The 56038-nt window shown below is 71.1% G+C and carries 57 protein-coding genes and 2 pseudogenes (1 of these 59 cut by a window edge); 38 read left to right on the top strand and 21 right to left on the bottom strand.

Annotated elements, in window-relative coordinates:
• Positions 1-113 carry the 5' end (the start) of an HNH endonuclease family protein gene (locus tag NE236_RS40860; RefSeq protein WP_252847680.1) on the bottom strand. 520 nt of this gene lie to the left of the window's left edge, so the window shows 113 of its 633 coding nt (coding positions 1-113); its start codon is at positions 111-113; the stop codon falls past the left edge of the window.
• 378 nt (positions 114-491) lie between these two features.
• On the opposite strand from NE236_RS40860, the gene NE236_RS40855 reads away from it, so the two are divergent.
• Positions 492-1127 carry an acetamidase/formamidase family protein gene (locus NE236_RS40855; protein WP_252847679.1) on the top strand — a complete coding sequence of 212 codons (636 nt, stop codon included), beginning with the start codon at positions 492-494 and terminating at the stop codon, positions 1125-1127.
• Between the two features lie 130 nt (positions 1128-1257).
• Here NE236_RS40855 and NE236_RS40850 read toward each other — a convergent pair whose 3' ends face one another.
• The 4 genes from NE236_RS40850 to NE236_RS40840 form a co-directional block, all read right to left on the bottom strand.
• A complete protein-coding gene (locus NE236_RS40850) occupies positions 1258-1710 on the bottom strand; it encodes a hypothetical protein (RefSeq protein ID WP_252847678.1) in 453 nt (150 codons plus the stop codon).
• Positions 1711-2473: 763 nt separating this feature from the next.
• Positions 2474-2656, bottom strand: coding sequence for a hypothetical protein (locus NE236_RS45440; protein ID WP_372494524.1), 183 nt, complete (start codon positions 2654-2656; stop codon positions 2474-2476).
• A gap of 118 nt (positions 2657-2774) precedes the next feature.
• Positions 2775-3731, bottom strand: coding sequence for a sigma-70 family RNA polymerase sigma factor (locus tag NE236_RS40845; protein WP_252847677.1), 957 nt, complete (start codon positions 3729-3731; stop codon positions 2775-2777).
• A gap of 164 nt (positions 3732-3895) precedes the next feature.
• Positions 3896-4444, bottom strand: a complete 549-nt coding sequence (locus tag NE236_RS40840) for a YceI family protein (protein WP_252847676.1) — start codon at positions 4442-4444, stop codon at positions 3896-3898.
• 365 nt (positions 4445-4809) lie between these two features.
• On the opposite strand from NE236_RS40840, the gene NE236_RS40835 reads away from it, so the two are divergent.
• From NE236_RS40835 to NE236_RS40820, 4 genes are all read left to right on the top strand, one after another.
• Positions 4810-5097, top strand: coding sequence for a hypothetical protein (locus tag NE236_RS40835; protein WP_252847675.1), 288 nt, complete (start codon positions 4810-4812; stop codon positions 5095-5097).
• A 368-nt stretch (positions 5098-5465) separates the two neighbouring features.
• A complete protein-coding gene (locus NE236_RS40830; protein WP_504915099.1) occupies positions 5466-7238 on the top strand; it encodes a sigma-54-dependent Fis family transcriptional regulator in 1773 nt (590 codons plus the stop codon).
• Between the two features lie 124 nt (positions 7239-7362).
• On the top strand, positions 7363-8010 hold the full coding sequence (locus NE236_RS40825) for a TetR/AcrR family transcriptional regulator (protein WP_252847673.1): 648 nt from the start codon (positions 7363-7365) through the stop codon (positions 8008-8010).
• Between the two features lie 349 nt (positions 8011-8359).
• Entirely contained in the window at positions 8360-10486 is a 2127-nt protein-coding gene (locus tag NE236_RS40820) for a discoidin domain-containing protein (RefSeq protein ID WP_252847672.1), read from the top strand.
• A 109-nt stretch (positions 10487-10595) separates the two neighbouring features.
• Here the strand turns inward: NE236_RS40820 and NE236_RS40815 are convergent, their stop codons facing one another.
• Both NE236_RS40815 and NE236_RS40810 read right to left on the bottom strand, forming a co-directional pair.
• On the bottom strand, positions 10596-10691 hold the full coding sequence (locus tag NE236_RS40815) for a DUF397 domain-containing protein (protein ID WP_252847671.1): 96 nt from the start codon (positions 10689-10691) through the stop codon (positions 10596-10598).
• Complete coding sequence (locus tag NE236_RS40810; protein ID WP_252847670.1) at positions 10682-11458, bottom strand: helix-turn-helix domain-containing protein; 777 nt, start codon at positions 11456-11458, stop codon at positions 10682-10684. The genes NE236_RS40815 and NE236_RS40810 overlap by 10 nt, the downstream gene beginning before the upstream one ends.
• Positions 11459-11598: 140 nt before the next feature.
• Here NE236_RS40810 and NE236_RS40805 point away from each other — a divergent pair, with 140 nt between their 5' ends.
• The 3 genes from NE236_RS40805 to NE236_RS40795 all read left to right on the top strand — a co-directional run bounded on the left by NE236_RS40805 (position 11599) and on the right by NE236_RS40795 (position 14542).
• The gene (locus NE236_RS40805; RefSeq protein WP_252847669.1) at positions 11599-11799 is read left to right on the top strand and encodes a hypothetical protein; all 201 of its coding nucleotides are present in this window, start codon (positions 11599-11601) and stop codon (positions 11797-11799) included.
• A gap of 6 nt (positions 11800-11805) precedes the next feature.
• Positions 11806-12324 (top strand): ATP-binding protein, encoded by a 519-nt coding sequence (locus tag NE236_RS40800; RefSeq protein WP_252847668.1) that lies wholly within the window; start codon positions 11806-11808, stop codon positions 12322-12324.
• Between the two features lie 286 nt (positions 12325-12610).
• Positions 12611-14542, top strand: a complete 1932-nt coding sequence (locus NE236_RS40795; RefSeq protein ID WP_252847667.1) for a phosphatase PAP2 family protein — start codon at positions 12611-12613, stop codon at positions 14540-14542.
• A 118-nt stretch (positions 14543-14660) separates the two neighbouring features.
• Here the strand turns inward: NE236_RS40795 and NE236_RS40790 are convergent, their stop codons facing one another.
• The gene (locus tag NE236_RS40790) at positions 14661-15146 is read right to left on the bottom strand and encodes a hypothetical protein (protein ID WP_252847666.1); all 486 of its coding nucleotides are present in this window, start codon (positions 15144-15146) and stop codon (positions 14661-14663) included.
• Positions 15147-15224: 78 nt separating this feature from the next.
• Here NE236_RS40790 and NE236_RS40785 point away from each other — a divergent pair, with 78 nt between their 5' ends.
• Positions 15225-15593, top strand: coding sequence for a hypothetical protein (locus NE236_RS40785; RefSeq protein ID WP_252847665.1), 369 nt, complete (start codon positions 15225-15227; stop codon positions 15591-15593).
• Between the two features lie 61 nt (positions 15594-15654).
• Here the strand turns inward: NE236_RS40785 and NE236_RS40780 are convergent.
• The 6 genes and pseudogenes from NE236_RS40780 to NE236_RS40750 all read right to left on the bottom strand — a co-directional run.
• Positions 15655-15894, bottom strand: a pseudogene (locus NE236_RS40780) (DUF8820 family protein); the annotation flags it as partial.
• 242 nt (positions 15895-16136) lie between these two features.
• Positions 16137-17414, bottom strand: a complete 1278-nt coding sequence (locus NE236_RS40775) for a glycoside hydrolase family 36 protein (protein WP_252847663.1) — start codon at positions 17412-17414, stop codon at positions 16137-16139.
• Positions 17395-18213 (bottom strand): carbohydrate ABC transporter permease, encoded by an 819-nt coding sequence (locus NE236_RS40770; protein WP_252847662.1) that lies wholly within the window; start codon positions 18211-18213, stop codon positions 17395-17397. Before NE236_RS40770 ends, NE236_RS40775 begins: the two co-directional genes overlap by 20 nt.
• On the bottom strand, positions 18210-19151 hold the full coding sequence (locus tag NE236_RS40765) for a carbohydrate ABC transporter permease (protein ID WP_252847661.1): 942 nt from the start codon (positions 19149-19151) through the stop codon (positions 18210-18212). The genes NE236_RS40770 and NE236_RS40765 overlap by 4 nt, the downstream gene beginning before the upstream one ends.
• 1 nt (position 19152) lies before the next feature.
• Positions 19153-20448 carry an ABC transporter substrate-binding protein gene (locus NE236_RS40760; RefSeq protein WP_252847660.1) on the bottom strand — a complete coding sequence of 432 codons (1296 nt, stop codon included), beginning with the start codon at positions 20446-20448 and terminating at the stop codon, positions 19153-19155.
• A 307-nt stretch (positions 20449-20755) separates the two neighbouring features.
• The gene (locus tag NE236_RS40750) at positions 20756-21559 is read right to left on the bottom strand and encodes a DeoR/GlpR family DNA-binding transcription regulator (protein ID WP_252847659.1); all 804 of its coding nucleotides are present in this window, start codon (positions 21557-21559) and stop codon (positions 20756-20758) included.
• A 193-nt stretch (positions 21560-21752) separates the two neighbouring features.
• Here NE236_RS40750 and NE236_RS40745 point away from each other — a divergent pair, with 193 nt between their 5' ends.
• The 7 genes and pseudogenes from NE236_RS40745 (at position 21753) to NE236_RS40720 (ending at position 29815) form a co-directional block, all read left to right on the top strand.
• Positions 21753-22793 (top strand): substrate-binding domain-containing protein, encoded by a 1041-nt coding sequence (locus NE236_RS40745; RefSeq protein WP_252847658.1) that lies wholly within the window; start codon positions 21753-21755, stop codon positions 22791-22793.
• Positions 22794-22862: 69 nt separating this feature from the next.
• A pseudogene (locus NE236_RS45435) lies at positions 22863-22985 on the top strand (NPCBM/NEW2 domain-containing protein); the annotation flags it as partial.
• A gap of 64 nt (positions 22986-23049) precedes the next feature.
• Positions 23050-24567 (top strand): sugar ABC transporter ATP-binding protein, encoded by a 1518-nt coding sequence (locus NE236_RS40740; RefSeq protein WP_252847657.1) that lies wholly within the window; start codon positions 23050-23052, stop codon positions 24565-24567.
• Positions 24564-25592: an ABC transporter permease gene (locus tag NE236_RS40735; RefSeq protein ID WP_252847656.1), complete on the top strand. Its 1029-nt coding sequence runs from the start codon at positions 24564-24566 to the stop codon at positions 25590-25592. Before NE236_RS40740 ends, NE236_RS40735 begins: the two co-directional genes overlap by 4 nt.
• A 71-nt stretch (positions 25593-25663) precedes the next feature.
• Positions 25664-26434: an HAD family hydrolase gene (locus NE236_RS40730; RefSeq protein ID WP_252847655.1), complete on the top strand. Its 771-nt coding sequence runs from the start codon at positions 25664-25666 to the stop codon at positions 26432-26434.
• On the top strand, positions 26431-28782 hold the full coding sequence (locus tag NE236_RS40725; RefSeq protein WP_252847654.1) for a glycoside hydrolase family 65 protein: 2352 nt from the start codon (positions 26431-26433) through the stop codon (positions 28780-28782). The genes NE236_RS40730 and NE236_RS40725 overlap by 4 nt, the downstream gene beginning before the upstream one ends.
• A 169-nt stretch (positions 28783-28951) precedes the next feature.
• Entirely contained in the window at positions 28952-29815 is an 864-nt protein-coding gene (locus tag NE236_RS40720; protein WP_252847653.1) for a LysR family transcriptional regulator, read from the top strand.
• Positions 29816-29833: 18 nt separating this feature from the next.
• Here NE236_RS40720 and NE236_RS40715 read toward each other — a convergent pair whose 3' ends face one another.
• Both NE236_RS40715 and NE236_RS40710 read right to left on the bottom strand, forming a co-directional pair.
• The gene (locus NE236_RS40715; RefSeq protein ID WP_252847652.1) at positions 29834-30283 is read right to left on the bottom strand and encodes a DUF3515 domain-containing protein; all 450 of its coding nucleotides are present in this window, start codon (positions 30281-30283) and stop codon (positions 29834-29836) included.
• A gap of 74 nt (positions 30284-30357) precedes the next feature.
• Complete coding sequence (locus NE236_RS40710; RefSeq protein WP_252847651.1) at positions 30358-30591, bottom strand: Lrp/AsnC ligand binding domain-containing protein; 234 nt, start codon at positions 30589-30591, stop codon at positions 30358-30360.
• A 61-nt stretch (positions 30592-30652) separates the two neighbouring features.
• Between NE236_RS40710 and NE236_RS40705 the strand changes: the two genes are divergently transcribed.
• From NE236_RS40705 to thiD, 3 genes are all read left to right on the top strand, one after another.
• Positions 30653-31567 (top strand): thiamine-phosphate kinase, encoded by a 915-nt coding sequence (locus NE236_RS40705; RefSeq protein WP_308209218.1) that lies wholly within the window; start codon positions 30653-30655, stop codon positions 31565-31567.
• Positions 31568-31750: 183 nt separating this feature from the next.
• Positions 31751-32269, top strand: coding sequence for a cellulose binding domain-containing protein (locus NE236_RS40700; RefSeq protein WP_252847649.1), 519 nt, complete (start codon positions 31751-31753; stop codon positions 32267-32269).
• A gap of 10 nt (positions 32270-32279) precedes the next feature.
• Positions 32280-33092, top strand: coding sequence for a bifunctional hydroxymethylpyrimidine kinase/phosphomethylpyrimidine kinase (gene thiD / locus NE236_RS40695; RefSeq protein WP_252847648.1), 813 nt, complete (start codon positions 32280-32282; stop codon positions 33090-33092).
• A 232-nt stretch (positions 33093-33324) separates the two neighbouring features.
• Here thiD and NE236_RS40690 read toward each other — a convergent pair whose 3' ends face one another.
• A complete protein-coding gene (locus tag NE236_RS40690; protein WP_252847647.1) occupies positions 33325-33564 on the bottom strand; it encodes a hypothetical protein in 240 nt (79 codons plus the stop codon).
• A gap of 485 nt (positions 33565-34049) precedes the next feature.
• Between NE236_RS40690 and NE236_RS40685 the strand changes: the two genes are divergently transcribed.
• On the top strand, positions 34050-34256 hold the full coding sequence (locus tag NE236_RS40685) for a hypothetical protein (protein ID WP_252847646.1): 207 nt from the start codon (positions 34050-34052) through the stop codon (positions 34254-34256).
• 219 nt (positions 34257-34475) lie between these two features.
• Here the strand turns inward: NE236_RS40685 and NE236_RS40680 are convergent, their stop codons facing one another.
• Positions 34476-34967 carry a metallophosphoesterase family protein gene (locus NE236_RS40680; RefSeq protein ID WP_252847645.1) on the bottom strand — a complete coding sequence of 164 codons (492 nt, stop codon included), beginning with the start codon at positions 34965-34967 and terminating at the stop codon, positions 34476-34478.
• A gap of 316 nt (positions 34968-35283) precedes the next feature.
• Positions 35284-35481 carry a 50S ribosomal protein L28 gene (rpmB, locus tag NE236_RS40675; RefSeq protein WP_252847644.1) on the bottom strand — a complete coding sequence of 66 codons (198 nt, stop codon included), beginning with the start codon at positions 35479-35481 and terminating at the stop codon, positions 35284-35286.
• Positions 35482-35742: 261 nt separating this feature from the next.
• On the opposite strand from rpmB, the gene NE236_RS40670 reads away from it, so the two are divergent.
• The 5 genes from NE236_RS40670 to NE236_RS40655 all read left to right on the top strand — a co-directional run bounded on the left by NE236_RS40670 (position 35743) and on the right by NE236_RS40655 (position 41215).
• Complete coding sequence (locus tag NE236_RS40670; RefSeq protein ID WP_252847643.1) at positions 35743-37305, top strand: DAK2 domain-containing protein; 1563 nt, start codon at positions 35743-35745, stop codon at positions 37303-37305.
• A gap of 85 nt (positions 37306-37390) precedes the next feature.
• Positions 37391-39598: an ATP-dependent DNA helicase RecG gene (gene recG, locus NE236_RS40665; RefSeq protein ID WP_252847642.1), complete on the top strand. Its 2208-nt coding sequence runs from the start codon at positions 37391-37393 to the stop codon at positions 39596-39598.
• An 85-nt stretch (positions 39599-39683) separates the two neighbouring features.
• A complete protein-coding gene (locus tag NE236_RS45430) occupies positions 39684-39764 on the top strand; it encodes a putative leader peptide (protein WP_372494525.1) in 81 nt (26 codons plus the stop codon).
• 107 nt (positions 39765-39871) lie between these two features.
• Positions 39872-40495 carry a HEAT repeat domain-containing protein gene (locus NE236_RS40660; protein ID WP_252847641.1) on the top strand — a complete coding sequence of 208 codons (624 nt, stop codon included), beginning with the start codon at positions 39872-39874 and terminating at the stop codon, positions 40493-40495.
• Positions 40496-40636: 141 nt separating this feature from the next.
• The gene (locus NE236_RS40655; RefSeq protein ID WP_252847640.1) at positions 40637-41215 is read left to right on the top strand and encodes a hypothetical protein; all 579 of its coding nucleotides are present in this window, start codon (positions 40637-40639) and stop codon (positions 41213-41215) included.
• Positions 41216-41352: 137 nt separating this feature from the next.
• Here NE236_RS40655 and NE236_RS40650 read toward each other — a convergent pair whose 3' ends face one another.
• Positions 41353-42051, bottom strand: a complete 699-nt coding sequence (locus NE236_RS40650) for a hypothetical protein (RefSeq protein ID WP_252847639.1) — start codon at positions 42049-42051, stop codon at positions 41353-41355.
• A gap of 294 nt (positions 42052-42345) precedes the next feature.
• Here NE236_RS40650 and rsmD point away from each other — a divergent pair, with 294 nt between their 5' ends.
• From rsmD to ftsY, 13 genes are all read left to right on the top strand, one after another.
• Complete coding sequence (gene rsmD, locus NE236_RS40645) at positions 42346-42912, top strand: 16S rRNA (guanine(966)-N(2))-methyltransferase RsmD (RefSeq protein ID WP_252847638.1); 567 nt, start codon at positions 42346-42348, stop codon at positions 42910-42912.
• Between the two features lie 29 nt (positions 42913-42941).
• A complete protein-coding gene (gene coaD / locus NE236_RS40640; protein ID WP_252847637.1) occupies positions 42942-43421 on the top strand; it encodes a pantetheine-phosphate adenylyltransferase in 480 nt (159 codons plus the stop codon).
• Positions 43422-43521: 100 nt separating this feature from the next.
• Positions 43522-44106, top strand: coding sequence for a YceD family protein (locus tag NE236_RS40635; protein ID WP_252847636.1), 585 nt, complete (start codon positions 43522-43524; stop codon positions 44104-44106).
• Between the two features lies 1 nt (position 44107).
• Positions 44108-44284, top strand: a complete 177-nt coding sequence (gene rpmF / locus NE236_RS40630) for a 50S ribosomal protein L32 (protein ID WP_252847635.1) — start codon at positions 44108-44110, stop codon at positions 44282-44284.
• Positions 44285-44496: 212 nt separating this feature from the next.
• Positions 44497-45180, top strand: a complete 684-nt coding sequence (gene rnc / locus NE236_RS40625; RefSeq protein WP_252847699.1) for a ribonuclease III — start codon at positions 44497-44499, stop codon at positions 45178-45180.
• 108 nt (positions 45181-45288) lie between these two features.
• Positions 45289-46143: a bifunctional DNA-formamidopyrimidine glycosylase/DNA-(apurinic or apyrimidinic site) lyase gene (mutM, locus tag NE236_RS40620; protein WP_252847634.1), complete on the top strand. Its 855-nt coding sequence runs from the start codon at positions 45289-45291 to the stop codon at positions 46141-46143.
• Positions 46144-46221: 78 nt separating this feature from the next.
• Positions 46222-46500, top strand: coding sequence for an acylphosphatase (locus NE236_RS40615; RefSeq protein ID WP_252847633.1), 279 nt, complete (start codon positions 46222-46224; stop codon positions 46498-46500).
• A gap of 168 nt (positions 46501-46668) precedes the next feature.
• Positions 46669-46866 (top strand): hypothetical protein, encoded by a 198-nt coding sequence (locus NE236_RS40610; protein ID WP_252847632.1) that lies wholly within the window; start codon positions 46669-46671, stop codon positions 46864-46866.
• A 437-nt stretch (positions 46867-47303) separates the two neighbouring features.
• The gene (gene smc, locus NE236_RS40605; protein ID WP_252847631.1) at positions 47304-50960 is read left to right on the top strand and encodes a chromosome segregation protein SMC; all 3657 of its coding nucleotides are present in this window, start codon (positions 47304-47306) and stop codon (positions 50958-50960) included.
• A gap of 135 nt (positions 50961-51095) precedes the next feature.
• Positions 51096-51497 carry a globin domain-containing protein gene (locus tag NE236_RS40600; RefSeq protein WP_252847630.1) on the top strand — a complete coding sequence of 134 codons (402 nt, stop codon included), beginning with the start codon at positions 51096-51098 and terminating at the stop codon, positions 51495-51497.
• Between the two features lie 38 nt (positions 51498-51535).
• Positions 51536-52648 (top strand): globin domain-containing protein, encoded by a 1113-nt coding sequence (locus NE236_RS40595; RefSeq protein WP_252847629.1) that lies wholly within the window; start codon positions 51536-51538, stop codon positions 52646-52648.
• Positions 52649-52658: 10 nt separating this feature from the next.
• The gene (locus NE236_RS40590) at positions 52659-53309 is read left to right on the top strand and encodes a DivIVA domain-containing protein (protein WP_252847628.1); all 651 of its coding nucleotides are present in this window, start codon (positions 52659-52661) and stop codon (positions 53307-53309) included.
• Between the two features lie 61 nt (positions 53310-53370).
• A complete protein-coding gene (gene ftsY / locus NE236_RS40585) occupies positions 53371-54531 on the top strand; it encodes a signal recognition particle-docking protein FtsY (protein WP_252847627.1) in 1161 nt (386 codons plus the stop codon).
• Between the two features lie 139 nt (positions 54532-54670).
• Here the strand turns inward: ftsY and NE236_RS40580 are convergent.
• Positions 54671-56038, bottom strand: a 1368-nt coding sequence (locus NE236_RS40580) for a LuxR C-terminal-related transcriptional regulator (protein ID WP_252847626.1), incomplete at its 5' end; no start/stop codon positions are given.

Genomic DNA, 56038 nt, shown 5'->3' with positions numbered 1-56038 from the left:
GTACTGGCGGACGGGATGTTGGGCGGAGTGGCGTTCGCCGCTCCGATGGTGAACGCCGTCAGCGTGACGACGAGCGCGAGCAGGGCGGTGACGGCGGCGAAGGCTCGCTTCACGAGCTTTCTCCCTCTGTCCGCCGCTCCGGCCAGGCGGGGGTCTGGTCACGTACGGAGCGGCTGACACCCGGAGAGTCGCCGAATGCGATAGATCACGATAGGTCAGCTCTTAATCCTTAATCACGGGTACTTCGTCGCAAGTCGCCCGTGACGACAGGCCGAAAGGCCGGTGCCGCCCGGCTCCGCCGCCGAGTCTTCGGCTCCGCCTCCCGCCGTGTACGGTGCCCCGGCACCCATACGCCACGGAGCGATCGGAGGCGGCGCTCCATACCGGTGAAGATCCGTTGACGACGGTTTAAGCGCCGCGAAACCACACTGAAACAGGCCGAAGTGCAGGATTGAGGTGTTCGAAGGCCAGCGATCGAAGGGACCGAAACGTTGCTGTTCACGCCCGCCGCCCCGGTCCCGACCGTCCACTACGTGCCCGGTCACAATCGCTGGCATCCGGAGATCCCGCCCGTCGCCGAGGTCATCGCGGGCGGCTCCGTACGAATGCAGTGCCAGGGCGGCGACCTGCTGTGCGGCCCGGTCGGAGTGGTCGGCGCGGAGCCCGGCGACCTCCTCATGGTGGAGGTCCTCGGCATCGGCCGTACGGACGGCCGCCCCGCGACCGGTGCGCACCCCGGCGTCCTCGGCCTCGCCCCGTCGCACGCGATGCTGCGGGACCCGGCCGGTGATCCGGCCGGGGCGATCCTCGGCCGCATCGCGCAGGCCACGGCCGATCACGCCCGCATAGCCGCGTACGCCGAGCGGGCGCGGACCTCATGCCGGGCCCTCACGCCCCGGTCACAGATCCTGTTGCCGGTGCACGTGGCCGGGGCCCGCATTTCAGTGGGGGACCTGCACTTCCGCGAACGGGGCCTATGCCGCACCGCCGACGGGTGGATCGACCTGCGGATGCACCTGACCAAGCGGGGCGTCGAACGGTTTCGAGTGACCGAACCCGTGCTGATGCCCCTCACGACCAGCTCTCTCGACGCGACCGTCGCCGGCCTGACCGCCGACGTCGCCTGAAGGCTCGCGCGCACGGCGCGAAGGAGGAGGTGAGTGCCTAGCGGATAGCTCGGATACCGTCAGGAGGCACCGACGCCGGGGGGAGCGATTCGTCTCCCGCACCCCCCGGCGTTTCCTGCGCGCGGAAGGCTCAGGGCTTGACGAAGCAGATCCAGCCGACGTAATCCGTGAACTTGCTGTCGGTGCTGAAGGCACCGTGATGTGCTCTTGGCGGGACGATGCGCATCGCCTTGAAGTGCTTATTATAGAGCTTCATCTTGTATGGGGTCCGGTTCTGGTAGGACTTGACCGTATTGTTGCGGAGTGCGTATGCCGAATTCCTAGTGCACTTATTTAGGAAGAATTTGGGGACTATGGAAGTCATCGAGTGCAGATATTTGGTGCGGTCGTAAACGCAGCCTGTTCCGCTCGGGCAGGCGATCGGTCCGCTCTTGGCTGCGACGCCGTCCGACTGCGCGGTGGTGGGTGCGCCGGGCGCCGTCTTGGTCTGTGCGGACGCGGCTCCGGTGCCGGCCGCGATGGTCGCTCCCGCCAACGCGGTCGCCGTCAGGATTCTGATGCCGTTCTTCGTTCTGCTGATCAATGGCGTCCTTCCCTAGCGGGGAATCGCACTGCGCCAAGACCCAGGCATCCCCGGACTCATGAGCATGCTCACCTTGCCTGACCGCCCATTCCGGCAACAGGGCCTCAGGACCTAATTGCCGGACGCTGGAGTATGACCGCGGACCCAAAGCTCGTGAGCGCAGTGCCCGATCAGCCCAGAGGGGCGGCCTCCCCGCCTTCGCTGCCGCGTGACCGGTGGGGGACCGCCCAGCCGACCGCCACGTGGCCGTGAGGAGGCGACCCGTACGGTCGGCTTGTCCCCGAGGGAAGCTGACCCGCCACGCTGACGGCTCGCTCGGCGAGTTCCTCCGGATCGACAGCCAATGGCTCACAGCGTGGCATGCCGATGCCGGGAGGTGTATCGGGCAGTAACGACGTCGACTGGCTGGCGGACGGCTCCCACCGTTGAGTTTGGGAGTGTCGCCGTTCCGGTGCCCGCGGAAAGGGCGATAATCCCGAACTCAACGAGCGCGCGGGGCGCGTGGTCATTGGCAGGCGGCCAGGGCCGCGTCGATGCGCTGGGCCATCTCCCGCATGCGGCGGGTCGTGAACGCCGAGGCGTCCGCTCAGTCCAAGAGGGGTGTGCGCGTGCCGATCGCGCTTATCGGTCATCCGAACGACGACGCCGTGGATCGCGGGCAGCGGCCTCCCGGCGCGGAGAGGCGGCGGACGCCGCGGGCCTCAGCGGTGGACGGTGATGGGAACCACGCCGGAGGACGGATCATCGGCCTGGTGGGCGCGGATCAGGGCTCAGGGGGCGATGCGTGCGGCGACTCGGGGGGCGCAGGGCCCACGACCGTACGGTCAGCGCGGCGAGGACGGTGAGCGGTGCCAACTCGCCGAGGGCGTAAACCCGTGGTCAGGTGCGAGGCGATGGCTCCGGTGTACGTGAAGAAGCCGCCTGCGTAGGCCCATTCCTCGAGCATCGGGCGGCGCGGAACGACCAGGGCGACCGCGCCCAGTACCGCGCGGTCCGCGCCTGCCTCATCGCCTGCGGCAGTGGCCGGCCGACGCGGCGGCGACCCGCTGGGTGAACGCGCCCGGTTACGCGGCCAGGGGGGCGTCCATGCGCTGGGCCATCTCCCGCATGCGGCGCAGGGCGGCCAGCTCCATCTGCCGTACCCGTTCGGCCGACACGCCGAGGCGTGTGGCGATCTCGCGGCGGCTGTGCTCGGTGCCGTCCTCCAGGCCGAAGCGGGCTCGCAGCACGGTCGCCTCGCGGGGCTCCAGGCGCTCCAGCATGTCGTCGATGATCTCGAGCTGGACGCTCGCCATGGCCTCGTCCTCGGGGGAGGGCGCGGACTCGTCCGCGAGGAGGTCGCCGAGCGAGGTCTCCTCGTCCTCGCCGACCACCGCGTCCAGGCTCGCCGGCGTACGGTCCCAGCGGTCCAGTTCACCGATGCGCTCCACCGGCACGTCGAGCTCGGCCGCCAGCTCCTCGTCGGTCGGCTCCGAGCCGGTCAGCAGCACCAGCTCACGGCGGGCCTTGCGCAGCCGGTTGACGTCGGTGTGCACGGCGCCCGGTAGCCGTACTGACCGGGACGAGTTGGCGAGCGCGCGGCCGATGGCCTGCCGGATCCACCAGGTGGCATACGTCGAGAACTTGAATCCCCGGCGCGGATCGAAGCCCTCCACCGCCCGGATCAGGCCGATCGTGCCCTCCTGGATCAGGTCGAGCAGGCTCAGACCGTCCGTCGGGTAACGCCGGGCCACGCTGACGACCAGGCGGAGATTGGCCAGGATGAAGCGGTCCTTCGCGGCGTCGCCCCGGGTCGCGAGCTCTTCGAGCTCCTCGCGGGTCGCGCCCTCCGGAAGCGTGTCCTCGTCCAGGTGGTTGTGGGCGAGCAGCCCGGCCTCCATGGCCAGGGCGAGCTCGATCTCCTCTGCGGCGCTCAGCAGCGGCGTGGCGGCGATCTCGTCCAGATAGGCCCCGAGCAGATCGCCGTCGGCCGCCCGCCCCGGCCGCCTGATGCGCCTGCTTTCGTTCGTGGTCGCCGCCATGGCCACCTCGCTCTCACATCGAATCCCAAACGGATCAACGCGGATGTGCCCTCTGCTGTTCCGCGATACCCGATTGCGGGCACCCTCAACATGACAGAGAGCACCCGGGGTGTTCCCACAGGTGCTCTCTGCCATGGTGCGTCATGGCGACCGTCGTAGAGGTCTCAGGCGCGGACGGCCTGGATCTCCAGCTGGACGTCGACCTTGTCGCCGAGCAGGGCCTTGTCGCCGGCCAGCGGCACGTTGAACTCGATGCCGTACTCCTTGCGGGAGATCGAGCCGGTGGCGGTGAAGCCGGCGCGGGTGCCGCCCCACGGGTCCTCGCCGATGCCGTTGAACTCGACCTCGAGGGTGACCGGCCGGGAGATGTTCTTGATCGTGAGCTCGCCGTCGACCTGGTTCTTGCCGCCCTCGATGCGGACGCCCTTGGTCTCGAACTTCATCGTCGGGTGGTTCTCGACGTCGAGGATGTCGGCGGACCGGACGTGCCCGTCCCGGTCGGCGTTGCGGGTGTCGATCGAGGCGAGGCTGATCTCGGCGGTGGCGGTGGAGGCCAACACGTCGTCGGCGACCTCGATGGCGCCGGTGAACTCGGTGAAGGAGCCGCGTACCTTGGACATCAGGTGGCGGATGGTGAAGGTGACCTCGGAGTGGGCCGGGTCGATGTTCCAGGTGCCGGCGGTCAGGCCCAGCTCGGCGGCGGTAACGCTCATGGTCGCTCCTGTGCTTGAGTCTTCAATGACTGCTGGAGGCGAGTTTAGTTGAAGTTTCAACTGAACACAACCCCGGCTCGGAACGTCTCCATCCGTCGGCCCACACGGCAGTGGCGACGTACCCCATGCCCGGCAGCCACGGCCGCAAAGCAGGATCGAAGCCCTCATTTTGTCCTCTCGGCCGAGTCTTCACCGAGCATTACGCCGAGCACCGGCCGGCCGGCGACCGGTGGCCCACCGCACCGAGCCGCCCCGGCCGCTCAACGACCGGTGGCCCACCGCAGAGAACCCCCGGCCGCCCGGATCCGCGGCCAGGGTCCGGGCCCGGTGGTGGCCGGCGTCCGAAGGCGACGCATCGTCTCAACATGAGACGCCCCGCGATGGCGTGGCGGGTTTCCATGGAGTCGTGGTCGACGGACCACCCCGCACACATCGAGGAGATCACGATGCTGAAGAAGACGATCGCCGCCCTGGGTCTCGCCGTTGCCGCCGCCTCGGCCGGCATCCTCGCCCAGCCGGCGTACGCGAACGGGCCCGCCACGACGACCGGGGCGCATGGCTCCATCGTTTCGCTCGGCGCGTTCCCGAGCCCGCTCATGGTGACCTACCCCATGAGCGACGGCAGCCCGAGCGGCGGCGCGGGCCGTCGCTGAGCCTCCGGTGACCGGTATCGGTCAGGCCGGCATGGCAGGCCCTGGAGGACAGCCCGTCCGCAGTGGCCCGGAACCCTGGTTCCGGGCCACCGCTTTGCGCGGGGCCGCGGGGCCGCGGGCATCCGGGAGCCGGACCGCCGGGCTCCCGAACGGGTGTGGCCGAGAGGTTCCGCTCCGCGGCCGCCCGATCCCGCACCGCTTCGGAGGTCGCGAACGGGGGGATCACGGGTGAAGAACGTCGTACGCCGCGTCGTGCCGCCTCACGGGCGCGCGGCGCGATTTCCGGTCATCGGTGGGTGTCCGGCGGCGATCCGGACGTAGCCTGAACAGGAGGGCAGGCGAACGCCACCAGCGCCGGGGGACCGGTAGTGATCAATACCTGTGGCGATGCAGACCGCACTGTGGCGAGGGCCAGAGAGTGCTTCCTGGAAGCGGGGGACGCGCCTCGGCCGGCGGTCCGGGCCGGGATCGTGGAGTCATGGCGCCGTTCGCGGCTGTCCGGTGTGCACAGTGACCAGCTCGATCCGCCGTACTTCGACGACCTCGACACCGACGGTGGCCTGCTCCACGCCGCGCGACCCGTGCTCGACCGGCTCGAGGCGATGCTCACCGGGGTCTCCGCCAGCCTCCTGCTGACCGACGCCAAGGGCCGGATCCTCGATCGGCGGGTGGCGGAGCCCTCCTTGGCCGCATGTCTCGACCACCTTCAGCTCGCCCCGGGTTTCGGCTACGGGGAGGAGTACGTCGGGACCAACGGGATCGGGACGGCGATCGAGGCGCGCCAGGTGTACTCCGTCTTCGGCACCGAGCACTTCACCGAACGACTGCACACGATGGCGTGCGCCGGAGCGCCGATTCACAACCGTCTGACGGGGCGAGTGGCCGGCCTGATCGACGTCACCTGCTGGTGCAAGGACGCCACTCCCTTGATGGCCGCGCTGGCGAGCAACGCCGCCGACGACATCGAACAGCGGTTGCTGGAGCTCGGATCGGAGCGCGAACGGGCGCTGCTCACCGAGTTCCTCGGCGTCAGCAGGCGCGGCGGCGGCGCGATCCTCACGGTCAGCGACGATCTGATCATCGCCAACGAGCACGCCGCCCACCTGCTCGAGTCCGCCGACCATACGATCGTCAGGGACAAGGTCGCGGAACTGTCGCGCGCCGGTCGGGAAGTGGTCGACCGCGTGACGCTGGCCCGGGGCGAGCTGGCGATCATGCGAGTCCGTCCGGTCGGGGGGCGGATCGATGGGCCCGGTGCCCTCGTCGAGATCCACGTCGCGCCGGAGGCAAGGCCGCCTCGGCACCTGGTCCGGCCTCCTGAGATCAAACTGGCCGGGACATCCGTCGCGCTCAGCAAAGTGTGCACCGAGCTGGAGACACACTGCCGGGACCGCGCCTGGGTGCTCCTGGAGGGCGAGCCGGGAGTGGGCAAGCTGGCGCTCGTGGAGGCGGTCCACCGCAGCTACGGCCCCGCGTGCCCCTTCGTCGTGGTCGAGCGGCATCACCTCGCCGAGGACCGGGAGGCATGCCTGCTCCGGATGACCGCCGCCCTCGACACGCCGGGGGCCACCGTGGTGCTGCGCTACCCGGAGCGGTATCCCCCGGATGCGCTGCCGGCGCTCAGGGAGTGGATGCGCGCGGCCGCCGAACATCCGGGCCGCCCGTGGGTGGTCGCCACCGCGTACCTCGAGGCCGAGCCGCCGGCGGACCTGTTGCGCGAGCTGCCGGTGACGCTGACCGTGCCGGCACTGCGCTACCGGATCGACGATGTGCGCGACCTCGTGCCCGTTCTGCTGCGCAGGCTCTCCCGCGGCGGCCCGGTGTCGTGCGGACCGGCGGCCATGCGGGTGCTGCTGCGCTACAGCTGGCCGGGCAATGTCACCGAGCTCCTGCAGGCGCTGCGGTTCGCGCTGACCCGCAGGCGGATCGGGCAGCTCCAGCCCCAAGACCTGCCCGAGGCATGCCACGTGACCAGTCGGCGCGTGCTCACCTCGTGGGAGACCACCGAGCGCGACGCGATCGTCCGTGCGTTGCGGGACACCGAAGGCGACAAGGCGGCGGCGGCCGACCTGCTCGGCATCTCCCGGGCGACGATCTACCGGAAGATCAACGCGTTCGGCATCTCCGTCGACGGCCGGTGAGCCCCACGCGCCCGTCTCCCCGGACACCGCGATCGCGCCCGCCTGTCGTAGGCGATGCTCATTCGTTCAGTGAGCGGTCGTAGCGCTACGCATGCAGTGGTCGTTCTTCTAGAATGGCGGATCTATGGACGCGACCTCTTCAGCGGATGAGGCCCAGGGCGCCTCCAAGACGCGCTCGCGAGGCCGCAACCCTCGCGGCCAGGGCGAACGGTTGCGGGACGACATCGTGTCCGCCACTCTGCGGATGCTGGACGAGCTCGCCGACGACCAGGCGTTGTCCCTGCGCGCCGTGGCGCGGGAGGTCGGCATCGCCGCGACCTCCGTCTACATCCATTTCGATGACCGGGACGCCCTCGTGTACGCGGCGTTGGAGCGCTGCCACCGCGACCTGATGCGCGACCTCGACCAGGTCGAGACCGCCTCGGCCGACCCCGTCGCCCGGCTGCGCACACGACTGCTCTTCCTGGGCACCTGGGTCGGCCGGCACTCGGGCCTCTACAAGGTCCTCCACGAGAGCACCCTCAACCAGCGGACGCACCTGACGTTCAAGCAGGAGCTGGCCGAGCGAACCACGGCCGCGGTTCAGCGCTGTATGGACGCCGGACTCGCGCCCGCCGACGACGCCGCAGCGGTGGCACTGGACCTGCGAGCGGCCGTGCACGGCGCCGTCTCCATGCGCGTCAACGAGCCGAATCTGCCCTGGCCGCCGCTGGAGAAGCAGATCGACCGGTTCCTCGCCAAGCTCGTCGGCGTCCGCCTCACGACCGCGTAGGCGGAGCGAGTCAGGATGCCTGAGGGGCCTCCCTTGAGGGGTTGCATTCGGGGGTGACCAGGGCCGTGGATGCTTTGCTCAGCCGCTCGCCCACGGCGCCCAGCCAGGCCGAACCGAGCGTGACCAGGCAGGAGACCAGGACCAGTGCGGTGGCCTTTCCTCCAGAGAGGAGGAGTGCGATGACCGCGGCACTGCTCCCGTAGCCGAGGCAACTCGCGAATACCAGGTCCGTGACGCATGACCGAATGCGGCTTAATTTTAGGCTTGACATAAGCTTTGAATAGGTTGAATCTACGGCCGATAGGGCGCTCTCTTCGATGCCTCCGCCTCGCCACTCAGGAGACCCCAGATGTCATCGGCTTCAACGTCACCACCTCTATGGGCCCAGATCAGCAAGGCATGGGAGATGACGCGGATCAGGGCACGCTCCCTGTTCGCCGCCTGGAAAGCCCCCTTCGACGGCGTCGGCCAGGGCGCTCCGCGGCGCCGCCCCGGATCCGGCCCGCTGCGGTGCCGGGCGGTCCTGGTGGTGACGGCGCTGCTCGGCGCCTGCCTCAGCGCCGTCCTGACCACGACCGTCGCCGGCGCCCCCGCCGCGTACGCCGACACCGTGCCGCCGCCCCCGGCCGGGTGGACGACCGTGTTCGGCGACGACTTCGCCGGGCCCGCCGGGTCGCCGCCTTCGTCGGCGAACTGGTTCTACGACATCGGCACCGGCTACGGCACCGGCGAGATCGAGCAGACCACCAGCTCGACCGCCAACTCCTACCTCGACGGGAACGGTCATCTGGTGCTCAAGGCCATCAACAACGGCGGCACCTGGACCTCAGCGCGGCTGGAGAGCACGCGCGACGACTTCCAGGCCCCGCCCGGCGGCAAGCTGGAGATGACGGCGTCGATCCAGCAGCCGAACCCGGCCGGCGGCCTGGGATACTGGCCCGCGTTCTGGGCGCTGGGCAAGCCGATGCGCGCCGGCGGCGGCTGGCCCGCCTCCGGTGAGATCGACATGATGGAGGACGTCAACGGCCTCAACCAGGCCTCGCAGACCCTTCACACCTCGGCCAACAGCCCCGGCCACGCGCTGATCGCCTGCCCGAACACGAACTCGACCTGCCAGACGGGCTATCACACCTACACGGTGATCATCGACCGCACCAACACGAGCGCCGAGTCCCTGCAGTTCCTGATGGACGGCACGGTGGAGAGCACGATCACCGAGGCGTCGGTGGGCACGGCGGCCTGGCAGCAGGCCATCGACCACGGGTTCTTCATCATCTGGGACCTCGCGATCGGCGGCAACTACCCCGACGGGATCTGCGGCTGCACCACGCCGACCTCGGCCACCACGTCCGGCGCCTCGATGAACGTCGCGTACGTGGCCGCCTACGAGCAGGGCGGCAACTCCACGCCCACCGCGACCGCCACCGGGACGGGCACGGTGAAGGGCATCAACGGCCTGTGCCTGACCAACCAGAACTCGCTGAACACCGAGGGCAACCCGATCGGCGTCAGCTCCTGCAACGGCAGCGCGGGCCAGACCTGGTCGCCGTACAACGACGACACGCTGCGCGTGCAAGGCGGCTGTCTCGACGTCGTCAGCGCCGGGACGACCAGTGGCACCAACGTCGACTGGTATCCGTGTAACGGCACCAACGCCCAGGGCTGGAAGCATCAGGCCAACGGCGAGCTGGTCAACCCCAACTCGGGCCTGTGTCTGACCGATCCCGGCGGCAACACCGGCGCGCGGCTCGACATCGAGACCTGCACCGGCTCCGCGCAGCAGCAATGGACACTGCCCACCAGCGGCGGCAACACCGTGACGGTGACCAACCCCGGCGACCAGACGTCCACGGTCGGCGCCGCGGCCAGCCTGCAAATCCACGCGAGCGACTCGGCGTCCGGCCAGTCCCTCACCTACAGCGCCAGTGGCCTGCCCGCAGGGCTGTCGATCAACTCCTCCACCGGGCTGATCTCCGGCACGCCGACCACGACCGGGACCTCGAATGTCACGGTGACCGCCAAGGACGCCACCGGCGCCGGCGGCTCGACCTCCTTCACCTGGACCGTGAACTCCGCCGGGGGCTGCTCGACGACGAACATGGCGCAGGGTAAGACCGCCACAGCGTCCTCCACCGAGTCGGTGGCGTTCCCCGCGCAAGATGCCGTCGACGGAAACCTGGGCACCCGGTGGTCGTCGGCCTTCAGCGACCCGCAGTGGCTGCAGGTCGACCTCGGCGGTACCCACTCCCTCTGCAAGGTGACGCTGAACTGGGAGACCGCGTACGCCACGGCGTACCAGATCCAGGTCTCCAACGACGCGAACACCTGGACCACCGTCTACTCCACCACCGCCGGAACCGGTGGCACGCAGACTCTCAACATCACCGCCTCCACCCGCTACGTCCGCATGTACGGAACCGCGCGGTCGACCCAGTACGGCTACTCACTATGGGAGTTCCAGGTCTTCGGCTCCTGACCCCCTGACACGCCGCGCCGGGAGTCCCCCGACATCACCAGGGACTCCCCGAACCGGCCCACTAGGCTCTGCCCGGCGGATCACGACGTCGTGACCCGCCGGACAGAACCTAGGCGTTGCGCTCGATCGTGGTGATCTCGACGCACTCGCCGCCGTTTTCTCCGCTGCGGCTCGACTTGCGCCAATCGGCGATGCTCAGGTCCATCGTTCCTCCGCCGTTCTGCGAATGAAATCGATCGACTCGTGTTGGGGCATGGCGTGCGCCTTGATGGATTCCCATGCCTCGGAGAGGACCGCCAGGTCGTCCCGGCTGCTCGTGACGATTCCGCTCACGGCTGTCTCCACGTAGCCCACGTCGTTCCCGTCCACGGTCGCGATGGTGAACGTTCCCAGGTTTCGGGGGTTCACGGCCGAGCGTACAACTTGGATTGTGAGCCGAGGAGAGGTCGCGTCTGCCAGCGCCGTGAGCTGGTCATGCATAACTTTGGCTCCGCCGCGATCCCGGTGGAGCACCGCCTCGTCGATGACGAAGTACAGCGCGGGCGGCGTTTCCCGCTGCCTGATCGCCTGCCGCTCCATGCGGGCAGCGACTGCGGGTTCGTCGTCCTGAAGCAGGGTCCGGGCGTAATCCACCGTTTGAAGTAGCCCGGGGACGAGGGTGAGTGCGAACGACCGGACGACCGTGGCTCTCTTCTCCTCTTCGAGCCAGGGGCGGAACCAGCCCGGCAGTGACTCGCCGTCGAGTTGGTCGTAGACCGCCATCAGGGCCCCGCGGGGCAGCTTCAGGGCCTCTTCGATCGAGGTGACCTGTTCGCTGCGGGGGCGGAGTTGGCCGGTTTCGAGGTTGCTGAGCCAGCCGTCGGAGTAGCCGAGGCGGTTGGCGAGGTCTTTTTGGAGAATTCCGGACGCGTCCCGATATGTGCGCACGAGCCGCCCGAGAGTGACGAGCGTTGGGCTCGAAGATCTGCCCATGACACCCCTTTCGCCGGATTTAACGGTGCTCCACGCCTCTCTGGCGTGCTCTGCACGTATCGGCTCGGCCGCCGATATCGCTTTCAGCGTACGACCTGTTGGCCATTGTGGGGATCGAAATCAGCGACTTAGGAGCCGCCATGACCTCGCCGGACGAGCTCATGCGCTCCATCGACGACTTCCGGAGCATTCTCGATTCGATTGGAACCGGGGGAGTGTCGGTGGCGGCCGATCTCACTCTTCTGGATCGTCTCGTGCGGCGATATCCGGAGGCGGCCCGCAAGAGCCTTGAACTCTACGACACCGCCATTCGTGAGCGTTCCCGAAGAGGAAAGGAATGATCACTCATGTCATTCGCGGAACCGTCGAATTCGAGGTCGGGTACGGGCCGGCAGGAGAAGTGGCGGCCGTTCGGCGGCCGGGTGGCCGCGAGGCGGCCCGGCATGCTGCGGTGGGAGCGCCGCTTCGCCGGAACGCCCGACCAGGTGGGCGCCGCCCGTACGTTCGTGACCCAACTGTTCACCGACGCCCCCATCGCCGCGAACGCCGCCTGGGTGACCGGTGAACTGGCCACCAACGCCATCCGGCACTCGGACTCCGGCCGTCCCGACGGGATGTTCACCGTCGCGCTGTACCGCTGGCCCACCTTCGGCGAGATCCACGTCGTCGACGCGGGCGGCCTCAAAGAACCCCGGCTCCCCGGCCGTGACCCGGTCCAGGCCGCCCTCGCCGACGGAGGCGCCCTCCCCGAGAGCGGACTCGGCCTGTACGGCATCGGTGCCCTGGCCAGCCGGTACGGCACCTACCGGCATCGAGACGGCAGCCGGGTGGTGTGGGTCAGGCTGGCGTTTTCCACGGGACCTTGACGCCGCCGTCGACCTCTCGGCCTCGGCGAGCGGGGCGTGGCCGGTCGGCCGTTCGCCGGGATCCGTCCTCGCGAGGTGTGCGGTTCCGGGCCGCGACGACCCAGGACGCCGGCGCAGCGTGTAATGCCTGGTGGTGGCCGGTGCGCGGGGCGGTGTTCACATGGCGCACATCCGTCGTTCGCCGCGGTCCTTCAAGCTACGCGCGGAGCTCTTACCTGCTGAATCCGCTCTCTGGTCGCCTCCCCGCTTGAAGTCACGTGTCTCGTGGCCTGCCCCAAGGACGAAGATGAAGTCTTCTCAGGTACCCGTGAACCGGCGGCGCTTCCTGCGCACGTCTCTCGGCGCCTCCGCCGCGCTGCTCACCGCACCCACCGCGTTCAGCCTGCTCGCCGACCCGCGGCGCGCCGCCGCGATCAGTGCGGGCACGGGAATCGCCGACCCATCGTCCGCGGCCTTCGTCGATACGTACACCACGAACACCTCCGCGGACCTGACCGCTGCGGGCAACGCGGCCGTGCGCGCCCTCGGCGGCTTCGCCAAGCTGTGGCACACAGGCGACGCGTGGAACACCGGTACCGTCCTCGACCACGAAACGCTGCGCGCCAACATGCGCTACTGCGCCGCGATCACACGGGCGCGTACGGACGAGCAGGCCAAGGACGCGTTCATCCACGACCGTCAGCATCAGAGTTACGGGGTCATCGCCGGACTCGGCCCGCTCGCTCCGTACTACTACACGGGGGCCAAGGCCGTCACCGGCATCACCTCCGCGCCGGACGGCACCCCGGCCGGGCTCGTCGACGACGCCGTGCCGCCCGGCGCGCCGGCCGGATCGGCCATCGGCGCCGGCTCCCCCGACTCCGAGCTCGGCCTCGTCGTACAGCTGGTGAACACCCTGCGCGGGCCGTACGCCTCCGGCAACCCGAGCAAGCTCGCCTACGAGTACCCGCGCCCGTGGCGGATGACCCGGGACAGCACCGTCGTGGACACCGGCAAGGTGGACGCGCTGGGCTTCCCGGTCTACGCGTCGGACGTCATCGTGGCCCCCCAGCTCCTGCGGCAGCGCAGTACGACGCCCGCCGCCGATGGGGGTTTCCCGAGTGGTCACACCAATGCCTTCTACCTCGCCGCGCTCGCCCTCGCCTACGCCGTGCCGGAGCGGTTCCAGGAGTTGGTCGCGCACGCCTCGTACCTCTCCCACACCCGGATCGTGGCCGGAATGCACTCCACCGTGGACGTCATCGGTGGCCGGACCCTGGCCACCGCACTCGCCGCGGCCACGTTGTACGACCCGCGCAACGCGTCCCTCAAGGCCGCCGCGCGGGCCCAGGCGGCCGCGTACTTCCAGACACGGACCGGCAGCACCGCCGACACCCTCTTCGTCTTCGCCCACTCCGCCGCCCCCGGCACCGACCCCTACGCCGATCGCGCCGCCAACGCGGCCCGCGTGACCGAACGGTCGACCTACATCCTGCGGCGGCGCGGGCAGGATGTCCCGCTGACCGTTCCCAAGGGCGCCGAGGTCCTCCTCGAGACGCGCCAGCCGTACCTGACGGCCGATCAGCGCCGCGCGGTGCTCCGCAGCACCGCCCTGCCCGCGGGCCATCCGCTGCTGGACGGGTACGAGGAGTGGGGACGGCTCGACCTCTTCGCGGCGGCGGATGGTTACGGCCGCTTTAAGAGAGACGTACGGGTCACGCTCACCGCGGCCGACGGGGGCCTCGCCGCCGCCGACAGCTGGCGCAACGACATCGACGGCCCCGGCGGCCTGGTCAAGCTCGGCACCGGAACGCTCACCCTCACCGGACGCAACCGCTACACCGGCGGCACGGTCGTCGATGGCGGAACGCTGGTCGCCGCGTCCCCGTACGCACTCGGCTCCGGTGGCGTGCTGCTGCGGCGCGGGACACTCCGGGCGGCGCCGGCCGTCCGGGTGCGGGGTACCTTCACCCAGGCGGCGGGTGGCACGCTGGAGGTGGCGCTGGACCACCACCGTCAGGCGGCGTTGGAGATCGACGGCCAGGCCCGCCTCAACGGCGGCACGCTCCTGCTTTCCCTGGACCCGTCCGCCCGGCCCCCGCACGGCGCCACACTCCCGGTCCTGCGGGCCCGTTCCCTTGCCGGTCGGTTCACCGCCGTCACCGTCAGCACGCCTGGCCTGCGCGCGGAGCCGCACTACACACGCCAGGGCGTCTTCGTACGGCTTTCGACGCGGTAGGTCGAAACGAGGCAGCCGTGATCCCGGCGAGCGGTGACGAAAGAAGCACGACCATCGCCGGGGATCGCTGATCCGCAACCCGGCCCTGCCCCTGTTCGGGCCAGGCCCGTGGCGTGGATCAGGAGCCGGAGCCGACCGCCGACAGATCCCCAACGGAGTCGGCGTAGAAGGTTGATCCGAGATGGAACGCGATCTGCCGGAACGTCCAGCCCTCGCCGGGTGAATGGTCAAGCTGGTCAGGCGTCAGTGTGTTCAGCCGGGCGGACCAGATCCGGCCGAGCCGGGTAAGCCGGCTCTTGGCCTCGTCCAGGTCCTGGTCGGTGAAGGGCGCCAGATCGCCGGGAGTGGTGCTCGCCGAGGCATGCCAGTGATCGGGGATCGTTCGGTCTCCGGCCAGCCGTACCTCCAGCTCTGCGAGGTGATCGATGAGGTGATCGGTGACCCGTCGGATCGCCTTGTGCGGGGTGTAGATTCGCTCGCCGGCAGCTATTGGGCGGCCGTCCCACGCTGTCCAGGTCACCGCTAGCCCGAGAACGTGATCGATCATCGCCATGACGACCAAGGCCGGCTCGCGGGCATCCGTGCCCGGCACCTCATCAGACATCCTGGGACCTCCATCTCGCGAGGCCGAATGGCCACGGAGGCCAACGTAGCTCCCGGATACTTCGGCCCCCATCGAAGCATGGACGCGTTGAACGTCAGTCTCGGTCTCTCCGAGACTGACGTGAAGATCCAGAGCATGCGGGCGCTCACCGAGGAATTCAGGCCGGCTCACCGTCCGCGCACGGTGCCGCCCCGGCTCCGGCGGGAACGCGCGCACGCAGCGCGGTTGGACCTCACGTCGCGCCCTTGCGGGGTGGGGGCGGCGATGTGCCGAATGCTCGGTAATCGCGGCCGCAAATCGGGAGAAAGGCTTCAGGCCCCTGTCTCGATCCGGCTTTCACCGAGAGTTCCGTTCGCGCCGACGACGGAACGACGTCTTCGCCTGGTCGCCGCCGAACCTTTTGGCTGCGGGATAACGGTGGTGCACTTCGAACCGAAGCGCTCCTGACCGTGATCGTCGAGGTTCTTCGTACGCGGAACGACGAAGGACCTCGACGATCACGGCTGGCTCAGTCGGCGACGAGGCGACTCCTTCGGCCTTCCTGTTCACGCTGGCGCCGGACGACGTATGTGCCGGGTACGCAGCCGGTGGCGCCGTGCTCCGGGTGCAGCAGGTAGACGGGAGCTGAGCTCTCGAAGACGCCGATCGCCAGCCAGTCGGCGTCGGTCACCCCTCTCGTCCAACGGCAGGTGCCCGGATCGGCGACGAGCGTGTGCGGATTGCCCCCGGCGGTGCCGCGAAGCAGCTCTACGCCCTCGGCCGCCCCACCGGTGGGCGCGCCCGGAAGAAGAGGACCCCGCCTGGCTGGGCGATGGTGAGAGGGCTGGTGGGTTCCCTTGGCCTGGTCACCTGGTCATCGGCCAGGCGGTCGCTCGCCAAATCCGTCCTCGCGACGTCTGTGGTTCCGGGGGCCGGCCTTCTGACCGCCGGACTGAACGCAAGCCCGTCACCTGCGAACGGTGGCCCGGCGGCGATCGGCACTGGCGGGGGTCAGCGGATGAAAGGGGTGGCCGGGTCGGGGACGTCGGACAGTAGGCGGCGGGTGGTGGACAGGCCCCAGTCGTCGAGGTCGGCGATGCGGTCGGAGGACGCCCGCAGGCCGCCGTACCGTTCGACCACCCGGGCCCACTCCTCGCGGCGTTCCACCGCGGGCCGGGCGATCAGGCAGTCCGGGTCGTTCACCCAGAACCGGCCGTGCTGCCAGGCGCGGCCGACCGTGGTCGTTGCCGCGGCATGCTGGGACGGGCGGGACATGTCGCCGCCCGCCGGCTCGTACCCCGGGTCGACGTCCGGGGAGACCCGCATCGCGTCGAGCAGGCCGACGCTCGGCAGGATCGGCGCGCCGCAGCCCAGCAGGTACGCGTCCGGGCCGACCGCCTCGCGGATCACGGACAGGCCGTGCCGGTAGGCGTCCAGGCCGCCGAGCGCCCCCGCGTAGAGGAAGTCCAGCTTGAAGTAGTCGAAGCCGTACGACCGGAGCGCCCCGAAGATCTCCCGTAGGTGGTCCTCCGCCCGCGCGATGTCGAGTCCCCGCAGGTCCTGGTCCCAGTTGTGGCCCGCGTCGCCGGTCAGCCAGTCCGGGTGCACCCGGGAAAGGGCGCTGCGGGCGCCGATGAGGAACGGGGCGACCCAGATGCCCGCCCGGCGTCCCGCCTGGCGGATGCGGTCGGCCAGGCGTTCGAGGGATGCGAACCGGCCCGAATAGGCGAGCCAGTCGCCGATCTCGGCCTGCCAGCCGTCGTCGATCTGGATGACGTCCACGGGCAGGTCGTGCCTGCCCACGGCGTCGAGGTTCTCCAGGACGTCGTCCTCGGTGACCGCGCCGAAGTAGTGGTACCAGGAGCACCAGGCCGTGGGCGGGAGGCGGGGCGGGCGCGCGCCGGTGAGGGCGGCGAAGCCGTCCGCCCACGCGGCGAGCGCCGTCTCGAGCGGGCCGTCGAAGACCGTCTCCTCGATCTCGCCGTCCGGGTCGATCACCAGTGCCCCGGCGGCGTACGTCGCCCGGATGGACGGGACCTCCGTACGGCCGTCGAGCGCGGCGTACACCCGGATCGGGCCGCCGTCGCCCGGGTCGACGGCGAGCAGGCCCTCGCCCTGGAAGCCCCGCTCCGGGCCGGGGCGGTCCGGGCGCCAGCACATCGTCTGCATCACCGGTTGGACCGGACGGTGGCTCGTCCCCGTGACCGGGTAGGTCGTCGTGGGGCTCCAACTCTGCCAGCCGTGCTCGTACACCCGTCCCTTGTCGGGATCAACCTTTGGTCGCGCCACCGGTGAGGCCCTTCACGAAGTGCTTCTGCAGTGCGAGGTAGAAGATCAGCACCGGCAGCGTCGCCAGGAACATCAGGGCGAACACCGTGCCGAAGTCGGCCTGGTACTGCCCGATGGCCCGGTAGATGCCGGTGGTGATCGTGGTGCCCTGGCCCGGCCCGAGGATCACCAGGGGGTCGATGAAGTCGTTCCAGATCCACACGCCGAGGAAGATCAGCACGCTGGCGGTGGCGGGGCGCAGCAGCGGGAAGACGATGCGCCAGAAGATCTGGAACCGGCCGGCGCCGTCCATGGCCGCCGCCTCCTCCAGCTCGACCGGGATCGACCGGGTGAAGCCGGTGAAGACGAACACCCCGAACGGCACGTAGTAGCCGACGTTGAACAGCACGAGGCCCTGGATCGTCGTCATCAGGTGGGCGAACCGCAGCACCTGCGTGATCGGGATCAGGATGACCTGCGGCGGGATCATCAGGCCGCACAGGAGCAGCAGGGTGAGCCACCGGCCCCACCGGCTCTTGCCGCGGGCAAGGTAGTGCCCGAGCATCGACGACAGCACGGTCAGGATGATGATCGACAGTGCGGTGACGACGATGCTGTTGGTCAGGCTCACCCAGAACAATCGGTCGGGTCGGGTCAGCACGGCGGTGATGTTGTGCAGCGTCGGCGGGATCGGCAGTGACGCGGGCGACTTGGCGATCTTCGGGCCGGGCTTGATCACGTTGACGCACACGACGTACAGCGGCACGAAGAAGATCGCCGCGACGGCGGTCGCCACGAGCGGCCGGATCGAGCGCCTCACATCGACACCTCGCGTTTCTGCAGGATCCGCAGGGCGACCGCGGCTGCGACGGCGACGATCACCAGCATCACGATGGCCATCGCGGAGGCGTAGCCCTCGCGGTTGGCGTTGAAGCCGGTCTGCAGCACGTTGAAGGCGATCGTCGCGGTCGTGCCGGTGCCGGGGCCGCCGTTCGTGATCACCTGGATGTGGTCGAAGGCCTTGAACCCGGTGATCAGCATGACGATCGTGTTGATCGTCAGGGCCGGGGCCAGCAGCGGCCAGGTGATCTTCCGGAAGCGTTCCATCGGTCCGGCGCCGTCGATCTCCGCCGCCTCGTGCAGCTCCTGGGGGATGCCCTGCAACCCGGCCAGGTAGACAACGACGCAGAAGCCCAGCATCTGCCAGGACAGGATCGCGCCCACGGAGTACAGGGCGTACGACGGGTCGGACAGCCAGCCGGGCGGGTGCGAGAAGCCCACTCCGCGCAGCGCCTGGTTGATCAGGCCGTCGTCGGCCAGCAGGCGGGTCCAGATGATGCTGACGACGACCGAGCTGAGCACGACCGGCGTGAAGAACACGCTGCGCAGCGCGTTGTAGAGCCAGCCCCGGCGGTCGAGCAGCAGGGCGACGGCCAGGCCGAACACGTTCGGCACGATCACCACGATGAGGGTCAGGATCGTCGTGACCTTCAGCGAGGTGAGGAACTCCGAGTCGGTGAACAGCTGCTTGTAGTTGCTCAGGCCGACGAACCTCGTCTTCGGGCCGAACGGGTTGTAGTTGGTCAGGCTGTACCCGACGCTGACGGCGATGGGCGCCAGGACGAAGCAGACGTAGACCAGCACGCCCGGTGCCCCGAACGACAGGAAGTGCCAGACACGCGGCCAGACCGGCCGCCGGCGGCGGGGGACCGCCGGCGAACCGGTCCGCGTGGGCGGACGCGCCACATCGACCGCCACGTCAGGAGGCCTTCTGCCATTCGGAGTCGAGGAACTTGCCGACGTCGGCCGCGCTCTTGCGACCCGTCACCAGGTCGCCCATCGAGGTGCTCCACTTGTCCACGACGCCGGGCAGCATGCCGTCGTCGCCGGCCTCGAAGCCGAACGCCGGTACGACCGCGTGCTGGGTCTCGGCCTGCTTGAACAGGTCGTAGCCGGTCCTGAAGGCGGGACCGGAGTTCGCGGGCGGGGTGTAGCCCTTGATCGCCGGGAAGAGGCCGTCGTTCTTGGTGGAGGCGTCGAGGTTGGTCTTGTCCAGCTGGTAGGCGAGCGCGAACTTCTTGGCCGCCTCCAGGTTCTTGGCGTGCGAGCTGACCAGGAGGCCGCCGCCGGTGAAGGCCGGGACTACGGGCTTGCCGTCGTCGGAGGGCCAGAAGAACTGGCCGATGTCGAAGGGCGGCTTGCTCTTCGGGTCGTCGGCGGCCGCGGCGAACCAGTTGCCCATGGCGTACATCGCGCCCTTGCCGGCCAGGAACGCCGACTGGGTCGCGGCGTAGTCCTGCGACAGCATCCGCTTGTCGATGTAGCCCTTGGAGGCGAGGTCGGCGAGCTTGCCGGCGGCCTTCACGTAGTCCGGGCCTGCGAACTTCACCTTGCCGGCGCGGCGGTCGTGCATCCAGTCGGGGTTCTTGGCGTACAGGTCCGTGCCGAGGATGCCGGCGAACGTCGGGCCGAGCGCGTCGTGAATGTCCTTGCCGCCGCCGACCACGAACGGCGTGATGCCCTTGGCCTTGAGCTTGTCGGCGTCGGACATCATCTCGGCGTACGTCTTCGGCGGGGAGGCGATGCCGGCCTTGGCGAACAGGCTCTTGTTGTAGTAGACGACCGGGATCGTCTGGGTGTTGGCCGGGAGCTGGTAGATCTTGCCGTTCACCGCGCCGTTGTTCGGATAGGTGAAGTCCTTCAGCTCGTTCGGCTGCCAGGCGTACAGATTGCCGGACTCGGCGAACCCGGCCGGCGAGATGGCGACCATCACGTCCGGGAACTGCCCGGAGGTGAGCAGCTGCTTGGCGTACGCGGTGCGGTCCTGTGTCGGCGAGACCAGCTTCTTCACCGAGATGTCGGGGTACCTGTCGGTGACCCGCTTGATCGCCGCGTCCCACACCTGCGGGGTCATGTTCGGCGTCTCGAACACCAGGAAAGTGATCTGCTTCTTGCCCTTGCCGCCGCCACCGCCGGAGTCGTCCTTGACCGAGCATCCGGTCATCGCGGCGAAGGCGAGCATGGCCGACGCCCCCAGAGCGATGATTCTCTTCACTGTGTCACCCTTCTCCGCCAGGACAGCGGGTGACTAAGACATCCGACCATTCGACCCACTCCGCCCGCAAAACGCTCGTCGTTTCACGACATGGCACATATTGGTAGGACCATTTCATACTTGTGGCGGAGGTCACTGTCAAGGGTTATTGGAAAGGTCCCTGCTGAATTCGGCCGCGTGCGGTCACCCGGCGGCGCGCAGGCGGCGGGCCGCGTCCTCCGGGTGGACGTCGTTGACGAACGCGCCCATCGCCGCCTCCGAGCCGGCGAGGTGCTTCAGCTTCCCTGCCGCCCGCTCGAGGGGCGCTTCATCCCTGGTCCTCCGCGGTCCGTGCCGGCCCGGCGTCGACGACCACCAGCTCGCCGACCGTCTCGGACAGCCCCTTGCGGGCGTCGTCGCCGATCCCCGCGTCGGTGACGAGCACGTCGGCGTCGGCCAGCCGCGCAATCGTGCTCAGGCCCACGGTGCCCCACTTGGTGTGGTCGGCGAGGACGACGAGACGGCGGGCCGCGGCCACCATCGCCCGGTCGGTCTCGGCCTCCATGAGGTTCGGCGTGGTGAACCCGGCGCGGGTGCTCATGCCGTGCACGCCCAGCAGCAGCAGGTCCACGTTGAGGGACCGGATGGCGCTGAGCGCCACCGGGCCGACGAGCGCGTCCGAGGGGGTGCGGATGCCGCCGGTGAGGACGATCGTCTGGTCCGCGCGGGCGGCGCGGTGGAAGACGTCGGCGATGCGCACCGAGTTGGTGACCACCGTGAGGTCCGGCACGTCCGTCAGGTGGTTCGCGAGGGTCCACGTGGTGGTGCCGGCGGACACGGCGATCGCCGTGCCGGGCCGTACGAGCTCGGCGGCGCGCCGCGCGATGGCCTCCTTCTCCTGCCGCTGGCGCACCGACTTGGCCGCGAAGCCGGGCTCCTCGGTGGAGGCGGTGCCGACCGTGGTGGCGCCCCCGTGCACCTTGGTCACGAGGCCGCGCTCGGAGAGCACCTCCAGGTCGCGGCGGATCGTCATGTCGGAGACGCCGAACTCCCGGACGAGGTCGGCGACGCGAACGCCGCCGCGCTGCTGGACCAACTCGAGGATGGCCTGCTGCCGCTGCTGGGCGAGCATCGTCCTCCCTTCACGCGTCAGGGCATCGCGGGCAGCCTCCCCCTCGAACCGACAGATGTCAACACCACCCAACACGTTATCGAATCGAGTCTTGTTGGTTCGTGTTGAGAATGATACGAAGCAATCACTTGGTAACTGTACGGAAATCTCGGGGGCAGCCGGACCAGACCAGCACCGGAAGGAAGGCAGAGCTTTGGCGCGTACACGCACAGTCGGCGGCGCCCTCATCGCGATCGCCGTCGCCCTCGGCCTTACCGCCTGTTCGTCAGGCAAGGAGAGTACCTCCCCGAACGCGAGCAAGAAGGTCTCCGGAAAGATCTCGATCGCCTACCTGCAGAAGCAGGGGGACCAGCAGTACTTCATCGACGAGGCGCAGGGCGCCCAGGCCAAGGCCAAGCAGCTCGGCAACGTCGACGTCAAGGTCGTCAACCTCGGCAACGACACCAACAAGGCCGTCTCGGAGACCCAGGCGGCGATCGCGCAGAAGGCGACCGGCGTGATCATCGTGCCGCCGGACCCGGCGGTGGGCCCCCAGATCGTCCAGACGGCGGCCGCCGCCAAGGTGGCCCTGCTGTCCAGCGACGACCAGATCTGCAAGAACGGCACCGACCCGTCGAAGTGCCCCAAGGACCAGCTCGTGCCCCGCGTCGGCTTCTCCGGCACCCAGATGGGCACCCAGGTCGGGCAGCGCGCCGGCGAGGAGTTCAAGAAGGCGGGCTGGAAGGCGGCCGACACCGCGATCATCGCCGCGTGGAAGCAGGACGTGACCGTGTGCACCGACCGGGTGGTCGCCGCGCAGACGGCGTTCGAGCAGGCCGCCGGCACCAAGGTCCGCGTCGTCAAGGTCGGCACCGACAACACCCCGCCCGACGCCCAGACCAAGACCGCGGCGGCCGTGTCCGGGAACCGTTCGGTCAAGCACTGGGTCGTCTGGGGCTGCAACGATGAGAACGTCTCCGGCGCCGTCAACGCGATCCAGAACGCCGGGTACAAGGCCGCCGACATCGACGGCGTCGGCCTCGGCGCGTACCTCGCCTGCAAGGACTGGGGCTCCGGCAAGCAGACCGGGATGAAGGCCGCGCTGTTCATCAACGGCTACGACGTCGGCGGGCTCGCCGTCCAGACCATGGTCGACTACCTGCGGGGCGGAAAGGCCATGCCCCAGGAGGCCTTCGCCCCGACCAAGATGGTCGACCCGACCAACTGGCAGCAGTCCGGCGTCAAGTGCACCTGACCCCGTGCCTGACCAAGGCACCGGAGCCTCGCCACGTGCCCGCCCCGGCGCGGACGCGAGCGCCGCGCCCGCGAAGCCCTGACCGCCGACGTCGGCGGGGCGACGCTCGTCCGTCTCATCGTCACCGATGGCGGCGACGGCAACAACAGCGACCACGCCGACTGGGCCGACGCCCGCATCACCTGCACCTGACCACCACGCGGGGCGGCCCCCGGGCCGCCCCGCCGTCCGGCCGCCGGCCGGGGGAGGAGGCCGCATGACGGAACTGCGCGCCGTGGGCATCTCCAAACGGTTCGCCGGGGTACGCGCCCTCGACGACGTGACGCTGGACTTCCCCGGCGGGGCCGTCACCGCTCTCATGGGCGAGAACGGCGCGGGGAAGTCCACCCTCATCAAGATCATCAATGGTGACCACCTGCCGGACCGCGGGCGGGTCGTCCTCGACGGCGCGCCGCTCGCCCTGCACGCCCCCGCCGACGCCCGGCGCGCCGGCATCCGGGTGATCCCGCAGGAACCCGAGATCGTGCCGCACGTGTCGGTCGCCGAGAACGTCTACATCGGCGCGCTGCCCCGCAAGGCGGGCCGGGCGCTCGACCGCGTCGGGCTGCGCGCCCGCGTCCGCGCGGACCTGCGTCGGCTCGGCTTCGAGCGCGTCCTCGACCCCGACACGCTCGGCTCGCACCTCACGCCCGCCCAGCGGCAGCTCGTGGAGATCCTGCGGGCCCTGACCACGGACGCGAAGGTCATCGCGTTCGACGAGCCGACCTCGTCGCTGTCGGAGAACGAGGTCGAGGCGCTGTTCGCACTGATCCGGCGGCTGCGCGAGGAGGGCCTGGCCGTCATCTACGTCTCCCACCGGATGCAGGAGATCTTCCGGCTCGCCGACCGCATCGCCGTGCTCCGCGACGGCGGCCTGGTCGGCGTCCGCGACGTCGACCGCACCGACGAGGCGGAGATCGTGCGGATGATGGTGGGCCGCGACCTGTCGGACATGTTCGCCCGCGAGCACGGCGCCACCGACGAGGTCGTCCTCGAGGTCGACGCCGTCACCACCGACGACGTACGCGACGTCAGCCTCAGCGTGCGGGCGGGCGAGGTGGTGGCCCTGGCCGGACTGGTCGGCGCCGGCCGGTCCGAGCTCGCGGGCGCGATCGTGGGCGACCTTCCGATCCGCTCCGGCCAGGTCCGCGTCGGCGGCCGGCCCGTGCGCCTCCGCCAGCCCCGCGACGCCGTGCGGGCCGGCATGGGGTACGCCCCGGAGGAGCGCAAGGCCCAGGCCCTCCTCCTGGAGCGCTCGGTGCGCGACAACACCTCCCTCGTCGTGCTCGACCGGCTGCGCCGGTTCCGGTTCGTCCGGCGTGCCGAGGAACGCCGCCTCACCCGGGAGTACGTCGACCGGCTGAACGTCCGCACCCCGGACATCGAGCACGAGGTGCGCAAACTGTCCGGCGGCAACCAGCAGAAGGTCGTCCTGGCGCGCTGGCTCGCCCGCAGGCCGAAGGTGCTGATCCTCGACGAGCCCACGCGCGGCATCGACGTCGGCGCCAAGGCCGAGATCTACCACCTCATCGACGACCTCGCCCGCGCGGGCGTGGCCATCCTCGTCATCTCCTCCGAGCTCCCCGAGGTGCTGGGGCTGGCCGACCGCATCGTCGTCATGCAGAACGGCCGCGTCACCGGAGAGCTCGACCGCGCCGACGCCACCGAGGAGGCCATCCTCGAACTCGCCATGGCCGAGGACCTGTCCACGACCGCGCAGGAGGAAGACCAATGACCAGGACGACCACTGCCCGCGAGCCGGTGGACGCCGAGCCCAAGGACGGGGCGCCGCGCCGGATCCTGACCGCGATCGGCCCCCAGAACATCAGCCTGGTCGCCGCGCTCATCGTCGTGGTCGCCATCTTCACGTTCCTGAACTCCGGCTACCTCACCTGGTCGAACGTCCAGGTCATCGGCGAGGCCGCCACCGTCGCCGGGCTGCTGGCGGTGGTTCAGACCGTCGTCATCATCTGCGGCGCGATGGACATCTCCGTCGGTTCCCAGGCCGGCGTCGCCTCGGTCATCTCGGCGATGGCGTTCATGTCGACGGGCCACAACCCGCTGCTCGGGATCGCCGCCGCGATCGGCGTCGGCGTCGTGGCCGGGCTCGTCAACGGCCTGGTCATCGTTTACGGCCGCGTCAACCCGGTGATCGCGACGCTGGCCACCCTCGCCGCGTACAAGGGCATCGCCCAGCTGATCTCCGGCGGTCGCGCGCAGGGCTTCGTCCTCGGCGACGACCTGTTCATCTTCATCGCCCGCGGCCGCATCGCGGGGCTGCCGGTGCAGGTCTGCATCCTGCTGGTGGTCGCGCTGGCGATCCACCTGATGCTCAAGTACACCGACATCGGGCGCAACATCTACGCGATCGGCGGCAACGACACCGCCGCGCGGCTCGCCGGCATCAACATCAACAAGTACCTGATCGCGGTGTACGCCCTGGCCGGGATCATCGCCGCCCTCGCCGGGATCATCCTCACCGCCCGGACCGGCTCCGGGCAGCCCACGAGCGGCAGCGAGGGCCTGGAGCTGCAGTCCATCACGGCGGCCGCGCTCGGTGGCGCGGCGCTGAAGGGCGGCAAGGGCGGGGTCGCCGGCACGCTGCTGGCGGTGCTCCTGCTCGGCGCCCTCAACAACGGCCTCAACGTCGTGGGCGTCAACACCTTCTGGCAGAACGTCGCCCAGGGCGCCCTCCTTGTCATCGCCGTCATCATCCAGCAGCGCCGTACGGGCGAGCGGGCGGTCGGCCTGCCCACCTGACCCCGTGCTGGTGCGCTTATCCCGAGGGCATGGGGTAGGCATGTCTCATCGCCGATCTCAGGAGGAGAGACATGCTCGGACTGCCGGACGGGGTCACGGCCCTGCTGTTCGACATGGATGGGGTGCTGACGCGCACCGCCACGGTGCACGCCGCGGCGTGGAAGGCGATGTTCGACGAGTTCCTCCGGCAGCGGGAAGGGCCCTCGTTCCGGCCCTTCGACCCCGTGAAGGAGTACGACGAGTACGTCGACGGCAAGCGCCGGGAGGACGGGACGCGGTCGTTCCTCGAGTCCCGCGGCATCACGCTGCCCGAGGGATCGCCGGACGACCCGCCGGGCGCGCCGACGATCGAGGGGCTGAGCAAGCGGAAGAACGAACTGGTCCTGCGCAAGCTCGCCGAGGACGGCGTGGAGGTCTACCCCGGCTCGGTGCGCTACGTGCGGGCCGCTCGTGAGGCGGGCATGCCGACCGCGGTCGTGTCCTCCAGCGCCAACACGGCGCAGGTCCTGGACGCCGCCGGCATCGCGGACCTGTTCGACGCGCGGATCGACGGGCTGACGGCCAAGGAGCGCGGGCTGGCGGGCAAGCCCGCGCCCGACATGTTCCTGGCCGGGGCGGAGGCGCTGGGCGTGCCGCCGTCGCGGGCGGTGGTGTTCGAGGACGCGCTGGCCGGCGTCCAGGCGGGCCGCGCGGGCGGCTTCGGCTTCGTCGTCGGAGTCGACCGGATCGGCCAGGCCGCCGAGCTGAAGGAGCACGGTGCCGACATCGTCGTCAAGGACCTGGAGGAGCTCCTGGGCGGCGACGACGCGCCGGCCGGGCGGGACGGACGGGGGACCGCATGATCCGGCAGGCCGCGTACACGGTCGAACCGTGGTGCGTCCGCGAGCAGACCCTCGACCTGGACACCCTGGCGCAGAGCGAGTCGGTGTTCGCACTGTCCAACGGCCACATCGGCCTGCGCGGGAACCTCGAGGAGGGCGAGCCGCACGGGCTGCCCGGCACCTACCTGAACTCGGTGTACGAGCTGAGGCCGCTGCCGTACGCCGAGGCCGGCTACGGCTACCCCGAGTCCGGGCAGACGGTGATCAACGTCACCAACGGCAAGCTCATCCGCCTCCTCGTCGAGGACGAGCCGTTCGACGTCCGCTACGGCGAGCTGCGCTCCCACGAGCGGGTGCTGGACTTCCGGGCCGGCACCCTGACGCGCAACGTCGAGTGGATCTCCCCAGCGGGGGACTCGGTGCGGATCCGCACGGTCCGGCTGGTCTCGCTCGTGCAGCGGGGCGTCGCGGCGATCCACTACGAGGTCGAGCCGGTGGACCGGCCCGTACGCGTCGTCGCGCAGTCCGAGCTGGTCGCCAACGAGTCACTGCCCGACCTCGGCAGGGACCCGAGGGCCGCCGGGCGGCTGGAGTCCCCGCTGGTGGGGGAGGAGTCGGTCGCCGACAAGGACACCGCCGTCATGGTGCACCGCACCCGTCACAGCGGGCTGCGCGTCGCCGCGGCGATGGGCCACGAGATCGAGACGCCCGACGGCACCATCACCACGGAGAGCTTCGAGGACGTCTGCCGCTACACGGTGGCCACACGCCTGCAGCCGGGGCAGCGGCTGCGTATCGTCAAGTACATCGCCTACGGCTGGTCCAGCCGCCGGTCCCGGCCCGCCGTGCATGACCAGGTGATCGCCGCGCTCGCCGCCGCGAAGATGTCCGGTTGGGACGGCCTCGTACGGGAGCAGCGCGAGTTCCTCGACGACTTCTGGGCGGGCGCCGACGTCGAGGTGGACGGCGACGCCGAGGTCCAGCAGGCGGTGCGGTTCGGCCTGTTCCACACGCTGCAGGCCGGTTCCCGCGCCGAGCGCCGCCCGATCCCGGCGAAGGGCCTGACCGGCCCCGGATACGACGGCCACACGTTCTGGGACACCGAGTCGTTCGTGCTGCCGCCGCTGACCTACACCCGGGCGGACGCCGCGGCGGACGCGCTGCGCTGGCGGCACTCGACGCTCGACCTGGCCAAGGAACGCGCCGAGCAGCTCGGGCTGCGCGGCTCCGCGTTCCCGTGGCGGACGATCGGCGGCCAGGAGTGCTCCGGGTACTGGCCGGCCGGGACGGCGGCGTTCCACATCAACGCGGACATCGCCGACGCCGTCATCCGCTACGTCGGCGCTACGGCGGACGAGGACTTCGCCCGCGACGTCGGGCTCGAACTCCTCGTGGAGACCGCACGGCTGTGGCGCGCCCTCGGCCACCACGACGCCAAGGGGAGGTTCCGCATCGACGGCGTCACAGGCCCGGACGAGTACAGCGCGACCGCGGACAACAACGTCTACACGAACCTCATGGCCCAGCGGAACCTCCGCGCCGCCGCGGACCTGGCCGAGGAGTACCCCGAGCAGGCGCGCCGGCTGGGCGTCACCGAGGAGGAGACGGCGGAATGGCGCGACGCCGCGGCCGCCGTGGTGATCCCCTACGACAAGCGGCTCGAGGTGCACCCGCAGAACGAGGGCTTCACCCACCACGCGCGATGGGACTTCGAGAACACCCCGCCCGACCACTATCCGCTGCTGCTCAACTATCCGTACTTCGACATCTACCGCAAGCAGGTCGTCAAGCAGGCGGACCTCGTGCTGGCCATGCACCTGCGCGGGGACGCCTTCACCGAGGACGAGAAGCTCCGGAACTTCGTCTACTACGAGGGCCTGACCGTACGCGACTCCTCGCTGTCGGCCTGCACCCAGGCGGTCATGGCAGCCGAGACCGGACATCTCGAACTCGCCCACGACTACCTCGGTGAGGCCGCGCTGATGGACCTGCGCGACCTGGAGCACAACACGCGCGACGGGCTGCACATCGCCTCCCTCGCCGGGACCTGGAACGCGCTCGTCGCCGGGTTCGGCGGGATGCGCCAGCACACCGCTCGGCTGACCTTCGCGCCCCGGCTGCCTCCCGGGATCTCGCGGCTCGCGTTCCGGATGAGGTTCCGGGGGCGGCGGCTGAAGGTCACCATCGGCCACGACGAGGCGGTCTACGAGCTCCTGGGCGGTGACCCGCTGGAGATCGAGCACCACGGGCGGCCGGTTCGGCTCAACGGCGGCGCGGTGCGGCTCGACGTCCCGGTGCCACCGCGCCGTCCCGGCCCGGCACAGCCACCCGGCCGCGAGCCCGCCCGCCGTGACACGACGGGCCGGTAGCGAGCTTCCGGCCGGTCGGCGACGAGCCCTGAGGCGGTCGCCGACGGGCCGCGAGGCGGTGCGGTGACGAGCGGAAGACGGGCCGGTGGCAGGACCGGCCCGGCGGCCTCCCGATGCGAAGGAGCCGGATCTGTGTGATCATCACCACAGGTGGGGGAAGGAGGGCTGCGTGGACGTGCGTCAGATGCGGTACGTCCTCGCCGTCGCACAGACCGGGAGCGTGCGCCGGGCGGCCCAGCTGCTGAGCGTCGCGCAGCCGACCCTCTCCCAGCAGCTCGGCATCGTCGAGCGGGAGGTGGGCGCGTCACTCTTCGAGCGGACGGCGCGCGGCATGCACCTGACCCCGGTCGGCGAGGTCTTCGCCGCCCAGGCGGAGGCGGTCCTCGGCGTCTTCGACCACGCGCTCGAGGCGGTGGCCGATGCGGCGGCGGGCGACGTCGGCGGGTTCCGGCTCGCGGTCGCCGACGGGCTGTCGGACATCGTGCGGGCGGTCCTCGGAACACTGCGCGGCCTCGAACCGGACGTACGCGTGCGGATGACCCGGATGCGCACCGCCGAGCAGGTCGCGCAGATCGTCCAGGGGGACGTGCAGGCGGGACTGGGCTACCGGCCGGTGCCCGCCGCCGAAGGGGTCTCCCGCCTGGTCGTCCACCGGGCTCCGATCCGCGCGCTGCTGCCGCGCGACCACGCGCTGGCCACCCGGGAGGCGATCTCGCTGGCGGACCTCGCCGAAGAGCCGCTGGTCCTGCCGAGGACGGCCGAGGCGGCCCGCTTCGTCGACCAGTTCGTCGGGCGCGGCCTGCATCCGAGGTTCGGTCCGGCCGCATCCGGCCATGATCTGGTCCCCGCGCTCGTCGCGGCGGGAGAGGGCTACACCCTGTGCGTCCGGGCGACGGCGCAGGTGCCGCCGGGACTGGTGTTCCGGCCCGTCCTCGAGCCGATGCCGCCGATCGAGGTCGTGCTGCTGTGGCGCCGTGACGCCGGCGGAGGACTGCCGGCGCTGGTGGCGGCCGCGCGCCACCTCGGCCACTGACCGGGTGGTGCCGCCGCCTCAGAGGGTGGCGTCGGAGTTGGCGGGGATCGTGGCCTTGATCGGGCCGGTCAGCTCGTTCAGCACGTCGCCCGGCGGGGAGTACTTGACCGGCACCGTCACCTCGACGTACGCGTGCCGGCCGACGGCGGTGAACGTGACGGGGCGGTCCGGCGGCTGTGGCAGCCAGGACACGCCGTTGATCACGGCCAGCTGGGACGTGAGATGCAGCCCCGCCGGGCGCGGGACGCCACAGCGCACCGCGATGGCCGGCGATCCCCACGCGGTGACAAGGTCCGAGCGCGGCGTGGTCGCACGGCGCTTCAGGCCGTGCAGGCGTTGCGGCAGCCGGTCGTGCAGCGAGCGGCACAGCGACGCCACCGACGCCGGCGGCTGGGGAACGGGCACCTCGACCTCGCCCGCACCGCACCCGGCCGAGAACACCGACAGGGCCGCCACGAACGGCAGCACCCGCCCGAGTGACCGGCCGCCCGCTGCCGGGGAGCGTCCAGTGGTGCAGACTGGCAGCGGGGAGGGCACCGGCGTCAGATGTGGACGATGGGGCAGGTCAGGGTTCGCGTGATCCCCTCGACCGACTGGATCTGGGCGACGACGAGCTTGCCGAGCTCATCGACGTTGTTGGCCGAGGCCCGGACGATGACGTCGTAGGGCCCGGTGACGTCCTCGGCGAGGGTGACTCCGGCGATTCCGGAGATCTCCCGGGCCACGTCGGCCGCCTTGCCGACCTCGGTCTGGATGAGGATGTAGGCCTGCACCATCACGTCCTCCCTGAAACGGCCATCAGCGGTTACCGTATCGCGTCTTGATCGGAGGTGGGTCATCACCATCGGGGAACTCGGCGAGTTCCGATTGATCGCCCGAATCACCGCACGCCTGGGCCAGGGGCCCGGCGTCGAACTGGGGCCGGGGGACGACGCCGCGATCGTGCGCGTCCCCGGCGGGCGCGTCGTCGCGACGACCGACCTGCTCATCGAGGGCCGGCACTTCCGCCGTGACTGGTCCCCGCCGTACGACATCGGGCGCAAGGCCGCCGCGCAGAACATCGCCGACGTCGTGGCGATGGGCGCCCGGCCGACCGCCCTGCTCCTCGGGTTCGGCGCTCCCGCCGGGACGGAGCTGGACTGGGTCGACGCGCTGTGCGACGGGCTGCGCGACGAGTGCGCGCAGGTCGGCGCGTCCGTCGCCGGAGGTGATGTCGTACGCGGTGAGTCCGTGCTGCTCGCGGTCACCGCCCTCGGCGTCCTGGACGGCCCCGCCCTCACCCGTTCCGGCGCCCGTCCCGGCGACGTCGTCGCCGTGGCCGGCCGGCTGGGGTACGCCGCCGCGGGTCTGGAGCTCCTGTCCCGTGGACTGCGGGAGCCGGCCGACCTCGTCGATGCGCACCGGCGCCCACGGCCGCCGTACGCCACGGCGCTGCGCGCCCGGGATCTCGGGGCGACCGCGATGCTCGACGTCAGCGACGGGCTCGTTCAGGATCTCGGCCACATCGCGGATTCCGCCGGGGTACGGATCGAGATCGACGGCTCGGCCGTGCCGGTGCCACCGGTGCCGGACGGACTGCGGCTGGCGCTCACGGGCGGTGACGACCACGCGTTCGCGGCGACGTTCCCGCCGCGGACGGCGCTGCCCGGCGAATGGCGGACGATCGGGAGGGTGGTGGAGGGACCCGCCGAGGTCGTCGTCGACGGAAGGACATACGGCCCTGGCGGATGGGACCATTTCCGCCTGCCGTAGCGGTGAGTTGTCGCAGTTCACATTCGCGGTCTGGTAGGCATGGGTCGTGTGCTTTTGGTATACATCCCGAGACCGGAGAGGGACGGGATGGGGCGACATACCAGGAAGTCGGAGGACGGCTCGTGGGCGGATGAGGGGGACGACCGCCCAGGCCGGAACTGGAGGCTCGGCAAGATGCCGCTCATGCCGACGGTCGCCGGTGTCCTGGCGATCGGTGCGGTCGTCTCCGCCGTCAGCACGCAGCAGATCTCACTGAACTTCGCGGGCGGCACGCCGTCCGGCGGCGCGTCACCGATCGTGACCGTATCGGGCGGGCCGGAGAGTCCATCCGGTAAGCGCACGGCCCGCAACGACGCGTCGCAGAGCGGCCGGGTCAGCCGCGGCACGGGCCGCTCCGGGCCGGCCGTCACCGTCCGGACGACCTCGGCCTCGGCGCACGGGTTCCAGGGCGAGGCGACGATCGTCAACCACGGCGCGACGGCGGTCAATGGCTGGACGCTCGTGCTGCGGTACGCCCAGGCGCGGATCACCGCCGCCTCGGGCGGCAGGGCCGTCCGCACCGGGGCGACGCTGATCGTCCGCAACCCCGTGGCACGGCCCTCGATCGCTCCGGGCCGGACGGTCACGGTGCGGTTCACGGCCACCGGGACGGGCACCGCGCCATCCGGCTGCACCTTCAACGGGAAGTCCTGCCGACCGTAGAGTTGACCGCATGACCACACCGCCCCGGGTCCTCACGATCGCCGGCTCCGACTCCGGGGGCGGCGCGGGCATCCAGGCCGACCTCAAGACGATGCTCGCCCTCGGCGTCCACGGGATGAGCGTGATCGCGGCGGTCACCGCGCAGAACTCCCTGGGCGTCCAGGGCTACTGGGAGCTGCCTCCCAAGGCCGTACGCGCGCAGCTCGACTCCGTCCTGTCCGACATCGGGGCGCAGGCGGTCAAGACCGGCATGCTGGCCTCCTCCGTGCTCGTGGAGACCGTGGCCGAGGCGCTCGCCGACGTCGACGTCCCCATCGTGGTCGACCCCGTGGGGGTGTCCAAGCACGGGGACGCTCTGCTGGCCCCGGAGGCGGTCGGTGCGGTCCGTGGGGCGCTCCTCCCGCTCGCGACCGTCGTCACCCCGAACCTCTGGGAGGTCGAGCAGCTCACCGGGGTCAAGGTGGAGGATGAGAGCGGGCTGCGCCGGGCCGCGGAGGCGGTCAAGGAGCTCGGCCCGCGATGGGTGCTGATCAAGGGCGGTCACCTTCCCGGCGACCCGGTCGACCTGCTCTTCGACGGCACGACGGAGCACCGGTTTCCCGGACGGCGGCTCGACAACATGCACACCCACGGCACGGGATGCACGCTCGCGTCGGCCATCGCCTCGCACCTCGCGCGCGGGGAGGAGGTCATCACCGCGGTCGGCCGCGCCAAGGAGTACATCACCGGCGCCATCGAGCACGGCTTCCCCCTGGGAGGCGGCATCGGCCCGGTCGACCATGCCTGGGAGTTCCACCGCGCCCGCCCGACCGCACGCCCCTGACGCGGCGAGCCGCGCGGGACACCACCGTGCTCGTGCCGCCGCACGGCCCCTGCCGCGCCGTCCGGTCGCGAGGCCCTGGCATGGGGCCTGGGCCGTGACCCTCGGCCGTACGGCCCGGACGTGCGGGGGTCCCGCGTGCGTCACGCGGGACCCCCGTGGCGGGAACGGTGTTCCGGACCGGTTGGCGCCGTTCCCTGGGTCTTTCAGGCGATCACTCGCCCGGGACCGGTCATTAGCAGCCCCAGTCTCCGTCGTCCCAGCCCCAGTCTCCGTCGCCCCAGCCTCCGTCGTCCCAGCCCCAGCCCCAGCCGTCGGTCGTGATGTGGCTGAAGACGTGGCCGCTCACGGCGTGGTGAGGTGCGGTGGTGACGGCCTGGGCGCCGGCCGGCGCGGCCGCACCCAGGGCGAGGGCCGTCGCTCCGGCGAAGGCCGTTCCTGAGATGGCAAGGGCCATCCGCTTCGGAATTCTCATGGAAGACCACCTCTCTGAGGTTGATCGACGGGACAGGGCGGTTACACACGCTAGGCAATTAGCCCGATATGCGGTGCTATCCACCTCCACTCGACCTCGCATCGCACGTCGAATCAACCCATAGTCCGCAAAAGGATGAGATTTCACCTTGGCTTGGCGGGAGCTCAGCATGCGCTTTAGCGGCCCTGGTGCGGCGGGCGCCACGGCCGGTGCTCGCCCGGCGCTCGGTTCGGTGGCTCGGCCCCCTGTACCAGGGGCTTCGACCCTGCCGCGTCGGCGCGTCAAGACGGTGAAGATCGTAAATAAAGAGTGTCGCGGGATGCGCCCAGTGTGGGTCAAATATGGCATCGCGAGGGTTTAGGCGGTTGATTCCGATGGGCGGACGTTGTCGAGTTGGACTCGGGGTAGGAGGACAAAAGGGGCCAATTCCCCGAGTGCGGCGGGTAAGAGCGCGGAGTCACGCCCGACGCGAGGAGGTGTTCTTCATGCGCAGAGCGAAGAGGCCGGCGGTCGCCATGGTGGGACTGGCTGTCGCCGGAGCCATGGCGCTTGCCTTCGATGCGGCCGGCGCGACGAGTGCGTTCACCACGACGACCACGCCGCATCACGTCGTCGCCGGGCACACCGGTGACGGATGCGACAACTGGGGAGACTGCTGGGACACGTGGGGAGGGGGCGGCGACAGTTGGTGACCGCCCTCGCGCCACCCGAAGCGATCACGATCCGGTCCGGGCCGGCCTCGCATCGGTGGCAGGCGCCCATCCATCCCGAGCCGAGGGCATCGACGGGCTGCGAGCGTGTGTCGAGGGCCTTGACGGGCTGCGAGGCGAGCTTGAGGGCCTTGACGCGCCGCGAGCGTGTGCTGAGGGCCTTGACGGGCGGCGAGGCCGAGCCGACGGCCTCGGGCGGGATCAGGTGACCGGAACGATCCTCGCGTCGAGGAGGCGGCCCTCGTCGATGTCGAGCAGGCCGATCGTGCCGTGCGGCTGGCGCCGGCGGTCGGTGGGGGATCCGGGGTTGAAGATGCGCAGCCCCTCGCCGGTCTCCTCCAGGGGGATGTGCGAGTGCCCGAAGACGACGAGCCGCGCCTCCGGGAACCGGCGGCGCATCCTGGCGAGTCGGCCCTTGGCGGGACCGCTGTCGTGGATCATCCCCACCGGGAGCCCGGCCGGCTCGAACTCCAGGGTCTCCAGAGCGCCCCACGCCGCGACGTCCGCGCCGTCATTGTTGCCGCGCACGACGCGTACGGGCGCGTAGGCGGAGAGCTCGTCGAGGACCGAGGGGACGCAGACGTCCCCGGCGTGCAGGATCAGGTCGGCGTCGCGCAGGTACGCGGCCACCGCGGGCGGGCAGCCCCGCCATCGCCGGGGAGCGTGCGTGTCGGCGAGCGCCACGACTCTCATGCGTCGCATGATGCCCGGACCCGGTCGGTGCAAGCGGGTGCGTGCGGCGGCGGCCCGGCCGGCCTGGAGGCCGGTGGGCGCGGTGCATGTGGGCGTGCGTGGCGGCGGCCCGGCCGGCCCGGCAGGGACGGCGGCGACCGCATTCCCCGCGTCGCCGGAGCCGGAGCCGCGAACGGGCCGGCCGCGCCGGCTCCACGACGCGGCGACCCGGCGTACGGCAAAGCGAACGGCCGGTCCGTGTGGAGCGGACCGGCCGTTCAATGTGCCCGGTGAGAGCACAGTCCAGGGGCGCCTCGCGGCGCTCGGGATCGTGGCGTCAGCGCGCGGCGGGCCGGGTGACCTTGCCGGCCTTGATGCACGACGTGCAGACGTTGATCCGCTTGGTGGTGCGGCCAACGACCGCTCGCACCCGCTGGATGTTCGGGTTCCAGCGGCGAGGGGTGCGGCGGTGCGAGTGAGAGACGCGCATGCCGAACCCCGGCCCCTTGCCGCAGATCTCGCAGACGGAAGCCATGGGATGCGCTCCAAAGTGTTTGGAAGGGAAGCCCGTAAGTTCGGGCGCTCGTCAAAAGGGTCCCCGACGGGACCCACGGTCAAGACTAGCCGACGCCCGCCCGAGGAGGCGAATCGACCGCGCCTCCGCGTGGAGGCGACGGCCCGCAGGTGGCCGCCCCGGGAGGGGAGACCGCCGTGTCGGCGGCAGGGATCCATCGTACGCGGTGGAGTGGGCCATGCCGTGTCCGGTAAGTCTAAGGTTGGCGATCCGGGAGGTGGTGTGGGCGAGGTTCTCGACGCCGCGGCGGTACGACGCTGGTGCCGGCTGGCGGCGGACGCGCTGGGCCGCACGCGCGCCGGGATCGACGCGCTCAACGTGTTCCCCGTGCCCGACGGCGACACCGGGACCAACCTCCACCTGACTCTGCTCGCGGCGGCGGAACGGCTCGACGGACTGCCCGGCGACGCGGACGTGACGACCGCCTGGCGGACCCTCGCCCAGGGCGCGCTCATGGGAGCCCGTGGCAACTCCGGCGTGATCCTCAGCCAGATGCTGCGCGGCATGGCCGACGTGCTGGGGGCCGGTGGCGGCCTCGACGCGGCGCTTCGGCACGCGGCCGACCTCGCGTACGGGGCCGTGGCCCATCCGGTCGAGGGCACGATGCTGAGCGTCCTGCGTGAGGCGACCGAAGCGGACCTCCCCGCCGCCGACCCGGGCGCCACAGCCTGGGCGGCGGCGGAGCGGGCACGCGCCGCGCTGCGGCGGACGCCGGACCGCCTCGAGGTGCTCGCCCGCAACGGCGTGGTGGACGCCGGCGCGGCCGGGCTGTGCGTCGTGCTGGAGACGCTCGCGGCCGTGGTCAGCGGGGAGTACCCCGAGACGTACGATGTGCCGCGCCGCAGCCAGGACCGCCCGCCGGAGGACGTCCCGCGGACGGGAGACGGCGGTTCCTACGAGGTGATGTACCTCCTCGACGCCGGCGACGGGGCGGTGGCGGACCTGCGCGTGGAGCTGGACGCGCTCGGCGACTCTCTCGTCGTGGTCGGCGGCGACGGCCTGTGGAACGTCCACGTGCACACCGACGACGCCGGCGCGGCGATCGAGGCCGGCCTGCGCGCGGGACGCCCGTACCGGATCCGGGTGACCTACCTGGACGCGGCGGAGGACCGTCCCGTCCGGCGCACCGGCCGGGGCGTCATCGCGGTGACCGCCGGTGAGGGGCTCGCCGCGCTGCTGGAGGATCACGGCGCCCGCGTCGTACGCCGGACCTCCGGTCACGTGCCGTCCCTCGCCGAGCTGACGGAGGCGATCACGGCGGCCGGCGACGACGTCATCGTGCTGCCCGATGACGAGAGGGTCCTGGCCGTCGCCGAGGCCGCCGCCCGCCAGGCGGGGGAGGACGGCGTGCGCGCGGCGGTCGTCCCGGCGAAGGCGTCCGTGCAGAGCCTGGCCGCGCTCGCGGTCCACGACCCGCTGCGCCGCTTCGAGGACGACGTGATCGCCATGACCCGCGCGGCGGGCGCGACGCGATCGGGCCGGCTCGAGAGCGCCCGGCACGAGGCGGTGACGAGCGCCGGGATGTGCCGGCCCGGCGATGTCCTCGGTCTCGTCGACGGGGACGTCGCGGTCATCGGCGCGGACGCCTCCGCGCTGGCGGCGGGCGTCCTCGACCGGATGCTGTCCGCCGGGAGCGAGCTGGTGACGCTGATCGTCGGCGAGGGCGCGCCGGACGATCTCGCCGACCGGGCGCGCGACCACCTGCACGCCGTCCGGCCCGACCTCGAGGTCGCCGTCTACGAAGGCGGCCAGGACCGCCATCTCCTCCTGATCGGGGTGGAGTGAGGCGCACCCGGGACCGGATGCGCAGCGCCTTGTCCTGCCGAGCCGGTAGAACTGAGGGAGCCCAGGCTGGTAAGAGGAAGGTGCCGTGACGACACTCGACGCGCCGCTGGTCAAGGTGGTGGGCGCCAAGGCGGCCAAGAAGCTGGTCGCCCTCGACCTGCACACCGCCGGCGACCTGCTCCGCCACTATCCGCGCCGCTACGCTCAGCGCGGCGAGCTCACCGACCTGATCGGCCTGGCCGAGGGCGAATACGTCACCGTGATGGCGGAGGTCGAGAAGGTCCAGGGCCGGAAGATCACCAAGCGGCCCGGGTACATCCTCGAGGTCGTCGTCACCGACGGCCGGGGGCGTCTGACGCTCACCTTCTTCGGTACCGGCGCGCGCGTCCCCGAACGGGAGCTGCCCCCCGGCACGCGCGGCCTGTTCGCCGGAAAGGTGTCGTTCTACCGGAGCGGCCAGGGGATCAAGCGTCAGCTCGTCCACCCGGAGTACAAGGCGGTGAGCGCCCGGGAGGGCACCGACGCGGCGCGGGAGTTCGCCGAGGAGCTCATCCCGGTCTACCCGGCCACCAAGGGCCTGACGTCATGGCAGATCGGCGACTGCGTCCGGATGGTGCTCGACACCATGGACGTGGACACCGACTCCCTGCCGGAGCCGGTGCGCAGGCGCCACCGGCTCCTCGGGCTCGCCGAGGCGTACGAGGGCATCCACCGGCCCGCGGACATGGCCGAGGCCGGCCGCGCCCGCAAACGGCTGAAGTGGGACGAGGCGTTCGTCCTGCAGACCGCCCTCGCCCGACGCCGGCGGGACGCCTCGGCCCTCCCGGCGACGCCGAGGCCGCCGCGCAAGGACGGCATGCTCACCGAGTTCGACGAGCGGCTGCCGTTCGAGCTCACCGGGGGCCAGCGGGCCGTCGGAGAGGAGATCGCCGCGGACCTGGCCCGCGAGCACCCCATGCACCGCCTGCTGCAGGGCGACGTCGGCGCCGGTAAGACGATCGTCGGCGTGCGCGCGATGCTGCAGGTCGTCGACGCCGGCGGGCAGGCGGCACTGCTCGCGCCCACCGAGGTCCTGGCCCAGCAGCACCACCGGTCGATCGTGAGCATGCTCGGGCCGCTCGCCGAGGCGGGCCGGCTCGGCGGGGCCGAGCACGGCACCCGCGTCGCCCTGCTGACCGGGTCGCAGGGCGCCAAGGCGCGGCGTGAGGGCCTGCTCGACGCGGCCTCGGGCGCCGCCGGCATCGTCGTCGGCACCCACGCGCTCCTGCAGGAGCACGTCCAGTTCGCCGACCTGGGCCTCGTCGTGATCGACGAGCAGCACCGGTTCGGCGTCGAGCAGCGTGACGCGCTGCGGGAGAAGGCCACCGGGGGCCGCCCGCACGTCCTCGTCATGACCGCCACCCCGATCCCGCGCACCGTCGCGATGACCGTGTACGGCGATCTGGACACCTCCTCGCTCACCCAGCTGCCCGCCGGGCGGTCCCCGATCGCCACCCACGTCGTCCCCTCGGCCAACCGGGCGTACTGGAACCGTGCCTGGGAGCGCATCCGTGAGGAGGTCGCCGGGGGCCGGCAGGCGTACGTCGTCTGTCCCCGCATCGGCGAGACGGAGGGCGACGAGGGCGACCTGTCCGCCGGGGAGCCGGACACGGAGGGCGCGGAGGGCACGGAGGGGCGGCGCCCGCCCCTGGCCGTCCTCGACGTCGCACCCAAGCTCTCCGAGGGCCCGCTCCACGACCTGCGGATCGAGGTCCTGCACGGCCGCCTGCACCCGGACGACAAGGACGCCGTGATGCGGCGGTTCGGCGCCGGGGAGATCGACGTCCTCATCGCCACCACCGTCATCGAGGTCGGCGTCGACGTGCCGAACGCCACGGTCATGGTCGTCATGGACGCCGACCGGTTCGGCGTCTCCCAGCTGCACCAGCTGCGCGGCCGGGTCGGCCGGGGGAGGCATCCGGGCCTCTGCCTGCTCGTGACCGACGCGGACGAGGGCTCGAAGGCCCGCGAACGCCTCGACGCGGTCGCCTCGACCCTCGATGGTTTCGAACTGTCGCGCCTCGACCTGGAGCAGCGCCGCGAGGGCGACGTCCTCGGGGAGAGCCAGTCCGGGCGGCGGTCCAGCCTCCGGCTGCTGACCCTGCTGCGAGACGAGGAGATCATCAATGCGGCGCGGGCCGAGGCCGGCGCGCTCGTCGAGCAGGACCCGGAGCTGGCCGACCACCCGGCCCTCGCGGCGGAGCTGGCAGCGCTGATCGACGAGGAGCGCGCGGAGTACCTCGACAAGACCTGAGCCCGGCCGGACGGGTGCCCGACGGTGCGGATATATCCATATCAAACCAGTTGACAAAATAGGGAAGCCGGTTCACGATCGAACGGTGTACCGGAGAGATCCGCTGATCGCGCGGCTCCACGTCGACCTGCGGCGGCAGGCCAGCGCCCTGTGTCGCCGGGGCTGAAACCCGTCCCCGTCCCCGGCCGCGCCCGTCGCGGCAGCGCCCTGCGCGGGGAGGCCTCGCCCCCCGACGCGTCCCGGCGCCCATCAGACGACTCTTCGGAGGATCGCATGACCGTCATCGACCTGCCGGTGCCCGCCCGAACACGTGAAGCGGACGAGGCGATCGGCAACAGGCTCGCCCGGGCGCTCGGCGACCGCGACGCCCGCGTCCGCCGGGCCGCCGCCGACACCCTCATCGACGAGCGGGAGGTGCTCGTCGGCGAGGAGGGCGTCCGGGCGCTCGTCCAGGCCGCGGACGCCACCGCCGACTCCTACGTGCGCGAGGTGGCGCGGGAGCTGGTGCGCGCCATGCGGGCCGCCGCCTGGGACATCTACGCACTGGCCCTGCGCCGCGACGACGCCGGGCGCGCCGAGACGATCCGCGGACTGGTCGTGCTCAAGGCCACGGCCGAGCTCGGCGAGATCGCCCTGACCGACCCGTCCTGGCGCATCCGCGAGCGTGCGGTGGCCGCCCTCGGCGAGCTCGGCCCCCGCACGGCGGTCGGCCCGCTGACCAGCGTGCTCGACGACGAGGTCGTGGCCGTACGCCGCGCCGCCGTCCAGGCGCTGGCCCGGTGGGCGGCCGATCGCCACTACGCCCGGTCCGCCCTCACCACCGCGTTGGAGGACCCGGACGCGGGCGTCCGCGCCGAGGCCCGCTGGGCCCTGGCCGTCGCTCCGTCCCGCCCCTGACGGATCAGCGGCGGATGCTCAGGGGGGAGGCTGTCCGAAAAGCGCGGTGAATCCCGTCCGGAACCTCGATCTCGATCACGCTCCTCCGACGCGCCGGAGAAGTCGTGGCCGCGGTCTTCCGTCTGTGGTTACCCTCCCGTAGTGGAGCACAAGAGCGACTTTCCGGTTCCCGTCGCCGCCGCGCCCGCCTTCCTGATCGCGGCCCTGGCCGCCGTCTCGGCCGTCGGTTCGCTCCTCGTGCTCGTCACGGTGGGATACCTGCTGCTCGCGATGCGACGGCTGTCGGAGGAGGCCGCGGCCGGTGCCGTCTTCGTCATCTTCCCGCTCGTGGGACTCGCTCTCCTGGCCTCCGCCGTCGGGATGGCGTTCCTCGCCCGCTCCGAATTCCGGCTGCTGCGCACTCCGCCCGTCTTCACGTCCGCGGGCGTGCGGCTGCGGGTGTTCGCGCGGCGCGGCTACGACGTGTTCGTGCCCTGGGATCGGGTCTCGCGGCTGCGCGTCGCGGAGAAGGGCCCCCGGCCGTACCTCCTGGTCGACGTCGCCGACGCGGAGGATCTGGCGGGCGGCGACCCTGGCCGGGCCGAACGACTGCGACGGACCGCCGAACGGTTCGAGGGCGCCGCGTTCGTGTACGGGCTGCGCGGCGCCCTCATCGGCGTCGAGGAACTAGGCGCGGTCGTCCACCGGCTCAGCGACGGGACCGTCGCCCTCGACTACTGAGACCGCCGGGGGCCTGCGCACCCGGTATCCAGCCCGGGGACGATTCCTGAGAATGGCTTGGCCGATCAGAGACGCTCGGTAATCCGGCGCGCCCGGAAGACGTCCCCAGGCGGGAGACGTCCTCCGGGCCCCGGTTCTCACGCGCTGAGGCGTGCCTTCGGGCGGGCGCCGATGACGGCCGCCGCTCCGGTCACCACGGCGATCGCGCCGAGGAAGGCGAGCGCCCCGAGCGGGCCGCCGGTGTACGGCAGGGCCGGCCTGCCGGTCCCACCGACCGTTGCCAGCTCTCCCCGGCCGGCCGGAGCGCTCAGCGGCGGCCGGGCCACCGGCGGTTGCGCGACCGGCGGCTGGACGACCGGCGGCGGGGAGCCCGGCGGCTGGGCACCCGGGGGTTGCGCGCCTGGCGGCTGGGCACCCGGCGGGTTCGGCTGGCCCGGCGGGTTGCCCGGAGCCGGTGCCGGCGGGGAGCCCGGAGCCGGGCGCGGGGCCGAGCACCCTGCGCAGAGCCCGAGGGAGGCTTCGATGTGGGTGCCGCCCACCGACGCATTCACGCCGGCGGACGCGGAGGCACGGCGCGCCGAGAGACTCACGCCGACCGGCAGGTTCACGTGAAGGCCGGAGCCGGTGGAGCGCCGTGAGGTGCCGGACGTCGCCTTCCGTACGGTGCGAGAGGTCCGATCCGTCGTCTTCACGACGCCGGACACGGTCTTGGACACGGGGGTGGTCAGGTCGCCGAGACCGAGCCCGCCGGTCTCGGCGTGGGCGACGCCGCTGAGGGCGGTGCCGCCGAGGATCGTCAGGCCGGCCGTCGTCGCCAGCCTCGTGCGTGTTCGCATGGGGGGATATCTCCAGGTCGAAGGAGCGGGGGCCGAGACCGGGCGGCGGGGCGGCGCACGGGCGCGCGGTGACGCGGACACACCTTCGCCAGCCGACGGCACCTCCTGGCCCCTTCCGGTCGCGTGCGCCCGGGAGGACTCGGACGCCGCCGTACGATCCGCGACTAGTTTGTCACGAGCGGTAGTCCGTGGGAATGATCGTCCGGTCGCCCCTCATGTACGGGTCTGGCGGCCGAGGGTCGGTTCGGGCCGGGGCGCGGAGCGGCGCGCGCCATGGCTGGGCACACTGGGGGAGTGACCCGACTCATCGCAGGAACGGCCGGGGGACGGCGCATCTCGGTTCCCTCCGGCCGCGACACCCGGCCGACCAGCGACCGCGCCCGCGAGGGGCTGTTCGCCACGATCCACTCGCTGCTCGGCGACCTCACCGGCCTGCGGGCGGCCGACCTGTTCGCCGGGTCGGGGGCGGTCGGGCTGGAGGCGCTGTCGCGCGGCGCGGCCCACGTCCTGCTCGTCGAGTCGTCGCCGCGCGCGGCCAAGGTGATCAAGGCGAACATCGACGGTCTCGGCCTGCCCGGCGCGGAGCTGGTGACCGACCGCGTCGAGCGGGCGCTGCGGCACCCGCCGGGGGAACCGTACGACCTGATCTTCGCCGACCCGCCGTACGCCGTGACCGGCGAGGTGGTCACCCGGATGCTGGAGGACCTGCGCGACAACGCCTGGCTGGCCCCGCACGCCCTGGTCGCGGTCGAACGGGCCACCCGGGACGAACCGGTGCGCTGGCCGGCGGGCTACGAGGAGGGCAGGGCCCGTCGTTATGGGGAAGGAACGCTTTGGTACGGTCACGCCGCAGGTCACTGACGGCTTCCTGAGCGAAGGGTCCTCACCTCGTGCGCCGAGTTGTCTGTCCGGGCTCCTACGACCCCGTCACCAATGGCCACCTCGACATCATCAGCCGGGCGTCGCGGCTGTACGACGAGGTCGTCGTCGCGGTGCTCATCAACATCTCCAAGAAGAGCCTCTTCACCGTCGAGGAACGCGCCGAGATGATCGGTGAGGTGACGAAGCAGTACGGCAACGTCGTCGTCGAGAAGTTCCACGGGCTCACGGTCGACTTCTGCCGCGAGCACGACATCCCGGTCATCGTGCGCGGCCTGCGCGCGGTCAGCGACTTCGACTACGAGTTGCAGATCGCCCAGATGAACCACCAGCTGGCCGGGGTCGAGACGATGTTCATGGCCACGAACCCGCTGTACTCCTTCCTGTCCTCCAGCCTGGTCAAGGAGATCGCGCAGTACGGCGGGGACGTCTCAGGGCTGGTGCCCGAGCCGGTCCAGCAACGTCTCATCCGGCGCTTCGCGCAGTCCTGATCACCCGCCCGCCGGCCGATGAGGGGTGGCCGAGTTGGGCGAACGCCCGTGCGTTGGGTAACCTTGCGAATCGACCTTGTACGACGACGGTGATTGCGTCATGCCCCACGGAAGCAGGAAGAACCTGACCCGCATCGATCCCCGTGCCCCGCTCGTGATCGACACGCACGCGCTGGGCCGCAGACCGGGATCGATGCGCGAGGAATCCAGGACCGTGCCGGCTCCGACGGATCTCGGCGTCGAGATGGTCGGTGTCCCCGAGGGCGCCGACATCGAGCTGGACGTTCGGCTCGAGGCGGTGATGGAGGGCGTGCTCATCTCGGGCACGGCGCGGGCACCTCTCGCGGGAGAGTGCGGGCGCTGCCTGGAGCCGGTCACCTCGTCGATCGAGGTGGACTTCCAGGAGCTCTTCGTCTACTCCGACACTCGCTCCGGCGAGATCGCCGGGGAGGACGAGCGTCGTCTCGAGGGAGATCTCATCGATCTCGAGCCGGTGGTCCGGGACGCGACGGTGCTCGCACTGCCGCTGTCCCCGCTGTGCCAGGACGACTGTCCCGGCCTGTGCTCGGAGTGCGGGGTGCGGTTGGCCGACGCCGGGCCGGACCACGACCATGAGGCCGTCGACCCCCGGTGGGCGGCATTGCAGGGCATGTTGGATCAACGACAAGAAGACCAGGAGGGCTGACGTGGCCGTACCGAAGCGGAAGAAGTCGCGCAGCAACACGCGGCACCGTCGCTCGCAGTGGAAGACCCAGGCGCCGACGCTCGTGCGCTGCCCGCAGTGCCGCGACGAGAAGCTGCCGCACACCGCGTGCCAGACCTGCGGCACCTACAACCGCCGACAGGTCATCGACGTGGCTTGAGCGACGTCTCTCGGGGGCGGCCCTGCTGCCGCCCCCGAACCGTCTCGCGATGAAGACTCGCCCGAGGTCGTGGCGGACGCCGGAGGCACCCGGCGTGCGCCTCGCCCTCGAGGAACCTTCCTCGGAGGAACAACCGTGAGATTCACCTGCGACGCGGTCCTCGTTCTGGGGGCCACGTGAAGACCGATCATTTTGCGGCCGACCGGGGTCCGCTGGAGGACGCCCTCGGCGTCAACCCCGACCCGGCGCTCCTCGAACGCGCCCTCACCCACCGGTCCTACGCCTACGAGAACGGCGGCCTGCCGACCAACGAGCGCCTGGAGTTCCTCGGCGACTCGGTTCTCGGTCTGATCGTCACCGACACCCTCTTCCGCAACCACCCGGACCTGCCCGAGGGCCAGCTGGCCAAGCTCCGCGCCGCGGTGGTCAACATGCGGGCGCTGGCCGGGGTGGCGCGCGCGCTCGGTCTGGGCGCCTACATCCGTCTCGGCCGCGGCGAGGAGGGTACCGGAGGGCGCGACAAGTCCTCGATCCTCGCCGACACGCTCGAGGCGCTGATCGGCGCGGTGTACCTCGACCTGGGTCTCAAGGCCGCCGACGAGCTGGTCCACCGGCTGTTCGACCAGCTCATCACCCGTTCGGCCAGCCTGGGCGCGGGGCTGGACTGGAAGACGTCCCTGCAGGAGCTGACCGCCACGGAGGAGCTCGGCGTGCCCGAGTACCACGTGGAGGAGAGCGGCCCGGACCACCAGAAGACGTTCCGCGCCGTGGTCGTCGTCGGCGGGACGGAGTACGGCCGCGGCGAGGGGCGCAGCAAGAAAGAGGCCGAGCAGCAGGCGGCCGAGACCGCATGGCGGACGATCCGCGAGCGTTCCGGCGGGGAACCGCAGAAGTGACGCGCGCCCGCTGACCCGGCTCCGCCTCGCCGTCTTCCGAGTCCGCCGGGGAGGCGCGGTGACCGCGTCGTCGCGGCGCTCGTTCCCCATGTACTGAGGAGGTCTGCCGTGCCCGAGCTACCGGAGGTCGAGGTCGTCCGGCAGGGCGTCGAGCGCTGGGTCGTCGGCCGTACGGTCCGGTCGGCCGAGGTGCTGCACCCCCGCTCGGCGCGCCGTCACATCGAGGGGCCCGCGGACCTGGCGGCGCGGATGACCGGACGGACCATCGCCGCGGCGCGGCGACGCGGGAAGTACCTCTGGCTGTCGGTCGGCGACGACGAGGCGCTGCTGGCCCACCTCGGCATGAGCGGTCAGCTGATCGTCGACGATCCGGACAGGCCGCCGGAGAAGCACCTGCGCGCCCGGTTCACCTTCACCGACGGGGGACCGGACCTTCGCTTCATCGACCAGCGCACCTTCGGCCACCTCATGCTCACACGCACCGAGGAGGGCATCCCGGAGCCGATCACGCACATCGCCCCGGACCCGCTGGAGGACGCCTTCGACGAGGAGGCGTTCCGCCAGGCCCTGCGGCGCCGGCGGACCGGGGTGAAACGGGCGCTCCTCGACCAGTCCTTGATCAGCGGCGTGGGCAACATCTACGCCGACGAGGCGCTGTGGCGGGCCCGGCTGCACTGGGCGCGCCCCACCGAGACGCTCACGAAGGCCGAGGTGACACGCCTGCTCGGCGGGGTGCGGGAGGTCATGGCCGCCGCCCTCGCGGCGGGCGGCACCTCCTTCGACAGCCTGTACGTCAACGTGAACGGTGAGAGCGGCTACTTCGAACGGTCGCTCAACGTCTACGGCCGGCGCGACGAGCCCTGCGCGCGGTGCGGCAGCCCGATCCGCCGCGACGCCTTCATGAACCGTTCGTCCTTCACCTGCCCCACCTGCCAGCCACGCCCCCGCCGGGCCCACTACTAGGGGCTCGGACGCACCGGCATGATCGGCCGTGCCCGGAGCCCGCTCCGCTCGCGCGGCGCGCGAGTTTAGGATCAAGGGATGGACGAGCGGGTTCGGCTGACCGCCTGGGTGCGGGGACGGGTGCAGGGCGTCGGCTTCCGGTGGTGGGTGCGGTCGCGCGCGCTGGAGCTCGGGCTGACCGGTTCGGCGAGCAATCTGGTGGACGGCCGGGTCGAAGTGATCGCCGAGGGACCGCGGAAGGCATGCGAGGAGCTCCTGGACCTCCTGCGCGGCGGCTCGACGCCGGGAAGGGTGACCGGTGTGGCCGAGCGTTGGGCCGAGCCGCGGGACGGCCTCCAAGGCTTCATCGAACGGTGATCGGTCTGGAAGGTCTGCTAAACTTGTGCAGACAGGTTGTTACGGGTCTGTGACATCCGTCTTGACCGGCTCTCCAGCCGGTGCGACCCTAGTTGTTATGCGCACCTCAAGCAGCTCTTAGTGCGCGAACCATTCCTGCTGGTCACTCAGCGTGGAGGACCCTTAATCATGGCGAAGGCTCTACTCGGCCACGTCGGCGGTCCCGACCCCCGCATGGTTGCGGAGATGCGGCGCCTGCAGCAACGTGTCCGTGACCTGGAGGCCGAGCTCGTACGGCTCCAATCCGAGAACGACACGCTTGCCGCTGTTGCTGACAACGAAGTCATGGCGCTCGCTGCCAAGGATCGCGAACCGGCACTGACCTGAGGTCAGCGTCGGCACGTAAAAGGGACGTCGACCTGACGTCCCTTTTTGTTGGCCCCGATACTCGCGTTTTCGTGTATGGGCATTCGGCCGGGCTGGTCGTCATGCAATGCCCAGGGAAACATTTCCATGATCGAATTCTCGGGAGCGTGGCGAACTTCTGACCGCCCGCTGAGATTGGATCCCGCGAAGGCCGCGGCGGCCGCATGATGTGACGCATCCCACATCACCCCTGATCCTGCTCGGGCCGCCTGCGGGGCGGAAGGCGGGGATCGGCCGGGGAGATGCCACGCGCGGCGTCCGACCATGGCACATTGGTGGAAGTCGGATACCCGGCCCCGAAGGTGCCGGCCGGTATCGTGCGGGGATGGCCGGGGCGCCGTGGGCCCCGGTGCGGGGCGGTCCACCCGCCGGCAGTCGCAGAAGGGATCGGTGGACGCTTGTACTTGAAGAGCCTCACGTTGCGGGGTTTCAAGTCCTTCGCGTCCTCGACGACCCTGCGCCTCGAACCCGGCATCACCTGCGTCGTCGGGCCGAACGGCTCGGGCAAGTCCAACGTCGTCGACGCGCTCGCCTGGGTAATGGGGGAGCAGGGCGCCAAGTCGCTGCGCGGCGGCAAGATGGAGGATGTGATCTTCGCGGGCACCTCCTCGCGCCCGCCACTCGGCCGCGCCGAGGTCGTCCTCACGATCGACAACTCCGACGGCGCGCTGCCCATCGACTACACCGAGGTCACGATCAGCCGGCTGATGTTCCGGTCCGGGCAGAGCGAGTACTCCATCAACGGCGAACCCTGCCGGCTGCTGGACGTCCAGGAGCTCCTGTCCGACTCCGGCATCGGCCGCGAGATGCACGTCATCATCGGACAGGGCCAGCTCGACCGCGTCCTGCACTCCGGCCCCGAGGGGCGGCGCGCGGTCATCGAGGAGGCCGCGGGCGTCCTCAAGCACCGTAAGCGCAAGGAGAAGGCCCTGCGCAAGCTGAACGCCATGCAGGCCAACCTGACGCGCGTGCAGGACCTCACCACCGAGCTGCGCCGGCAGCTCAAGCCCCTGGGCAGGCAGGCGGAGATCGCCCGCCGGGCGGCGGTCATCCAGTCCGAGCTGCGCGACGCGCGGCTACGGCTCCTCGCCGACGACATGGTGACCCTCACGGCCAAGCTGGAGCAGGAGGCGGCCGACGAGGCGACGATCCGCGAACGCCGTACGGCCGTCGAGCAGGCCCTGGCCCAGGCTCAGCAGCGGGAGGCCGCCCTGGAGGCCGAGGCGGCCGAACAGGCGCCGATCCTCGCCCGGGTGCAGGACACCTGGTACCAGCTGTCGTCGCTGCGCGAGCGCCTGCGCGGCGTCGGAGAGCTCGCCGCCGAGCGCCACCGCAACGCCGTGGAGGCCCAGGCGGAGGAGCGCCGTGGCCGCGACCCGGAGGAGATGGAGCGCGAGGCCGCGGAGATCCGGGAGCAGGAGGAGGTGCTCGGCGCCCGGCTCGAGGCGGCGCAGGACCTGCTGGCCGAGGCCGTCGACCAGCGTGCCGCCGCCGAGGCGGCGCTGAAGGAGGAGGAGTACCGCCTGCAGGACGCCGCCCGTGCGGCCGCCGACCGCCGCGAGGGGCTGGCCCGGTTGCGCGGCCGGGTCGAGGCGCTGGGCAGCAAGGTGCAGGCCACCGAGGCCGAGATCGGCCGGCTCGCCGAGGCCCTGGCCGACGCGCGGGAGCGGGCGGAGGCGGCCCAGGCCGACTACGAGTCCCAGGACACCGGAACCGCCGAGGATCCGGAGCTGACCGCCGAGCACGAGCGGGCCCAGGAGATCCTCGAGCAGGCCAAGGAGGCCGTCGAGCACGCCCGCGAGGCCGTCGAGGAGCCTCGGCGGCGGGTGAGAGAGGCACGGGACCGCGTGACCGCCGCGCGCGGCGCCGACCAGGCGGCGCAGAAGGACGTCACCGCGCTGCAGGCCCGCGTCGAGGCTCTCGACCAGACCATGGGCAGCGCGGCCGACGGCGGGGAGGTCCTGCTCGCCGCGGACCTCGACGGCGTGCTCGGCACGGTGGCCTCCCTGCTGTCGGTCGAGCCGGGGGCCGAGATCGCGGTCGCGACGGCGCTGGGCGCGGCCGCCGAGGCCGTGGCCGTCGCATCGCTCGACGCGGCCGAGGCCGCGCTCGCCGTGCTGCGCGCCGAGGACGCCGGGCAGGCCGGCGTGGTGGTCGGCGCCGGGCCGGAGGAGGGCGGCGAACGCCCCGCGCTTCCGGACGGCGTGCGCCTGGCGGCCGACCTGGTCACCGCTCCGGAGCCGTTGCGGGCCGCGATCCGTCACCTGCTCGCCGGCGTCGCAGTGGTCGACGACCTGCCCGCCGCCGCCGCGCTCGTACGGGCCCGGCCAGGACTGCGGGCGGTGACTCGCGACGGCGACCTGCTCGGCGCGCACTGGGCGCTCGGCGGTGGCGGCAAGCGGCAGAGCCTCCTGCAGATGCGCTCCGCCCGCGACGAGGCCGCCGAGCGGCTCGCCGCCGCCGAGGCCAAGGCCGAGGGCACCGCCGCCGCCCTCGAGGAGGCCATGGCGGACGAGCAGGGCGCCCAGGCCGTGTTGGAGACCGCGCAGGCGGCGGTCGGCGAGGCCCAGACCGGGGTGAACCGCGCGCAGGCCGGCCTGGACAAGGTGCGCGCCCGCATGCGCGAGGCGGCGGCCGAGGCCGCCCAGGAGGCCAAGCACGTGGCGCGGCTGCAGGCCGCCGCGCAGGCCGCCCGGCAGGAGGCCGAGCGCCTGGCCCGGTCGCTGCACGCGGCCGAGGAGGCCCGGGACCGCGACCTCGCCGCGGCGGCGGAGCTGCGCGAGCGCCTGGAGGTCGCCGAGGCAGAGCCGCTGGACGACGACGACCAGGACACCACGCGTCGTGACGAGCTGAACGACCGCTGCCAGGAGCTGCGGTCGGCGGAGATGGAGGCGCGGCTGAACGTCCGCACCGCCGAGGAGCGGGTCGCGGCCATCGCCGGCCGAGCCGACGAGCTGGAGCGGGCCGCCGACCGCGAACGCCAGGAGCGCGCCCGCGCCGCCGAGCGCCGCCGGCGCCGGGAGCGCGATGCCCGCGTCGCGCAGGCCGTCGTCGCCGGCGCCCGGCGGGCGCTGGCCGGCATCGAGGTCTCGATCGCCGCGGCCGTGGCCGAGCGCGAGACCCACGAGCAGGCGCGTACCGCCCGCGAGGAGGAGCTGAAGGCCGTCCGCACCAGCGTCCGGGAGCTCACCGGCCAGCACGAGAAGCTCGTCAACGTCGCGCACGGCAGCGAGGTGGCCCGGGCCGAGCAGCGGCTGCGCCTGCAGCAGTACGAGGAGCGGGCCATGGAGGAGTTCGGGCTGGAGGTGGACGTGCTGATCGCCGAGTACGGCCCCGACCAGCCGGTGCCCCCGGCCCCCGACGCCCCCGAGGACGCCGCGCCCGAGCCGTACGACCGGGTCAGGCAGGAGAAGCGCGCCAAGCAGGCCGAGCGCCAGATGACCCAGCTGGGCAAGGTGAACCCGCTGGCGCTGGAGGAGTTCGCGGCGCTGGAGGAGCGGCACGCCTTCCTCACCTCGCAGCTGGAGGACCTGAAGAAGACCCGCCGGGACCTGCTGACCGTGGTCAAGGAGGTCGACGACCGGGTCCAGCAGGTGTTCGCGGCGGCCTACGAGGACACGGCGCGGGAGTTCGAGGGCATCTTCTCCCGGCTCTTCCCCGGCGGGGAGGGGCGGTTGTCGCTGACCGACCCGGAGGATCTGCTCACGACCGGGGTCGAGGTGGAGGCGCGCCCGCCGGGCAAGAAGGTCAAGCGCCTGTCGCTGCTGTCCGGCGGTGAGCGCTCCCTCGTGGCCATCGCGTTCCTCGTCGCGATCTTCAAGGCGCGGCCGTCGCCGTTCTACGTGCTGGACGAGGTCGAGGCCGCCCTGGACGACACCAACACCCAGCGGCTGCTCGGCATCTTCGAGGAGCTGCGCGAGTCGTCGCAGCTGATCGTCATCACCCACCAGAAGCGCACGATGGAGGGCGCCGACGCCCTCTACGGCGTCAGCATGCGCGGCGACGGTGTGACCCAGGTCGTGAGTCAGCGCCTCCGCGAGCCGGAACCGGCCTGACCATAAACTGGCGGATTTACCGGCGGAATACCGATCCGACAAGCGTTTCGCCTGTTTTGTAGCAGTGCGTCTCTGGTTGCTAATGGTTTCGCTAGAGTCTCGGCGTTCCCTCCACCAATACAAGGGAAGGTCAACGTGGACCCCCAACGCCTGAAGGACAACTTCTCCCAGGTCGCGACCCATGGCATCGACGTGGCCGAGTACTTCTACGCAGACCTCTTCGAACGAAACCCTTCCTACCGGTCGCTCTTCCCGGCGTCGATGGCGCGCCAGCAGCAGGTCCTGCTGGGGGCGCTCGCCCAGATCGTGTCGCTCGTGGACGATCCGCAGCAGCTGATCCCGTACGTCGAGGAGCTCGGCCGTTCGCACGCCGGATCCGGCGTCGACGCGCAGCACTACCCGGAGGTGGGCGCCAGTCTCGTCGCCACACTGAAGTACTTCAGCGGCGACGACTGGAACGCCGAGCTGGAGAAAAACTGGGTGGAGGCGTACGGCGTGGTCGCCGACGTCATGATCAAGGCCGCCGACCAGAAGTAGACGCCGCGGCGAAGACCCGCCCGGCTTCGGGAGACTGTGTGGATGCTCAACGGCTGAAAGACAACTTCGCTCAGGTGGCGCAGCACGGTGACGCCGTGGCGTTGTTCTTCTATTCCGATCTGTTCCTGCGGAATCCGCGGCTGCGGGAGATGTTCCCCGTCGGCATGAGCCATCAGCGCGATCGCCTGCTGTCCGCGCTGGGACGCATCGTGTCGCAGGTCGACAACCTTCCGGATCTGGTTCCGTTCGTGCAGCAGCTCGGCCGGGACCACCGCAAGTTCGGAGTGGAGGCCCTGCACTATCCCGAGGTCGGCGCGAGTCTCGTCGCCACCCTCCGGTACTTCTCCGGGCCGTCGTGGAGTGCCCAGCTGGCGCAGGACTGGACGGACGCCTACAACCTGCTCTCGAAGGTCATGATCGAGGCGGCCCAGGAGGATGCCTCGGTCCGTCCGTCCTGGTGGAACGCGCAGATCCTCGCGCACGAACGCCGGCGGTTCGACCTGGCGGTGATGCGGGTCCTGCCCGATCGGCCGTTCGGGTACCAGCCCGGACAGGCGGTCGCGGTCGAGGTTCCGGCCCGGCTGCGGATGTGGCGCTACTACTCGATGGCGAACGCCCCCCGGCCCGACAACACCCTCGACTTTCACGTACGGCTGGTCGACGGCGGACCGGTCAGCCCGGTCCTGGTCCGATCGGTCGCCGTCGGCGACTGGATCAAACTCGGTCCCCCGATCGGCACGATGACCTTCGGCGAGCGGTCAGGACGTGACGTACTGCTCATCGGTGGCAGCACCGGCCTGGCGCCGCTCAAGGCGATCCTCGAGCAGATGGCCGCGCGTCCCGCCCCGCCGCGCGTCCATCTCTTCTTCGGCGCGCGGCACGTCGACGGGCTGTACGACCTGGAGGATCTGCAGAAGCGGGCGGCCGGGCTGCCATGGCTCACCGTTGTCCCGGTGGTCTCCGACCATGACCCCGGCCCGGTGGCCGAGCGTGGCACGCTTCCCGATGTCATCGGACGGTACGGACTGTGGCGGGACCATGACGCCTATGTCTGCGGCTCGCCTGGAATGACCGACGCGACCGTCGATCGGCTTCTGCAGCTCGGGCTGAGCCACGACCGCATCCGAACCGACAAGTACGCGGACGCTTAAGAGGAGACGCATGACCTCCCCCGATATTCATGCCGCCCAGCGCCTCACCCCAGCGGAGCTCCAGGCGGTCAGCTTCCAGCGTGCTCCGCTCGGCCGCCGGGGATTCGACGAAGAACAGGTGAGGGCGTTCCTGCGCCAGGTCGAGCAGGAGCTGGTCCGTGTCCTCAACGAGAAGGCGGCACTCGAGAACGAGGTGAGTCGGCTGCGCGACCGCCTCACCGGGAGCCCGCCCGGCGCCAGCGTCGTCCAGCCCGAGGACGCCCACATCCAGGCCGTGCGGATCCTGTCGAACGCGCAGCAGACCGCCGACCAGTACGTCGCCGACGCGCAGCGGTACAGCAGGGAGATCGCCGAAGAGGCCCGGCGTGGCCGGGACGAGATCCTCTCCGACGCGCAGTCCCGCGCCGTCCTCGTCCTGGAGGAGGCTCATCGGCAGGCGTCGAACGCCGCCGACGCGGTCGCGCCGTCGACCGAGCCGATGTCCGGCGACGAGCGCCGGGACCTCGAACGCGAGATCGCCTATCTCCGGACGTTCAGCGACGTCTACCGTACGCACCTGCGCAGCTATCTGGAGGCGCTCCTGCGCAACGTCGAGGAGTGGGCGATCTCCGAGCGCGACTCCCTCCCCGGCGCCCGGTCGGCGCTTCCCCGTATGGATTGACGCGATCGGCGGGTAGGGGCGGGGAGGGCATCCCGTTCTTTCTGCGAGACTGGGACACGCTATGGAATACGTGATTCTCGCCATCGCCATCGTCGTGCTCGCCGTCGTGGCGGGCGGGTTCTTCCTGGTCCGTGGTCGGCGCGGGACGGCACCACCGCCGCGGGCGCCGGAAGCGCCCCAGGTGCCGGAGGCCCCTCGCGGCGGCACCGCCGTCATCGAGGAAGAAGAGGCCGTCGCACCGCCCACGCGGGCGCCGACCCCTGAGGCCCCGCCCGCGCCGCCCGAGATCGAGGTGCCCCCGCCGTCCGCCGGCCGCCTCGTACGCCTGCGGGCACGGCTCTCCCGCTCCCAGAACGCCCTGGGCAAGACGCTTCTCACCCTCCTGTCCCGCGACACGCTGGACGACGACGTCTGGGACGAGATCGAGGACACCCTGGTGCAGGCCGACGTCGGCATCGCGCCCGCGCGGCAGATCGTCGAGGACCTGCGCACCAAGGTGAAGGTCTACGGCTCCCGTGACCCGGAGACGGTGCGCGGGCTGCTGAAGGACGAGCTCCTCGCCCAGATCGGGAAGGACTGGGACCGCTCCCTGCGCACCGAACCGCACGGTGCCCAGCCCGCGATCATCCTCGTCGTCGGCGTCAACGGCACCGGTAAGACGACCACCTGCGGAAAGCTCGCGCGGGTCCTCGTCGGAGACGGCCGCTCCGTCCTCCTCGGCGCGGCCGACACGTTCCGTGCCGCCGCCGCCGACCAGTTGCAGACCTGGGGGTCCCGGGTCGGTGCGGAGGTGGTGCGCAAGGACGAGGGCGCCGACCCGGCGAGCGTCGCCTTCGAGGCGGTCAGGAAGGGCATCGAGGACCACGTCGACACCGTCATCGTCGACACCGCGGGCCGCCTCCACACCAAGACCGGCCTGATGGACGAGCTCGGCAAGGTCAAGCGGGTCGTCGAGAAGCAGGCCCAGGTGGACGAGGTGATCCTCGTTCTCGACGCGACGACCGGGCAGAACGGCCTGCGCCAGGCCCGGGTCTTCGCCGAGGTCGTGAACGTCACCGGCATCGCGCTGACCAAGCTCGACGGCACCGCCAAGGGCGGCATCGTGATCTCTGTCCAGCGCGAGCTCGGAGTTCCGGTCAAGCTCGTCGGCCTGGGCGAGGGGCCCGACGACCTCGCACCCTTCGACCCCGAGGGCTTCATCGACGCCATCCTGGGCGGCTGACCGGCCGCCCCCCGCGCCCTCCGCGGCGTGGAGGGGCGGTCGCCTGCTGCGGGGCACGGCCGTCGGCCCGGAGCGCGAGCCGTGTCCTGCCGACGCCACCGGCACCGGTGAGCGTGAGCAGGCGTGTTCGGGGCAGGAGTCAGGCGTCCCGGGACGTGGACTCGGGGGCCTCGTGATCGAGTTCTGAGACCCACGCGGCGATCTGGGCGCGGGAGCTGAAGCCGAGTTTATGCAGGATGCGTTCCACGTGCCCCTCCGCGGTGCGTTGGGCGACCACGAGTGCGGCCGCGATCTCCTTGTTGCTCTTCCCCTCGGCGATGAGCCGGGCGACCTCCGTCTCCCGGCGCGTCAACGGTGACGGTTCCGGTTTCGCCGAGGTGAGCGGTGCGGCCTCCGGGCGGCCCTCCCGGAGGGCGTAGGCCGTCGCCTGTCCGACAGAGAGCTCGCAGCCCTCGCGGAAGAGCTCCTCATAGCGAGGGCCGCCCAGGCGGTCCCGTATCGCCGTCTCGCACTGCTCGCGGTACTCCGCGAGGTAGCCGAACGGAGGCCCGCCCACCGAACGCCAGATCTCCCGCAGCGCCCCGAGCAGCCGGGCGGCGCGCTTGGGGTCGCCCTCGTCGGCGGCGATCCAGGCCAGGACCTCGACGCACAGCGCGATGCCAAGGCGGTCGTCGAAGGGCTGTTTGAGGCGGATGGCCTCCTGTTCCAGCTCTGCCGCGCGCCTCAGGTCGCCCTGTCGCCAGATCTCGATCCCCAAGACGGACAGCGTGTAGGAGCGGAACCAGTGGTCGTTCTGGGCCTCGCAGTACCGCACGCACTCGTCGAACAGCGCGACGGCCTCCTTGGAGCGGCCGAGCAGGGAGTACGCCGTGGCGAGGTACATCAGCGAGTTGACGATGCCCTTCGGATAGGGCAGCTCGCGATGGCGCACCAGCGAGTCCTCCAGCAGCCGCACGGCTCCGTCCAGATCGTGCCGGATGAGCGCGGCCAGGCCCGCGACGTACTGGCACTGAGCGACGATCACCGGTTCGTCGAGCCGGCGGGCGAGCGCGCGGCTCTCCTCGAGCATCGGCTCGGCGGCGGTGAAGTCGCTCTGGAGCACGGCGAGCCGGGCGTGCACGCACAGGGCGGCGGCGCGGGCGTCGGGAGAGGCGGCATCCGTGCCGAGCAGCGCCTCGAACCAGCGGCGGCCCTCGTGCAGGAGGCCGGCGGCGATCCAGTAGAACCGCAGCGCCGAGGCGATGGCGAGGCCGGAGTCGACCTCCCCCGGAACCGCGAGGCAGTAGTCGAGGGCGGCGCGGATGTTGCCGTGTTCGATCCGGAGCCGGTTGAACCACATCACCTGGTCGGGGCCGAACCACGCGCGGTCCGCCCGGGCGACGAGGTCCCGGTAGTAGTCGCGGTGGCGGTGTTGGGTTCGGGTTTGGGTGCCGGAGGCGGTGAGGCGTTCGCGGCCGTATTGGCGGATGGTTTCGAGGAGGCGGTAGCGGACGGTGTGGTGGTGTTC

Origin of the sequence: Actinoallomurus purpureus, from assembly GCF_024055795.1 — a bacterium.
Lineage (GTDB): Bacteria > Actinomycetota > Actinomycetes > Streptosporangiales > Streptosporangiaceae > Actinoallomurus > Actinoallomurus purpureus.
The sequence above is the reverse complement of the archived record's forward strand: the minus strand, read 5'-3'. Positions and strand labels throughout refer to the sequence as shown.

Bases quoted from the DNA above. Each gene is read 5' to 3' on its own strand.
- NE236_RS45440 (WP_372494524.1), bottom strand. From the start codon at position 2,656: ATGCTCGAGGAATGGGCCTACGCAGGCGGCTTCTTCACGTACACCGGA.
- NE236_RS40845 (WP_252847677.1), bottom strand. From the start codon at position 3,731: ATGGCGGCGACCACGAACGAAAGCAGGCGCATCAGGCGGCCGGGGCGG.
- NE236_RS40840 (WP_252847676.1), bottom strand. From the start codon at position 4,444: ATGAGCGTTACCGCCGCCGAGCTGGGCCTGACCGCCGGCACCTGGAAC.
- NE236_RS40835 (WP_252847675.1), top strand. From the start codon at position 4,810: ATGAGACGCCCCGCGATGGCGTGGCGGGTTTCCATGGAGTCGTGGTCG.
- NE236_RS40825 (WP_252847673.1), top strand. From the start codon at position 7,363: ATGGACGCGACCTCTTCAGCGGATGAGGCCCAGGGCGCCTCCAAGACG.
- NE236_RS40820 (WP_252847672.1), top strand. From the start codon at position 8,360: ATGTCATCGGCTTCAACGTCACCACCTCTATGGGCCCAGATCAGCAAG.
- NE236_RS40815 (WP_252847671.1), bottom strand. From the start codon at position 10,691: ATGGACCTGAGCATCGCCGATTGGCGCAAGTCGAGCCGCAGCGGAGAA.
- NE236_RS40810 (WP_252847670.1), bottom strand. From the start codon at position 11,458: ATGGGCAGATCTTCGAGCCCAACGCTCGTCACTCTCGGGCGGCTCGTG.
- NE236_RS40805 (WP_252847669.1), top strand. From the start codon at position 11,599: ATGACCTCGCCGGACGAGCTCATGCGCTCCATCGACGACTTCCGGAGC.
- NE236_RS40800 (WP_252847668.1), top strand. From the start codon at position 11,806: ATGTCATTCGCGGAACCGTCGAATTCGAGGTCGGGTACGGGCCGGCAG.
- NE236_RS40795 (WP_252847667.1), top strand. From the start codon at position 12,611: ATGAAGTCTTCTCAGGTACCCGTGAACCGGCGGCGCTTCCTGCGCACG.
- NE236_RS40790 (WP_252847666.1), bottom strand. From the start codon at position 15,146: ATGTCTGATGAGGTGCCGGGCACGGATGCCCGCGAGCCGGCCTTGGTC.
- NE236_RS40785 (WP_252847665.1), top strand. From the start codon at position 15,225: ATGGACGCGTTGAACGTCAGTCTCGGTCTCTCCGAGACTGACGTGAAG.
- NE236_RS40750 (WP_252847659.1), bottom strand. From the start codon at position 21,559: ATGCTCGCCCAGCAGCGGCAGCAGGCCATCCTCGAGTTGGTCCAGCAG.
- NE236_RS40740 (WP_252847657.1), top strand. From the start codon at position 23,050: ATGACGGAACTGCGCGCCGTGGGCATCTCCAAACGGTTCGCCGGGGTA.
- NE236_RS40735 (WP_252847656.1), top strand. From the start codon at position 24,564: ATGACCAGGACGACCACTGCCCGCGAGCCGGTGGACGCCGAGCCCAAG.
- NE236_RS40730 (WP_252847655.1), top strand. From the start codon at position 25,664: ATGCTCGGACTGCCGGACGGGGTCACGGCCCTGCTGTTCGACATGGAT.
- NE236_RS40725 (WP_252847654.1), top strand. From the start codon at position 26,431: ATGATCCGGCAGGCCGCGTACACGGTCGAACCGTGGTGCGTCCGCGAG.
- NE236_RS40710 (WP_252847651.1), bottom strand. From the start codon at position 30,591: ATGGTGCAGGCCTACATCCTCATCCAGACCGAGGTCGGCAAGGCGGCC.
- NE236_RS40700 (WP_252847649.1), top strand. From the start codon at position 31,751: ATGCCGACGGTCGCCGGTGTCCTGGCGATCGGTGCGGTCGTCTCCGCC.
- thiD (WP_252847648.1), top strand. From the start codon at position 32,280: ATGACCACACCGCCCCGGGTCCTCACGATCGCCGGCTCCGACTCCGGG.
- NE236_RS40690 (WP_252847647.1), bottom strand. From the start codon at position 33,564: ATGAGAATTCCGAAGCGGATGGCCCTTGCCATCTCAGGAACGGCCTTC.
- NE236_RS40685 (WP_252847646.1), top strand. From the start codon at position 34,050: ATGCGCAGAGCGAAGAGGCCGGCGGTCGCCATGGTGGGACTGGCTGTC.
- NE236_RS40680 (WP_252847645.1), bottom strand. From the start codon at position 34,967: ATGAGAGTCGTGGCGCTCGCCGACACGCACGCTCCCCGGCGATGGCGG.
- rpmB (WP_252847644.1), bottom strand. From the start codon at position 35,481: ATGGCTTCCGTCTGCGAGATCTGCGGCAAGGGGCCGGGGTTCGGCATG.
- NE236_RS40660 (WP_252847641.1), top strand. From the start codon at position 39,872: ATGACCGTCATCGACCTGCCGGTGCCCGCCCGAACACGTGAAGCGGAC.
- NE236_RS40650 (WP_252847639.1), bottom strand. From the start codon at position 42,051: ATGCGAACACGCACGAGGCTGGCGACGACGGCCGGCCTGACGATCCTC.
- NE236_RS40635 (WP_252847636.1), top strand. From the start codon at position 43,522: ATGCCCCACGGAAGCAGGAAGAACCTGACCCGCATCGATCCCCGTGCC.
- NE236_RS40615 (WP_252847633.1), top strand. From the start codon at position 46,222: ATGGACGAGCGGGTTCGGCTGACCGCCTGGGTGCGGGGACGGGTGCAG.
- NE236_RS40610 (WP_252847632.1), top strand. From the start codon at position 46,669: ATGGCGAAGGCTCTACTCGGCCACGTCGGCGGTCCCGACCCCCGCATG.
- NE236_RS40590 (WP_252847628.1), top strand. From the start codon at position 52,659: ATGACCTCCCCCGATATTCATGCCGCCCAGCGCCTCACCCCAGCGGAG.
- ftsY (WP_252847627.1), top strand. From the start codon at position 53,371: ATGGAATACGTGATTCTCGCCATCGCCATCGTCGTGCTCGCCGTCGTG.